Source organism: candidate division TA06 bacterium (assembly GCA_016235665.1).
Lineage (GTDB): Bacteria > Edwardsbacteria > AC1 > AC1 > EtOH8 > UBA5202.
The window spans coordinates 115,344-173,014 of record JACRJI010000010.1; the positions used below are offsets into that span (position 1 = coordinate 115,344).

At 56.7% G+C, this 57,671-nt stretch carries 42 protein-coding genes (1 of these 42 only partly in view); 33 read left to right on the forward strand and 9 right to left on the reverse strand.

Annotation, left to right across the window (positions count from 1 at the left end; all coding sequences use genetic code 11):
• The 9 genes from HZA73_05580 to HZA73_05620 form a co-directional block, all read left to right on the forward strand.
• On the forward strand, positions 1-34 hold the 3' portion of the coding sequence (locus HZA73_05580) for a transposase (GenBank protein ID MBI5805497.1). 572 nt of this gene lie to the left of the window's left edge; only the last 34 of its 606 coding nucleotides appear in the window; the start codon falls outside the window, past its left edge; it ends in the stop codon at positions 32-34.
• Positions 35-51: 17 nt separating this feature from the next.
• Positions 52-1,683: a tetratricopeptide repeat protein gene (locus tag HZA73_05585; protein MBI5805498.1), complete on the forward strand. Its 1,632-nt coding sequence runs from the start codon at positions 52-54 to the stop codon at positions 1,681-1,683.
• Between the two features lie 179 nt (positions 1,684-1,862).
• Complete coding sequence (locus HZA73_05590) at positions 1,863-3,533, forward strand: GAF domain-containing protein (GenBank protein MBI5805499.1); 1,671 nt, start codon at positions 1,863-1,865, stop codon at positions 3,531-3,533.
• Positions 3,530-5,806 carry a CHASE2 domain-containing protein gene (locus tag HZA73_05595; protein MBI5805500.1) on the forward strand — a complete coding sequence of 759 codons (2,277 nt, stop codon included), beginning with the start codon at positions 3,530-3,532 and terminating at the stop codon, positions 5,804-5,806. The genes HZA73_05590 and HZA73_05595 overlap by 4 nt, the downstream gene beginning before the upstream one ends.
• A gap of 102 nt (positions 5,807-5,908) precedes the next feature.
• The gene (locus HZA73_05600; GenBank protein MBI5805501.1) at positions 5,909-7,162 is read left to right on the forward strand and encodes an MFS transporter; all 1,254 of its coding nucleotides are present in this window, start codon (positions 5,909-5,911) and stop codon (positions 7,160-7,162) included.
• A 299-nt stretch (positions 7,163-7,461) separates the two neighbouring features.
• Positions 7,462-8,211, forward strand: coding sequence for a segregation/condensation protein A (locus HZA73_05605; protein MBI5805502.1), 750 nt, complete (start codon positions 7,462-7,464; stop codon positions 8,209-8,211).
• Between the two features lie 73 nt (positions 8,212-8,284).
• A complete protein-coding gene (locus tag HZA73_05610; protein ID MBI5805503.1) occupies positions 8,285-9,475 on the forward strand; it encodes a peptidoglycan DD-metalloendopeptidase family protein in 1,191 nt (396 codons plus the stop codon).
• Positions 9,476-12,895: a tetratricopeptide repeat protein gene (locus tag HZA73_05615; GenBank protein ID MBI5805504.1), complete on the forward strand. Its 3,420-nt coding sequence runs from the start codon at positions 9,476-9,478 to the stop codon at positions 12,893-12,895.
• A gap of 117 nt (positions 12,896-13,012) precedes the next feature.
• Positions 13,013-14,404, forward strand: a complete 1,392-nt coding sequence (locus HZA73_05620; GenBank protein ID MBI5805505.1) for a tetratricopeptide repeat protein — start codon at positions 13,013-13,015, stop codon at positions 14,402-14,404.
• A gap of 105 nt (positions 14,405-14,509) precedes the next feature.
• Here the strand turns inward: HZA73_05620 and HZA73_05625 are convergent, their stop codons facing one another.
• The 7 genes from HZA73_05625 to HZA73_05655 all read right to left on the reverse strand — a co-directional run bounded on the left by HZA73_05625 (position 14,510) and on the right by HZA73_05655 (position 22,827).
• Positions 14,510-16,165, reverse strand: a complete 1,656-nt coding sequence (locus tag HZA73_05625) for a tetratricopeptide repeat protein (GenBank protein MBI5805506.1) — start codon at positions 16,163-16,165, stop codon at positions 14,510-14,512.
• A gap of 164 nt (positions 16,166-16,329) precedes the next feature.
• Entirely contained in the window at positions 16,330-16,824 is a 495-nt protein-coding gene (gene leuD / locus HZA73_05630; GenBank protein MBI5805507.1) for a 3-isopropylmalate dehydratase small subunit, read from the reverse strand.
• A 2-nt stretch (positions 16,825-16,826) separates the two neighbouring features.
• Entirely contained in the window at positions 16,827-18,245 is a 1,419-nt protein-coding gene (locus HZA73_05635; protein MBI5805508.1) for a 3-isopropylmalate dehydratase large subunit, read from the reverse strand.
• A 129-nt stretch (positions 18,246-18,374) separates the two neighbouring features.
• Positions 18,375-18,989 carry a phage integrase N-terminal SAM-like domain-containing protein gene (locus HZA73_05640; protein ID MBI5805509.1) on the reverse strand — a complete coding sequence of 205 codons (615 nt, stop codon included), beginning with the start codon at positions 18,987-18,989 and terminating at the stop codon, positions 18,375-18,377.
• Between the two features lie 23 nt (positions 18,990-19,012).
• Positions 19,013-21,118 carry a hydroxymethylglutaryl-CoA lyase gene (locus HZA73_05645; GenBank protein ID MBI5805510.1) on the reverse strand — a complete coding sequence of 702 codons (2,106 nt, stop codon included), beginning with the start codon at positions 21,116-21,118 and terminating at the stop codon, positions 19,013-19,015.
• Positions 21,119-21,223: 105 nt separating this feature from the next.
• Positions 21,224-22,342, reverse strand: coding sequence for an isocitrate/isopropylmalate dehydrogenase family protein (locus tag HZA73_05650; protein MBI5805511.1), 1,119 nt, complete (start codon positions 22,340-22,342; stop codon positions 21,224-21,226).
• Positions 22,343-22,479: 137 nt separating this feature from the next.
• Positions 22,480-22,827 carry a winged helix-turn-helix transcriptional regulator gene (locus tag HZA73_05655; protein ID MBI5805512.1) on the reverse strand — a complete coding sequence of 116 codons (348 nt, stop codon included), beginning with the start codon at positions 22,825-22,827 and terminating at the stop codon, positions 22,480-22,482.
• Positions 22,828-23,139: 312 nt separating this feature from the next.
• On the opposite strand from HZA73_05655, the gene HZA73_05660 reads away from it, so the two are divergent.
• The 7 genes from HZA73_05660 (at position 23,140) to HZA73_05690 (ending at position 31,335) form a co-directional block, all read left to right on the forward strand.
• Positions 23,140-25,074: a VCBS repeat-containing protein gene (locus tag HZA73_05660; protein MBI5805513.1), complete on the forward strand. Its 1,935-nt coding sequence runs from the start codon at positions 23,140-23,142 to the stop codon at positions 25,072-25,074.
• A gap of 205 nt (positions 25,075-25,279) precedes the next feature.
• Positions 25,280-26,017 carry a gamma-glutamyl-gamma-aminobutyrate hydrolase family protein gene (locus HZA73_05665; GenBank protein MBI5805514.1) on the forward strand — a complete coding sequence of 246 codons (738 nt, stop codon included), beginning with the start codon at positions 25,280-25,282 and terminating at the stop codon, positions 26,015-26,017.
• A gap of 111 nt (positions 26,018-26,128) precedes the next feature.
• Positions 26,129-27,940, forward strand: coding sequence for an elongation factor 4 (gene lepA / locus HZA73_05670; GenBank protein ID MBI5805515.1), 1,812 nt, complete (start codon positions 26,129-26,131; stop codon positions 27,938-27,940).
• A gap of 143 nt (positions 27,941-28,083) precedes the next feature.
• A complete protein-coding gene (locus tag HZA73_05675; GenBank protein ID MBI5805516.1) occupies positions 28,084-28,377 on the forward strand; it encodes a hypothetical protein in 294 nt (97 codons plus the stop codon).
• A gap of 95 nt (positions 28,378-28,472) precedes the next feature.
• The gene (lepB, locus tag HZA73_05680) at positions 28,473-29,180 is read left to right on the forward strand and encodes a signal peptidase I (GenBank protein ID MBI5805517.1); all 708 of its coding nucleotides are present in this window, start codon (positions 28,473-28,475) and stop codon (positions 29,178-29,180) included.
• A 220-nt stretch (positions 29,181-29,400) separates the two neighbouring features.
• Positions 29,401-30,123 carry a signal peptidase I gene (lepB, locus tag HZA73_05685; protein MBI5805518.1) on the forward strand — a complete coding sequence of 241 codons (723 nt, stop codon included), beginning with the start codon at positions 29,401-29,403 and terminating at the stop codon, positions 30,121-30,123.
• A 96-nt stretch (positions 30,124-30,219) separates the two neighbouring features.
• Positions 30,220-31,335 carry a hypothetical protein gene (locus HZA73_05690; GenBank protein MBI5805519.1) on the forward strand — a complete coding sequence of 372 codons (1,116 nt, stop codon included), beginning with the start codon at positions 30,220-30,222 and terminating at the stop codon, positions 31,333-31,335.
• A gap of 46 nt (positions 31,336-31,381) precedes the next feature.
• Here HZA73_05690 and HZA73_05695 read toward each other — a convergent pair whose 3' ends face one another.
• Positions 31,382-32,248: a phosphatase PAP2 family protein gene (locus tag HZA73_05695; protein ID MBI5805520.1), complete on the reverse strand. Its 867-nt coding sequence runs from the start codon at positions 32,246-32,248 to the stop codon at positions 31,382-31,384.
• Between the two features lie 100 nt (positions 32,249-32,348).
• Between HZA73_05695 and HZA73_05700 the strand changes: the two genes are divergently transcribed.
• The 7 genes from HZA73_05700 (at position 32,349) to nifU (ending at position 38,007) form a co-directional block, all read left to right on the forward strand.
• Positions 32,349-33,182: a hypothetical protein gene (locus HZA73_05700; protein MBI5805521.1), complete on the forward strand. Its 834-nt coding sequence runs from the start codon at positions 32,349-32,351 to the stop codon at positions 33,180-33,182.
• Between the two features lie 82 nt (positions 33,183-33,264).
• Positions 33,265-33,456 carry a sulfur carrier protein ThiS gene (gene thiS, locus HZA73_05705; GenBank protein ID MBI5805522.1) on the forward strand — a complete coding sequence of 64 codons (192 nt, stop codon included), beginning with the start codon at positions 33,265-33,267 and terminating at the stop codon, positions 33,454-33,456.
• 33 nt (positions 33,457-33,489) lie between these two features.
• Positions 33,490-34,260, forward strand: a complete 771-nt coding sequence (locus HZA73_05710) for a thiazole synthase (GenBank protein MBI5805523.1) — start codon at positions 33,490-33,492, stop codon at positions 34,258-34,260.
• On the forward strand, positions 34,257-35,438 hold the full coding sequence (gene thiH / locus HZA73_05715) for a 2-iminoacetate synthase ThiH (protein MBI5805524.1): 1,182 nt from the start codon (positions 34,257-34,259) through the stop codon (positions 35,436-35,438). Before HZA73_05710 ends, thiH begins: the two co-directional genes overlap by 4 nt.
• On the forward strand, positions 35,435-36,817 hold the full coding sequence (locus HZA73_05720; GenBank protein ID MBI5805525.1) for a retropepsin-like domain-containing protein: 1,383 nt from the start codon (positions 35,435-35,437) through the stop codon (positions 36,815-36,817). The genes thiH and HZA73_05720 overlap by 4 nt, the downstream gene beginning before the upstream one ends.
• A 28-nt stretch (positions 36,818-36,845) precedes the next feature.
• Positions 36,846-37,502, forward strand: coding sequence for a thiamine phosphate synthase (gene thiE / locus HZA73_05725; protein MBI5805526.1), 657 nt, complete (start codon positions 36,846-36,848; stop codon positions 37,500-37,502).
• Positions 37,503-37,572: 70 nt separating this feature from the next.
• On the forward strand, positions 37,573-38,007 hold the full coding sequence (nifU, locus tag HZA73_05730) for a Fe-S cluster assembly scaffold protein NifU (protein ID MBI5805527.1): 435 nt from the start codon (positions 37,573-37,575) through the stop codon (positions 38,005-38,007).
• Between the two features lie 80 nt (positions 38,008-38,087).
• On the opposite strand, the gene HZA73_05735 is transcribed toward nifU, so the two are convergent.
• On the reverse strand, positions 38,088-41,903 hold the full coding sequence (locus HZA73_05735; GenBank protein ID MBI5805528.1) for a S8 family serine peptidase: 3,816 nt from the start codon (positions 41,901-41,903) through the stop codon (positions 38,088-38,090).
• Positions 41,904-42,136: 233 nt separating this feature from the next.
• Between HZA73_05735 and HZA73_05740 the strand changes: the two genes are divergently transcribed.
• From HZA73_05740 to HZA73_05785, 10 genes are all read left to right on the forward strand, one after another.
• A complete protein-coding gene (locus HZA73_05740; GenBank protein ID MBI5805529.1) occupies positions 42,137-42,424 on the forward strand; it encodes a zinc ribbon domain-containing protein in 288 nt (95 codons plus the stop codon).
• A complete protein-coding gene (locus HZA73_05745) occupies positions 42,421-42,858 on the forward strand; it encodes a hypothetical protein (protein MBI5805530.1) in 438 nt (145 codons plus the stop codon). Before HZA73_05740 ends, HZA73_05745 begins: the two co-directional genes overlap by 4 nt.
• Before the next feature lie 152 nt (positions 42,859-43,010).
• Positions 43,011-43,925, forward strand: coding sequence for a PorV/PorQ family protein (locus HZA73_05750; protein MBI5805531.1), 915 nt, complete (start codon positions 43,011-43,013; stop codon positions 43,923-43,925).
• Entirely contained in the window at positions 43,922-44,278 is a 357-nt protein-coding gene (locus HZA73_05755) for a hypothetical protein (GenBank protein MBI5805532.1), read from the forward strand. The genes HZA73_05750 and HZA73_05755 overlap by 4 nt, the downstream gene beginning before the upstream one ends.
• Before the next feature lie 17 nt (positions 44,279-44,295).
• Positions 44,296-44,982: a DUF4388 domain-containing protein gene (locus tag HZA73_05760; GenBank protein ID MBI5805533.1), complete on the forward strand. Its 687-nt coding sequence runs from the start codon at positions 44,296-44,298 to the stop codon at positions 44,980-44,982.
• Positions 44,983-45,077: 95 nt separating this feature from the next.
• Positions 45,078-47,090, forward strand: coding sequence for a S8 family serine peptidase (locus HZA73_05765; GenBank protein MBI5805534.1), 2,013 nt, complete (start codon positions 45,078-45,080; stop codon positions 47,088-47,090).
• A gap of 84 nt (positions 47,091-47,174) precedes the next feature.
• Positions 47,175-51,977 (forward strand): ATP-binding cassette domain-containing protein, encoded by a 4,803-nt coding sequence (locus tag HZA73_05770; protein MBI5805535.1) that lies wholly within the window; start codon positions 47,175-47,177, stop codon positions 51,975-51,977.
• Between the two features lie 595 nt (positions 51,978-52,572).
• Positions 52,573-55,209 (forward strand): PAS domain S-box protein, encoded by a 2,637-nt coding sequence (locus tag HZA73_05775; GenBank protein MBI5805536.1) that lies wholly within the window; start codon positions 52,573-52,575, stop codon positions 55,207-55,209.
• 7 nt (positions 55,210-55,216) lie between these two features.
• Positions 55,217-56,557 (forward strand): sigma-54-dependent Fis family transcriptional regulator, encoded by a 1,341-nt coding sequence (locus tag HZA73_05780; GenBank protein ID MBI5805537.1) that lies wholly within the window; start codon positions 55,217-55,219, stop codon positions 56,555-56,557.
• A 442-nt stretch (positions 56,558-56,999) separates the two neighbouring features.
• Positions 57,000-57,470 carry a tetratricopeptide repeat protein gene (locus HZA73_05785; GenBank protein MBI5805538.1) on the forward strand — a complete coding sequence of 157 codons (471 nt, stop codon included), beginning with the start codon at positions 57,000-57,002 and terminating at the stop codon, positions 57,468-57,470.
• Positions 57,471-57,671 lie beyond the last annotated feature (201 nt).

Below are 57,671 nucleotides of genomic sequence, written 5' to 3' on the forward strand. Positions count from 1 at the left end.
CCAAAACAACAGCCCGAAAAACAATCTAAATTAATAGGGACATGGCACACAATGTCCCTGCTGCTCCTGGATAGCTGGCATCCCTATGCCTGGCTGGCGGCGGCGGGCTTTGCGCTGTACGCCCAGACCCTGTTCTTCGGTCTGAGCGGCTACGACGACACCCTGCTGATCACCAAACATTTTTACCTGATAAAGGACATCACCAAGGTCCCGGCAGCCTTCCTGAACGACGTAGCCTGGGGCCAAAGCCAGCAGTTCTACCGGCCGGTGCTGACCCTGTCCTTCATGTTCAACGCCATCCTGGGCGGAAAGAACGTCTGGTTCTACCACCTGACCAATGTCCTGATGCACCTGGGTTCCATCCTGCTGGTATTCTGGCTACTCAAAAAACTGACCGGGGAGCGCGGTTCTTCTTTTGCCCTGGCGCTGCTTTTTGCCGCCCATCCGGCCCTTTCCCTGGCCGTGGCCTGGCTGCCGGGGCGCAACGACCCCCTGCTGGGGCTTTTCGTCTTTAGCTCGCTGGCGGCTTTGATCAGTAACCGGGAAAGTAACAAATGGCAGTGGTACATCCTGCACCTTTTCCTGTTTCTGGGCGCATTGTTCACCAAGGAGACCTCGACGGCCATCCCGGCGGTTTTCATCGTGTTTCTTTGGCTGGTCTATGGCAAGCAGAAGGCAAAACCATACATTTATCTGGCCGCCGGCTGGCTGGCCTGTCTGGCCGGGTATTTCAGCTTAAGGCTCTCGGTGCTGCCCCGGGTGCCCCCGGTGATGAACACCGCCTCCGAGAACGCGCTGGGACTGCTGGGTTACATCGGCAAGCTGATATTTCCTGCAAATCTTTCGGTTATGCCCATGCCCCAGGATACCCACTGGTTCTTTGGAACGACGGCCCTGGTTTTGTTCATCGCCCTGTTCGCGCTGAAAGGCATCCGGAGCAAGAGGATATTCCTGGCCGGGCTGGTCTGGTTCGCGGTGTTCCTGGTCCCCACCGTCTTCAGGATCACAGATTTTGCCAACATGCTGGAACACAGGCTGTACGTGCCTTTCCTGGGCTTGCTGCTGATGGTGTCCCAGGCGGAAGCAATTTACCATTACAAAAAAACCTTTTTGTCCTTGGCCGCCGTACTTTTCATAGTCTTCAGTTTATTCTCCGTCTGGCACAGCCGGGACTTTAAGGACCCGTGGTCCTTCTGGCAGAACGCGGTGAAGACCTCGCCGCACTGTTCGCTGGCCCATCGGTCACTGGGAATGATGTACCTTAACCAGAAGGATCCGGCCGGGGCGGCTGCCCGGTTCCAGGCGGGCTTAAGATACGACCCCCAAAACCCCGGGTTGTTGAACGGCCTGGCGCTGTCTTATTTGGACATGGGAAAGGGCGAACTTGCTATACAGTTATTCAAGGAAGCTATAAAGACAGATCCCGGCAATCCCTTCAGCCACGACAATCTGGGCACCGCCTGGCTTAAGGCCGGGAACACGGCGGAAGCCGGGAGGGAATACCGGCAGGCGTTCCTGCTAAAACCCGATGATCCGATGATAATGCTCAACTGTTCGTATGCCCATTATCTGCTGAAGGACATTGATTCGGCGGGGTATTATTACGAATTGGCTTTGAGGAACGGGCTGACCAGGGATGCGGGGATAGAGAAAAGGTTGAAAGAATCTGGCGGTGCAAAATAAATGCTGTCATTAAATGAAGCCGGTCTAACGACCGGCTTTGTTCTTTTCCTCAGCTCCTTAAAAATATCTTCAATAAAGTCCTTGCTTTAAACAACTTATTGATATAAAATATACTGTTAGACTCCGTAACTCCGTCTGCATAAAAATCCCAAAATATACTCCAAACAAGGAGGTATCCCATGCCGCCAGCCAGGAAAAAGTCAGGGCTTTTGCCGGCCCGGCCCGCCAGGGCCGCCCTGCTGCCCACCGCCAAGAGCGAGCTCTCCAGCCTTAAGATGAAGCTCAAGGTGCTGCAAAGGGTCAACGAGATCGCCGCCAGCACCTTCGACGTCCAGCCGCTGCTGGACCGGGCCATGGACCTGGTGACCGAGATCGCGCCTTCCGAGGCCGGCTCTTTGCTGTTGCTGTCCTCCGACCGCACCTATCTGAAATTCTCCATCGTCAAGGGACCGGCCGCCCACAAGCTGGAGGGGCTGGAGATACCAATAGGGCAGGGCATCGCCGGCTGGGTGGCCAAGACCGGGATCCCGCTGACGGTCAACGACGTCCAGAACGAGCCCAAGTGGAAGAAGGAGATCGCCGACAACGTGGAGTTCCCCACCCGGAGCATCCTCTGCGTGCCCCTGAAATCCAGGGCCGAGGTCATCGGGGTGGTGGAGTTGATCAACAAGCTTAGGGGCGAGGACTACAACGACGACGACCTGGAGATCATAGAACTCCTGGGAGCCCACCTTTCCACTTTGATCGAGAACAGCCGGCTCTATTCCGAGGCCCGGGAGAAGGTGGAGAGGATCACCGCCATGGCCGAGACCAGCGCCCTGATCTCCTCCTCGCTGGACGTCAAACGGGTGCTGGAGACTGTGATGACGGTGGCCAAGGACGTGATAGACGCCGAGGCCTCCTCGATATTCTTATACGACGAGGAGAAGCACGAGTTCTTCTTTGAGATCGCCACCGGCGACGCCGGCGATGCGGTCAAGCAGATCCGCGTTCCCTGGGGCAAGGGGATGGTGGGCTGGGCGGCCGAGCACATGCAGACCCTGCTGGTCCCCGACGTCACCAAGGACCCCCGGTTCTATTCCAAGGTGGACGAGAAATCAAAATTCCAGACCCGCAACGCCATCACCGTTCCCTTAAAGCCCAAGAACAAGCTGATCGGGGTGGCCCAGGTGCTTAACAAGAAGGGCGGGCTGTTCACCCGCGAGGACGTGGAGCTGTTCGAGACTTTGGCCCGCCAGGCGGCGGTGGCCATCGAGAACGCCAGCCTGTACACCGACCTCCAGGAGCTGTTCCTGAACTCCATCCGGACCGTGGTCAGCCTGATCGACGCCAAGGACGACTACACCGCCGGCCACTCCTCCCGGGTCACCAAGTATTCCATGATGATCGCCGACCAGCTGGGCTTTTCCCCCGAGGACCGCAAGCGGCTGGAGCTGGCGGCCCTCCTCCACGACGTGGGCAAGATCGGGATGCCGGACGCCATTCTCAAGAAGCCGTCGGGCCTGACCCCGGAGGAGTTCGCCATCGTCAAGGACCACCCCAACACGGGGGCCGAGGCCCTGGAGCCCATCAAGCAGATGAAGGACATCATCCCCGGGGTGCGCCACCACCACGAGAAGCTGGACGGACGGGGCTACCCGGCCGGGCTGGCCGGCGACCAGGTGCCAATGGACGCCCAGATCATCTGCGTGGGGGATTCCTACGACGCCATGAACTCCGACCGTCCCTACCGCAAGGGTTTGGGGATGGAGGAATCGGTCAAACGCCTGCGCCAGGACAGCGGGACCCAGTTCAACCCGGCCCTGGTGGAGGCCTTCGTCAAAGCTTTGGAGAAGGAGGCTAAGAAATGAGCGAGGCCAATCGCAGCAAAAAATCAGTGGGGGCCCTGGTGGGGATCGGGGTGGTGGCCGCGGTGCTGGCCATCTCCTATCTGGTGCCGGGGTTGTTCCAGGGGATGGAGAGCAAAAGCTATGATCTGCGCTACCGCCTGCGGGTGGGACAGACCAACGAGCAGGACATTGAGGACGTGGTGATCGTGGACATAGACGACGCCTCGCTTTACCAACTGGGCCGGTTCCAAAACTGGCCCCGGCTGTACCACGCCAAGGTGGCCGATTACCTGGCCCAGGGCGGGGCGGCGGCGGTGGCCTTCGACATCTTCTTTGTGGAGAGCGACAGCCTGAAGCCGGAGATGGTCCAGCTGTATCAGGACGCCAAGGGGGAACAGATCAAGGAAAAACTTTTACAGAGCAAACCCTTTAAGCCAGCGGCCGAAAATACCCAGGAGCTGATCAGTGCTGTGCTGGAGAGCTGGGGTTACGACCAGGATTTCGGGGCGGCCACCGCCCAGGCGGGTATAGCCTACTTCCCGTTCTATTTCACCACCGGCAAACTTAAGGACAGCTCGGACATTACGGCCAGGAACTGGTCTTACGCACTGCCTCCGGCGGTTACCGAAAAATACCAGTACATCAAATCTCAAAGCGACCTTTACCAGGTGGGGCAGATGACCGCGCCGATACCGGTTCTGCTGGGGTCGGCCCGGGGAACGGGATACTACAACATCGAGCCCGATGACGACGGGGTGGCAAGGCGGCAGCCATTTTTCCTGGCCCTGGGCGACCGCTCTTACCCTTCGATGGACTTTCAGATAGTGCTGGACAAACTGGGGATCAAAAAGGAAGAGGTGACGGTGGAACTGGGCAAGTATATCAAGGCCGGGGATAAGCTGAAAGTCCCGGTGGATAAGGATGGGCGGACCCTGATCACCTATTTCGGACAGTTTAAGAAATTCCGCTACATCTCTTATTCTGACGTGCTGACCGAGCAGGTGCCGGCCGAGTATTTTAAGGACAAGATAGTGATCGTCGGCGCAACTGCCGCCGGTCTGATGGACCTGCGGGTGGTGCCGTTCTCCAACGTCTTTCCCGGTCCGGAGATCCATGCCAACATCATGCAGACCCTGTTGACCGGAAAATTCGTTCAAGTTGTTCCCTGGCACATCCAGCTGATCATCCTGGTTCTGATCGGGCTACTGACGGTGTTCGTCTCCCTGCGCTTCAAACCGCTGGTGGCTGGATTGGTCCTGTTCGGGATGGTGGTGGCCTATTTCGTCACCGCCACCGTGATGTTCGACAAATCGCTGATATGGGTGGAGATGGTGAGGCCCCTAGCAGTGGTGCTGTTCACCAACATGGCCATCCTGGGCTACCGTTACCTGACCGAGGAAAAACAGAAGGTCTGGATAAAGAACATGTTCCAGGGCTACATGTCAAAGGACCTGGTGGACAAGATCATGGCCAACCCCGAGATGCTGCTGATGGGCGGCGACAAAAAAGAGGTCACCGTTTTTTTCTCCGACATCAAGGGTTTCTCAAGCTTCTCCGAGAAACTGGGAACGCCGGAACGGTTGATCGCCCTGATCAACGAATACCTGGGAGCCATGTCCGACGTGGTGCTGGAATACGGCGGGTACATCAGCAAATACGAGGGCGACGCCATCATGGCATTCTGGGGCGCCCCCACCGAAGATCCCAAGCACGCCGAGACCTGCATCAAGTGCGTTTGGGCCATGAACCAGCGGCTGCAGATACTGAACGCCGACCTGGCCAAACGCAGCATGCCCAACCTGTTCACACGGTTCGGCATCAACACCGGCCTGGTGACGGTGGGCAACGTGGGCTCGGAAAAGAAGAAGAGCTACACCGCCATGGGCGACTCCATCAACCTGGGCTCGCGGCTGGAGGGAGCCAACAAGGAATACGGCACGGCCATCATGATGTCCGAATTCACCTACGCCAAGGTCCAGGGCCTGTACCCGGTGCGGGAACTGGACATGCTGAGGGTGGTGGGCAAGGAACAGCCGGTAAGGGTCTACGAACTGCTGGGAATTTCCGAGGCCGATGTCAGCGAAAAGAAAAAAAAGGCGGTGGAGATCTACCTGAAGGGCCTGGAGCTCTATCGTTCCAAGCAGTGGGACCAGGCCGAGGCCGTCTTCCGGCAGGCCTTGGAAGTGGACCCCGAAGACGGGCCCAGCAAGGCTTACATCGACCGTTGCGAGGACTTCAAGGTGCTGCCGCCGCCGGAGAACTGGGACGGCGTGTTCGTGATGAAGACGAAATAAGTTCCGTTAACATTTATAGCCCAGCCCTTCCTCCTACGCTAAAACTACGGCGGATAAATTAGGACTGGGCTATAAAGAACGATCATATCAATTTAATAATTAATGACCAACAACGCCAGGGCTTACGACGTACTTAAAATAGCCGACTTCCGGAAATTCATGGCCGGACGGTTCTTTGTGATCGTCTCCATCCAGATGGTGTCGGTGATCGTGGGCTGGCAGGTCTACGAGCTGACCCGGGACCCGCTGGCCCTGGGGATGATAGGTCTGGCCGAGGCCCTGGCCTTCATTTCGGTGGCCCTGTTCGGCGGGCATTACGCCGACAGCCACGACCGCCAGCGGACCATGGCCGTGACCTCCGCCCTGTTGACACTGTGCGCCGGGGCTCTGCTGTGGCTTTCCTGGTGCTGCGGGGTCCTTCTTACCAGAACAACCCTTCCGATCTACGGGGTGATAGCCCTGATGGGGCTGATCAGGGCTTACCTGGCGCCTTCCACCATGGCCCTGTCGGCCCAGATAGTCCCCCGCGAGCTTTACGCCAGGATGTCGGCCTACAACAGCCTGGTGTTCCAGATCGGGGCGGTGGGCGGCCCGGCCATGGCGGGACTGATCTACGGATTCTTCGGGGTGAGGGCGGCCTACGCCACCGCCCTGGCCATGGGGATCACCGGCTCGGCCGCGGTGGCTTTGATCAAATCGCATGGCGTGCCCCGCCGCAACCTGGAGGAACCGGTGATGACCAGCCTGGCCAGCGGGGTGAAGTTCGTATTCGGCAACCCAATAGTTCTGCCGGCCATGAGCCTGGACATGTTCGCGGTGCTGTTCGGCGGCGCCACCGCCATGCTGCCGATGGTGGCCGACACCATTTTGCACGTCGGGCCCAAGGGGCTGGGCTTCCTGCGGGCGGCACCGGCCGCCGGGGCGGCGGTGATGGCCCTGGCTTTGGCCCACCGGCCTCCGTTGCATAATGCTGGCAAAAAACTGCTGTGGGTGGTGGCCGGCTTCGGGGCCTGCATGATGATCTTCGCCCTGTCCCGCAATTTCTGGCTGTCTATGGCGGCCCTGGCCCTATCCGGCGCGGTGGACAACATCAGCGTGGTGATCCGCCAGACCATCGTCCAGCTTTACACCCCGGACGAGATGCGGGGGCGGGTGTCGGCGGTCAACAGCGTGTTCATAGGCTCCTCCAACGAGATCGGGTCCTTCGAGTCCGGAGTGGCGGCCAAGCTGATGGGCCTGGTGCCTTCGCTGGTGTTCAACAGCGGGATGACCTTCGTCATCGCGGGCGCGGTGGCCTGGGCGGCACCGAAGCTGAGGAGGCTGGACCTGAGTCAGCACATGGAACAGAAAAAATAATTTCGCCACGGAGGCACAGAGACACTGAGCATAACAATATTGTTTAGCACAGGGGAGTAGTTGTATCATTAACCAGGTCTCTTAATTTGAAACGTAGTACTCTAAGGAAAAGAATTTATTTTATAAGGAAGCCAGAAAAGCAGGAATCAACCCTGGTTCCCACAGTTTAGTATTCATGGCTTCCCAATAAAAATTGTTAATTATTTATTGACCCCATTAATATTAAGCCCTCTGTGCCTCTGAGTCTCTGTGGCGATCTGGGGTAAAATCTAAAAACCAAAAGGAGCAGACATACTTAAATGGCTAATCAACCCTACCAAGTCAAACTGGAAATATTCGAAGGTCCCCTGGACCTTCTGCTATACCTCATCAAACAGCAGGAGGTGGACATCTACGACATCCCCATTGCCAGCATCACCCAGCAGTACCTGGAATACATAGACATCATGAAGTCGCTGGACCTGGACATTGCCGGGGAGTTCCTGGTGATGGCCGCCACCCTGATCAAGGTCAAGTCCAAGATGCTGCTGCCCCGGCACGAAGAGCTGGAGGGGCCGGAGGCCGAGGACCCGCGGCGGGACCTGGTGCAGCAGCTGCTGGAATACAAGAAATTCAAGGAAGCGGCCAGCCGGCTGGAGGAGCGCGAGGAGCACCAGCGGCTGATGTACCCCCGGCCCAAGGGCGCTTTTGAAAAGCAGGATGATGCTCCGTCCGAGCCCCCCAAGCCAGAGGTGGGCCTGCTGGACCTGCTGCAGGCCTTCCGCCAGGTGGTGGAGCGGATCGACAAGGTCAAGCTCTACCAGATAGTGGGAGAGGACATCACCATCGAGGAGCGGCTGGATTTTGTGCTGAAGGAGATCACCGAAAAGAAGCGGATGAAGTTCTTTGACCTGTTCGCCGGCGAGACCAGGAAACTGGTGATGGTGGTAACCTTCTTCGCCCTGCTGGAGCTGATCCGGCTGGGCCATGTCACCGTCACCCAGGAAGGGCTGTACGGGGAGATCCTGATCTGCAGGGTGGAGGCCAACGGCCAGCTGGCGTTGGGATGAGGAGCGCGGCATTACATGATGAGGGTCCCGGCTTGGGAAGATCAGGATATTTCAGGGAAGCATTTGTGAACTGATGCACTTTGGACGAACCAAACATATCATTCTTATCCTGGCCTTGCTCTGGTCCGGCTACCTTTCTCCGGCCTTAAGCCAGGAGACGGACTCCCAGGAAGGCCAGCTCAAGGCCATCCGCCAGAAGCTGGCCGAGGCCCGGGAGCGGGCCCAGGAACTGAAGGGCCAGGAGAAGAACATTCTGGGCCAGATGGAACGGATGGCCGAGCAGATCAACCTGACCCGGCAGGTGCTGAACGCCCTGAGGGAAAAAGAGGCCCGGCTGAACAGCGAGATCAAGAAGCTGGACGGCCAGATGCTGAAGGCCGAATCCCAGATGAGCCGGCGCCAGGCCCTGATGGAGACCCGGGTCCGGCAGATGTACAAACAGGGGCGGCTCTACGAATGGGAGGTGCTGGTGACCCGGGCCAGTTTCGCCGACATCGTCAAACGCTACAAATATCTCCGGCTGTTCTCGCTTCAGGACCGGAGGCTTTACGACGCCATCAAGGAGGAACGGACCCAGATTTCCCGGGACAAGGCCGACCGCCAGGAACGGCTGATCACCCTGGCCCAGGTCAAGGGCGAGACTGAGCTGGAGATGGCCAACCTGAAGGAGGACGAGCAGCAGCAGAAAAAACTGCTGGACAAGGTCCGCCAGGAGAAAGCCTCCAAGGAAGCTTTGGTAAAAGAGCTGGCGGCGGCCGCCAAAAAACTGCAAAGCCTGATAGACGATCTGGAACGGCAGCGCAAGGCCGAGCTCCAGAAACGCCGGAAGACGGTCCCGGCCCCCGGCACTACCGTGCTGGAACGCAAGCAGGGCGGCCTGTTATGGCCGGCCGAGGGAAAGCTTTATTCCAGTTTCGGGCTGAAGAAGCACTCCAAGTACAACACCTACATCCAGAACAACGGCATCGACATCTATTCCTCCTACGGCTCGGCGGTGGTGGCGGTGGCCGCGGGCAAGGTGGTCTACGCCGAGCGGTTTCTGGGTTACGGCAACGTCATCCTGGTGGACCACGACGGCGGATATTACACCTTATACGGCAACCTGACCGACATGCTGGTCTTCACCGGCTCTTCCGTGGCCGAGGGCCAGGTGATAGCCAAGGTGGGCGGCAGCGTGGACGGACCGATCATGCACTTCGAGGTCCGCAAGGGCGGCAAACCGGTGGACCCGGTCCAATGGCTTAAAAGAAAAAAGGGGAGCTAAGTGAACAAGTGCCGGAAATGCGGGTTTGAGAACCCGGATAACATGAAATTCTGCGGGGACTGCGGGACCCGGCTGGAACAGGAGTCCTCCCAGCTGCAGGCCGAGCGCCGGACGGTGGTGATCCTGTTCGGGGACATCGCCGGCTATACCGCCATGTCGGAAAAGATGGACCCTGAGCAGGTCCGGGACATTTTGAACAAGTGTTTTTCCCGGGTGGCCGGCATCGTCAAAAAATACGAGGGGACCATTGACAAATACGTGGGCGACGAGGTGATGGCCCTGTTCGGCGTACCGGTGGCCCACGAGAACGACGCCGAGCGAGCCCTGCGCTCGGCCCTGGAGATCAAGGAGGCCTTTAAGGACCTGAGCCGGCAGACGGGGCTGGAGCTGGCCATGCGCCAGGGCCTGAACATCGGGGAGGTGGTCACCGGCTCGGTGGGCGGCGACAAGCAGTCCGCCCACACCGTGATCGGGGACGCTGTTAACGTGGCCTCCCGGCTGGAGAGCCTGGCCAAGCCCGGAGAGATAGCTGTTTCCGAGGAACTGGCCTGGATGGGTAAGCACGTCTTTGACTTCAGCGATCTGGGCGAGCACCAGATGAAGGGCAAGGCCGAGACCGTCCACGCTTACCGGCTGGAAAAAGTGCTGGCCGAAAGGGGCAAGGTCCGGGGCATCGGCGGCCTGTGGTCGCCGATGGTGGGCCGGGACCGGGAGCTGAAGGTCCTGATGGACGCCTACGACACCGCCATCCGGGAGAAGAAGCCCCGGGCGGTCTTCGTGATCGCCGATCCGGGCGGCGGGAAATCACGACTGTTGCAGGAGTTCACCGCTTCGCTCAAGGAGCGGGCCGTCCGGCAGAAGGCTGATTTCGGGCTGGCCTTCGGGCGCTGCCTGCCTTTCGGCGGGGCCAGCTTGGGCCCGGTGATAGAGATGTTGCGGGGGGTATTTGGAATAAAGGAGAACGAGGAGCCCCAGGCCATGAGGGAAAAGATCAGCACCGTAACGGCCCGTCACTTCGGGGACCGGCAGGTGGGGCTGTTCGGTCCGGCCCGGGTCTTTAACGTGATGCTGGGCCTGGACCCCGAAGGGTCCCTGGGACAGAACCTCAGCGCCGAGCAGCTGCAGAAGCAGATCAAGCTGGTGCTGGTGGAATTTTGCGGGCTGATGGCCGCCCAGGCCCCGCTGGTGGTGGTGGTGGAGGACCTGCACTGGGCCGACGAGCTTTCACTGGAAGTTTTGGAATATATCATCAATTATCACCGCGACCTGCCCATCCTGTTCCTGGGGCTGACCAGGCCGCCCACCCAGGAAGGGGCCCGGGCCGCAGCCATGGCCCAGCGCCTGGTGGCCCACGGGACGGGGATCAACCTGCATTTGGCCGAACTGAAGCCGGAGGATGTCCGCCAGATAATCCACTCCATGCTGGAGATAGAGGAGCTGCCGGCGGCGGTCAAGGAAAAGATAGTGGAATACGCCGGGGGCAACCCGCTGTTTGTGGAGGAGATTATCCGTTACCTGATAGACCAGGGCCTGCTGCTGCCGGCCGAAGGCTACTGGAAGGCCGCCGGCGGGATCGGCGAGGCGGTGATCCCCAACACCCTGCAGGGTCTGCTGCTCTCACGGATAGACCAGCTGCCCTCGGCCCAGAAATCCATCATTCAGCACGCGGCGGTGGTGGGCAAGATCTTCTGGGAGCAGCTGGTGTCCGAGCTGATGGACAAGGAGATCTCGGGCGGCCTGGCCGACCTGACCCTGAGGGACATGATCCGGCGCAGCCTGCAGTCCAGCCTGAGCGACGACATCGAATACATCTTCAAGCACATCCTGGTCCAGGAGGCGGCCTACAACACCATCCTCAAGAAATTCCGGATCAACCTCCACGCCAAGGTGGTCAGGCTGATCGAGGAAAAATACCCGGCACTGATAGACCAGTATGCCGACCTGCTGGCCTACCACGCCGAGCGGTCAGAGGACCGGGAAAAGAACATCCAGTACTCCATCCTGGCCGGGGACAAGAACCGCAAGCTTCACGCCAATTTGCAGGCCCGTGATTTCTACCGCCGGGCGCTTAAGCTGATGGAGGGCGACCCGGCCCTGAAGACCAAGTGCTTCGAGACAGGTATAAAGCTGGCCGACATCTGCTCCTCGCTGGGGGACAATGACGAGGCCATAGGCCTGCTAAACGGTTACCTGGCCTGCGCCGGGGGCCCGGAGCAGGAGGCCATGCTGTTCCGCAAGATCGGCGAGAACTACCAGCGCAAGAGCAAATACGACCAGTCACTGCAGCACCTGGAGCGGGCGGTGGCCAAGCTCAGCGCCGATCCCAATTCGCTGGAGATGTTCAACATCTTCCGGGAGATGGCCTGGGTCTATTATCTTAAAGGACAGCTGGACCGGGCCAACCATTTTGTGTCCGGGGCGGTCAGGATACTGGACAGCCTCAAGGGGCTGGAACCGGCCAGGTCGGAACGGGCCCGTTCGGCGGCCTGCAATCTGCTGGCCATCTTTGAAGCCCGGGAAGGCAAATACGAACAGGCCATCGGCCACCACCTGCAGCAGATCGAGATCCTTAAAAAACATGAAAGCAATGCCAGCCTGGGGGCGCCTTATAATAATTTGGGCACTGTCTACTGGTCCCAGGGCGACATCCCCAGGGCCCTGGAATATCTGGAGAAATCTATGGAGATGGCCGAGAAGACCGGAGAGCTCCTGTCCGTAGCCATCTCCTGCAACAACCTGGGCGGGATCTACCTGGACCTCAATTACCCGGAGAAAGCCCGGAAATATTTCGAGCGTTACCTGGACATCAACGCCCGGATCGCCAACCGGCTGGGCGACGCCTACGGCCACTCGGGGATGGGGCGGCTGTACAAGGCGCAGGGCGACCTGCAAAAAGCGGTGGAGGAATTCCAGGTCTCGCTGGAAGTGGCACGCGAGGTGCAGAGCCGGACACTGGAGGCCAGCGCTTTGTACAACTTAAGCGATGCCTACTGCCTGCTGAATGACCTGGACCGTTCTCTGGATCTGTTCGGCCAGGCCCAGGAAGTGATGAAGCAGACCGGGGCCAAAGGATCGGACGGTAACCCGTTGTTGGAAAGCCGGCTGCTGCTGGCCCAGGCCGGAAAGGCTGAAGGCGGAAGCAGAGCGGAGCTTTTGCAAAAAGCCAGGCAGATCCTGCTGGGACAGTTACAGGGCGGCGGCTTCTCCGACGATGAGGAAAAACCGTTTGAGGCCCACCACCTGCTGGCGGTGGTCGAGATGCTCCTGGGCGAAAGAAGCGAAGCCGCCCAACACTCTCAAAAAGCCACCGATCTGATCTGCAAGTTCTGCGGACAATTGGACGAGGAAATGCAGGCTAATTACAAGGCCAAGGCGGAGATCTGTGAGATCCTGAATTTCGGGAAGAAGCTGGGGACATGACGTTGCTTCGGAAAAAAGAAGTTCCTGTCAAAACCAATGGTCCGAAAGCTCACGGAGATGGAAGTTCAGCTTGAAGAAAAGCAATCTCCCCTAAAATATAATTGCGGGAATACCATCATGATAATTGATGAAAACAGGACAGGAAAATATGAGGACGCTTTCAAAATAGCTGAAAAGCTAAGCGCCATGAACTGGGTGGACCTGGCGGTGGAAGTTCTGACCAGGGCCAAAGGCTTTACCGGCAATGAAGAGCAGGAAGCGTCGTTGTTCTCCAGGCTGGGAGAATATCATATAAAAAAGGGGGACTATGAACTGGCGGTGATCCAGCTGGAGAACGCCATGGGCCGGCTGCTGCACCGTCCGGATTCGCTGGAGTTGTTTTATGTTTACCGCAACATTGCCTGGACCTTCTGGCGGCAGGGATATCTGGAGCGGGCGGACAGTTACACCGAAGGAGCCAAAGCGGTTATTGAAAAAAGGGAGCAGCAGCATGACAACGATACCAACAAGGCCCGGGCCTGCCTCTTTCATTTGCAGGCACTGCTAGCCGGGGCCCGCGGGGACAACAAGACGGCGATAGAGCATTACAAAAAGGAAACCGAGATCCTGGAGCTGTATAACTTTACCGACAAGCTGGGGGCGGTCTACGGGAATCTGTGCGGGATCTACCGCACCCTTGGCAATTATGCCCAGGCCATAGACTACCAGCTAAAATCAATAGAGATTGCAGAAAAGCAGGAGGATCTGCTGACAGTCGGCATCGGCTGCAATAACCTGGGAGAGATCTATCAGAACCTGGGGAACTTCCAAAAAGCGGAATTATATTTCAACCGCTATCTGGAGATCAACAGCCGCATTGACAACTCCCTGGGCGATTCCTTTGCCCTGGCCGGCATGGCCAGGTTACATGTGGAATGGAAGGACTATACCAGGGCCGAGGCTCTGTACCGGCGGGCTTTGGTGAAAGCCATGTCGGTAAAAAGCAAGGTGCGGGAGGCCGGCATCATGGCCAATATGGCTTTATTATACGGTATTGTGGGAAAAGTGGACCAGGCTTTAAAACAAGTGGATCAGGCCATTGCTATCTATGAGCAAACAGGCAGACTGTCCTCCCAATGGCATCAGATCATCAGGGCCAAGGTCTGGTACCAAATGGCGGAGCAGGAGCCGGATCGGAGGGATGATGCTTTTTATCTTCTGGAGCAAACGGTGTCCCAGCCGATAATTACCGACGATGAACAGGACCTGTCATCCCAGGAAATCGCTCTGGAAGCCTACACCCTGCTGGCCCGGATCGGTTTTGACAAGAACGATGCCAGTCTGGCGGAGGAATATTTGAAAAAAGCCAGGTTCTTCATAGATCAGCTGATGCAGAACATTCCGGCCGAACTACAGGCGGGGTTCCTGTCAAAAGCACTGATAAAAAATGTCAATGAGCTGGAGGATAAAGTGAAGGAACTTTTACACCATGATACGGCCACAGCAGGTTCCAATCAGGCAACGTTGTGACCGGAAAAGAATGGCCTGGAAAAGGCTGAACGAAAGTAAAGCCCCCGCCGCACTTCGACCAAGCGCAGTGTCCGGCGGGGGCTTTTACCATTAACTGGGTCATTCTTAAAGGGCTGAAATATCGCCGATCATCTTAGTATATTCGTAGGTGGGAGCTCCTTTGTGGAGCTTATCAAGCAAGTCTTTGGTTTGTTCCCGGTATTTCCTGGCTGCACCGGCAAAACACAGATGGTAGCCGGCGTAGGCCTTTTCCCGGTCGGTTCCGGCCTGGTCAAATAAACTGGCCAGCTCCTTGATCCCGTCTTCACTGGTTTTCGATTCGGCCATGGCCAGGTGCAAACGGCAGCGCCAGACCAGCAAAGGTTGGTTGTTCTTCAGCGTGAGACCCAAAGCCCGGTGAAAACAAACTGCGGCCAAGTCCTTTTGCCCGGCTTGGAGATGAAGCTCGCCCCGCAGAAACAACTGCGGCCCCAAAAGGTCTCCGGCATTGATTCCTTGGCTGGAGGCGATGGCCTCTTCGATCATTTTTACGGCTTTATCATGATCGCCCAAACGCTTAAAAGCTTTTGCCATTTCTTCCGACAGGGAAGCTGCCAGTTCTATGTCTCCCATTTTGGAGACTTGGGCCAGGCTTTCCTCCAGCAGTGACAGGGCTTCCTGATGCCGCTTTGTGTCGTTCAGGATGATTCCAAGTTTGAGTTCGGTATAAACCGCTGATTTTTTTAAACCGTAACGCTTACTGATGTCCAGTTTCTGTTCTAAATATTTGCGGGCCAGCTTATATTTGCCCCGTTGTAGAAATATCTGTCCAATTCCACCAAGGGTTACGGCCTCCATTCTGGTCAGCCCCAGACGGCGGTTGATTTTAAGGCTTTGGTGAAGATGCCTTAAACCGCTGAGGTAATTTTCACGGTCGCCGTCAACGATCCCCAGGTTGCAAAGGGCCATGGCTTCTCCCGGCCGGTCGCCCAACCGGCGGTAAATTAACAAAGCCTTCCGGTAATTATCTTCAGCCTCTTTAAACCGGGAACGGTTTATGTAGGCCGTTCCGCGATTGACATAGCCTTGGGCCACGCTTCGCTGATTGCCGCAGAGAGCGGCTATTTCTATGCTCTTTCTATGGTAATCAAGGGACTTCTCCCAGTGGCCCTGATTTTGAAAGACCAATGCCAGATTACTGGTGGCGAGGTCAAGGTAATACAGTTCCTGGTGTTGTTCGGCCAAAGCCAATTCTTTTCCGAAATATTCCTCAGCTTGTTTAAGGTCTCCCCGGACAAGGCAGGTGTGCCCCAGGCCGTTGTACGCTTTCATCAGGTCGCTGGGCAGTCCGGTCTCCCCGGAAATGTCCAGGCAACGCTGAAAATTGGCCCAGGCATTTTGATGGTCAGCGCGTTTGATGCAGATATTACCCAGGTCGGTCAGCGCCTTGATCAGAAGCACCGGTTGCTTGGTCCGGACAAACACCTCAGAAACCTGCTCCAGCCTGGACTGGGCTTCTTCCATGTCGCCTCTTATGATCATCAGCGAAGCTATGTTCAGGGAGGATTCCGCCTTTTCCAATTCTTTGCCGGTCTGTTCCGCCCATTCCAGGCATTTCCGGAAGGCAATGTCGGCTTCCTGCCACCGGCCTATATGCTGCAGCATCTTCCCCTTGGCTCTCATCAATGCCACGGGAAAGAACCGCTTTCCCTGGGATTCTCCGGCTGACAGCCAGGCCATCACAGGTCTGTAGCGGTAACGTTTATTAAAGTAGGGACTCATCACAATTCAAAGTTTACCTCGTATTAAAACGCTTGTCAAGAAATAACTGAACGCACATCAGAAAGCCCCCCGCCACACTTCGGTTAAGCTCAGTGTCCGGCGGGGGGCTTTAAATTGCCAAAATGTTTTCGCGACTTTTAGTGCCTTTTAGTGGGAAAGCTGTCCTATTTTTTACCGTCCATGATCATCTTCTTGGTATAAGGTATCAGCCCTCCGGCATCGATGATGGCCTGGCGGGCTTTGGGCAGGGGGACGATGTCAAAGCTCTTGCCGGTGGTCTTGTTGACCACCTTGCCGTTCTCGATCTCCAGTTCGTCGCCCTCGCCGGCCTCGATGCCGGGGCAGATCACCATGTACAGCCCGACGTTGATGGAGTTCTGCAAAAATATCCGGGAGAAATTCTTGGCGATCACCTTCAGGCCCCAACCCACCAGGCAGGAGGCGGCCTGTTCCCGGGAGGAGCCGCAGCCGAAGTTCTTGTCGGCCACGATGAAGCTGCCGGGCTCAATCTGCTTGGCCTTGAGCTTTTTGTTGAACTCCACATCGTCCACGAAGGCGAACTGGGGGGTCTCGGTGGGGAGCACCGTGGCCATGAATCGGCCGGGATAGATGATATCGGTGGAGATATCGGAGCCTAATTTCAATACGACTTTACCCATGATTATTTCCTCCCTTTTTTGGTGATACCCCGAGCTTGTCGAGGGGCGGCTTTTTTCACGGACTTCTTGACAGCAACTATTTTCTTTGCTTTAGCCTTTTTCGGTTTCGCACCCTGAGCTTGTCGAAGGGTGCCCACTACCGTGCGGGGGTCGGTGATCTCCCCTGTGATAGCCGAAGCCGCGGCGGTGGCCGCCGAGCAGAGGTAAACCTCGGAGTTGGGATTGCCCATCCGTCCCTTGAAGTTACGGTTGGTGGTGGCCAAAGCCTTGTCGCCGTCGGCCAAAGCGCCCTGGTGCACTCCCAGGCAGGGGCCGCAGCCGGAGTTCATCACCACCGCGCCGGACTGCATGAAGGTCTCCACATAGCCCTTCTTCAGGGCCTGCTGATAGATCCTGGTGGAAGCCGGGAACACCAGCATCCGGACGCTGCGGGCCACTTTCTTGCCTTTCAGTATCCCGGCCGCGATGGCCAGGTCGTCCAGACGGCCGTTGGTGCAGGAGCCGATCACGATCTGCTGGATCTTGATGCCGAGGGCGGCGCCCACCGGCTTGACGTTGTCCACGGTGTGGGGGAAGGCGATCTGGGGTTCCAGCTTGGAGGCGTCGATCTCCACCACCTGTTCGTAGACCGCATCGGCATCCGGCCCGAACAATTCGGGTATATTCTTGACCCCGGCTTCCTGTTTCAGGTAGCGCACGGTCTCGGCGTCCGGCGGAACGATGCCGCCGGTGGCGCCGGCCTCCACCGTCATGTTGCACAGCACCAGGCGGCCGGAGGTGGACATCTTCTTGATGGTCTCGCCGTGGAACTCGATCACCTTGAAATTGGCGCCCTCGGCGGACAGTTTGCCGATCAGGTTCAAAATTATGTCCTTGGGCTCGACGTATTTGGGAAGCGTTCCGTTGACCACCACCTTGATGGTCCCCGGCACTTCCACATTAAGGATCTTTCCCAGCGCCCAGACCGCTGCCATTTCGGTGGCCCCGATGCCGAAGGAGAAGGCTCCCAGCGACCCGTGTGACGTGGTGTGGCTGTCGGTGCCCACCAGGACCGAACCCGGAAGCACGTAGCCGTTCTCGGGCAGTATCTGGTGGCAGATCCCGCCCTCGTCGCCCCGGATGTCGTGGAATTTGGTGATGCCCTGCTTGGCCACGAACTCGCGGATCTTCTTCTGGTTCCCGGCGGTCTTGGAGCTCTCGGCCGGCACCCGGTGGTCAAAAATGATGGCGATGCGGGAAGGATCCCACACTTTGGCCTCGATCCCGGTGCCCTGGTAGATGTCCGAGAACTGGTTGATCACCAGCGCGCCGTTCTCGTGGGACATGGCCAGGCTGACCTTGGGCTCGACCACGTCGTTCACCTTGACTGATGCCTGGCCGGTGGCCTTGGCCAGGATCTTTTGGACCATTGTCATTCCCATTCGGGCTCTCCTTATATTACCGTTTATGATGAAATATTTTATCCGCAGACGGCGTAGCGGGCGATGGCAGAACTATTACGCAGATTATATTATAATACTCTTTGTGCCTCTGTGTCTCTGTGGCTAATCTTAGATCTCCCGCGCCGGGGTCAGCACCTGCTCAAAGTAAAACTTGATGGCGCTCATGGCCTGGTTCCTATAGCTTCCGGAAACGCCCTTCTCTCCGCTCAGGTATTCCAGGTAAGCCTTTATCTCCGCCGGGCCCAGTTCCCGGGGCGGCCGGTGGCCGGTATGGGCCAGCAACAGGTTAAAATGAGACACATAGACCCGGATGGTGGCCTCGCTGTAATTGCGCTGGCGGAGATGTTCTAGGTATTCCGGCGGCAGGGCCGGGCTTTGGGACGATGAACGCCTTCTTTTCCGCCCGTCCGTCCGGGGGCCGTCAGCGCTCCGTTTGGTCCGCCGGCCGGGCTGGGGCGCGTCGCTGACTTCGGCCAGGCCGTTCAGCTTGGCCTGCAAATGGGCCAGCCAGTTCTCCCGCCAGGGCATCAGCCCCTCATGGGATCCGGCCCGCCAGTGCAGGCTGGGCAGCCTTGTTTTGATCTCGGCCACCGGGATCTCATCAGCGATGTCCAGCTTGATCCATTTCCGGCCCAAATGTGTAACGGGTTCGCAGTAGATGGTCGTCCGGTTCACCGGTTGGTCTGGTTGGGTCCCGGGGATGTCGTGAGTTCCGTCAATCATTATAATCTTCAATCCGTCATTAATTAAATTGCCGCTTTGTCCTTCATGGCCTTGATCTCTTCCTCGGTGTAACCCAGCTGGGTCAGGATCTCGTTCTGGTGCTGGCCCAAAGTTGGGGGCGGGGCGTCGATGCTGGCCGGGGTGGCCGAGAACTTGGCCGACAGGTTGAACAGCTTCAGCTCGCCCAGGTCCGGGTCCTTGATGATCTCGATGGTTTTGCGGTACTTGACCTGCTCGGCGTTGAGCGCCTTCTCCAGAGTGTAGATGTCGCCCGAGGGTACGCCCTTGGCGTTGAGAACCTCTACCCAGTGCTCGGTGGTCTGGGTCTTCAGTTTATCCTCCAGCAGCGGGGTCAACTGCTTGCGGTTCTTCTTGCGGGTGTCCCGCTCCTGGAAACGGGGATCGGTCAAGAGCTCCGGCACGCCCAGCACATTGGCCAGGTCCTCCCACTGCTTTTGCTGGTTGGCCGCGATGTTGATGTAGCCGTCCTTGGTGACGAAGGTGCCCGAGGGGGCGGCGGTGAAGTTGTCGTTGCCCATCACCACCGGCTGCTGGCCGCCGATCAGCAGATTGGCGGCCACCCAGCCCATCAGCGGCATGATGGAATCCAATAAGGCGATGTCGATGAACTGGCCCTCGCCGGTCTTCTCCCGGTAATACAGGGCGGCCATGATGGCGAAGGCGGCGTTGAGGCCGCCCACGGTGTCGCAGACCGGGAAGCCGGCCCGAAGCGGGTGCAGCCGCTCGTCGCCGTTGACGTCCATCTCGCCCGACAGGCCCTGGATGATCTGGTCGTAGGCCGGCTTAAAGGCGTCGGGACCGGCCTGGCCGAACCCGGAGATGGCGCAGTAGACTATCTTGGGGTTGATCTTCCTGATCTCGGCGTAGGAGAAGCCCAGCCGGTCCATCACGCCGGGACGGAAATTCTCCACCACCACGTCGGCGGTCTTCAGCAGTTTGCGGAAGATCTCCTTGGCCTCCTCGGCCTTCAGATTTAAGGTGATGGATTTCTTGTTGGCGTTCTGGGCCAGAAAGGAGGTGCCCATCAGCTTCTGATTCAGGGCCGGGACCGCCCCCAGCTTGCGGGCCAGGTCGCCGCCCTCGGGGTTCTCGATCTTGATCACCTCGGCCCCCAGCAGGGCCAGGTGCATGGTGGAAAAGGGCCCGGACAGGACGTTGGTCATATCCAGCACCCGGATGTTCTGCATCATTTTTTTCGGCCTCGGTTTGATTAATGGTCCCGATTTGAGGATGGAACCCGGAAGCTCACGGCCCAGGAAATCCTGAACCTCTTTTGATATCTCCAGCAGCCTGAAGAGGTCAATGTCGGTCCGCCGGCCCTCCCGCTGCAGCGCGTGGACGAAGTCCTCGGTGGCCACGTTGCCGGCCGCCACCTTGGTGAAGGGGCAGCCGCCCAGCCCGCCGAAGGCGGTCTCGATGTAGGTGACCCCGGCCTGCATGGCGGCGAAGATGTTGGCCATCCCCAGCCCGTAGGTGTTGTGGAAGTGGCAGGCCAGCTCGACCTTGGGGTCTAGTTTCTTGATTGCTCCGAACAATCTGATGACCTGCTGGGGGTCGGCGTGGCCGGCGGTGTCGGCCAGGCTGATGTTCTTTATGCCGGCCTCCAGATACTTTTTGACCATGGCCAGCACCTTGTCCTCCGGTATCGGGCCGTCGAAGCCGCAGCCGAAGGCCGACTGGACAGAGGCCTGGACCTTCTTGCCCGCATCCTGTGCCTTTTTGGCCATGGACAGGATCTGGCCCATGGCCTTCTCAGGTGTCATCCCGGTGTTCTTCTGGCTGTGGGTCTCGCTGGCCGAAACCCCCATGCAGAACATCTCCACCCCGCAGGCCATCCCGCGCTCAAAACCCTTTTCGTTAAGCACCAGGCCGGAGAGAATGGTTTTGGGATTCTTCTTGCCGTTCTTGGCGTAATGGGCGAACAGGTCGTCGGTGTCGGCCATCTGGGGCACTTTTTCCTGGTGGACGAAAGATCCCACCTGGATGATGTCCACTCCGGAATCCATCAGGGCATCGATCCACTGGATCTTCTGCCCGGTGGGGACGGTCTTCTTTTCTATCTGAAAACCGTCCCGCAGGCCTACCTCGTGAATGAAGATTTCTGGCATATTGATTCTTATTATTGTTGGGACAGGTTTCAAACCTGTCCTTACTATTTACTGTCGGGGCAATTCAATTGTAGGGGCGATTCGTGAATCGCCCCTATAGGATCGTTATAATTTCCCGGCGACGGCCTGGCCCATTTCCAGGGTCTTGGTATCGCCGCCCATGTCGTAGGTCCGGGCCTTGCCCTCCTTGATCACCGCAGCCACCGCGGCCTCGATCTTGTCGGCCTTCTCGGTCTCGCCCAGCCAGGTCAGCATCATCTTAGCGGCCAAAATGGTGGCGATGGGATTGGTCTTGTACATGCCGGCGTATTTTGGGGCCGAGCCGTGGGTGGGCTCGAAAACCGCCAGCTTGTCGCCGATGTTGCCGGAGCAGCCAAAGCCCAGGCCGCCCACCATCTGGGCGCAGAGGTCGCTGATGATATCACCGAACAGGTTGGTGGCCACCAGCACCGAGTAGTTCATGGGGTTCTTTAAAAGCCACATGCAGATGGCGTCCACGTTGGCATCGTCGCACTGGATGCCGGGGTAGTCCTTGGCCACTTCCTTGCCGATCTCCAGGAACAGGCCCTCGGTGGCCCGCACCACGTTGGCCTTGTGGACGATGGTCACCTTTTTCTTGCCGTACTTCTTGGCGTACTCGAAGGCCGCCCGGATTATCCGTTCCGAGCCTTTTTTCGTATTTATCTTGCAGGTGATGGCGTACTGGTCCAGCGGCACGTCCTTGAAGGCGGCGAAGGGCTTGGAGACCTTGGTCAGCACGTCCTTCAATTCCTGGTTCATGGGATTGAACTCGACGCCCGAATACAGCCCTTCGGTGTTTTCCCGGAAAACGGTCAGGTCTATCTCATTCTTGAAATTCAGGGGGTTTCCGGGGTAGGCTTTGCAGGGTCTTAAGCAGGTGTACAGGTCGAACAGCTGGCGCATCCGCACTATCGGCGAGCGGTAGACCATGCCCTTGCCCTGAAGCTCCGGCACCAGTTCCTTCTCGGCGGCCTTGACCGGCTTGGAGGTGATAGCGCCGAACATGGCGGCGTCAACCTTGCCCAAAAGATCTATGGTCCGCTGGGGGAAGGCCTCGCCCTCCTTGCACCAGAATTCCCAGCCAATGTCCCCGTGGGTGTATTCAGCGTCGAACTTGACCGCGTCCAGCACTATCTTGGCGGCTTCCATAACTTCGATTCCGATGCCGTCTCCCGGCAGCCAGGCTATCTTGTACTTGGCCATGAGGGTCTCCTTGTGGATATTGTTAATTGTTTAATAATCTTATGGTAAGATTATCATTTTACCTTAAATAAATGCATTATGTCAAGTGAAACGGGGCAAGGGAAACTACCGCCGGGGGCTGGTTCCCAGCCCGGCGGTCACCGCGATCTCTTTATCTTTCGGCGGTCCGCTTTTTTCATTTTTTTATGGTCATCGCTGACCATGCTGTCCTGGTTGGCCCACTGGGTGATGTGCTTCAGCAGGATCGGCACATACTCGTTGGCGGCCGCCGAGGAAAGACGGTAGTTAACCCACAGAGCGTCCCGTTTATCCTCAACCAGCCCGGCGTTCTTGAGCTGGTGGAGGTGCCGGGAGACGCAGGGCTGGGAAATGCCCAGCACCGAGGTCAGCCCGTTCACGCTCATGGGCTTCTCCTGCAGCATCTTCAGTATCCGGATCCGGTTCTGGTCCCCCAGGGCCTTGAACACTTTTACCAAGTTCTTCATATGTTCCGTTTCAATATGCTTATATAGCTATATGGATATATGAATGATATCAAAATATCGTCCGGTTGTCAAACATTTTCAAACGGACACTTTGTTTTTATCTGTGATCCTCCCCAACCATCTCATCAATTACTTTGACACAATAATCGTGAAGGATGAAATATATTAATATTTCTCTTGACTTTTAAAATATTAGATGTACAATAATATAATATGAGGGGGTATGATTGTGGAACTTCGTTGAGCAGTTGATTTACAAGGCCAGGAAAAATCTGACAAGATAATTTTATTTATTTTTTAAAGGAGACCGCCATGTCAGCAAAAAAAATGTTAGTATTACTGGCCGGGCTTGCTTTATTTGTGCAACCGGTTTCCGCCGGGCAGTGGGTCGAGACCACCCAGACCGATTTTGCCGACGGTGTATTCAACGTCAATGTGATTGCAGATCATTCAGGAATATTGAAAGTGCACCAAGACGCAATTTACGACTTGAATGAGGACGGAAATCCCGACATTATCATCAGCAACATGCAGGATACTCTATGGGGAGACGATTTTGATGTGCCGTCGTATATTTACTGGGGCACCGACTCCGGCTATACAATAAGCCAACGTACTGCCATTTACACACACGGCGCGACCGGAAACAGTGTGGCTGACCTGAATAATGACGGATATTGGGATATAGTATTTAGCAGTTATGACCGTTCAGGATCTCAATATGGCAGGATATACTGGGGCAGCGACCAGGGTTATACCGAGACCAACACAGATTCCCTGCCTGTTCAAGGATCACATTACAATTATGTTGCCGATCTTGATGGCGATCACTACCTAGATATCATTTTCACCAATTATGGAAAGAATTATGCACATGATGTCCCTTCATATATTTACTGGGGAGGTGCATCTGGGTACAGCAGTTCTAACCGGACGGAACTGCAAACCCACGGTGCCACGGGTTGTTCGGTATCGGACCTGAACAGGGACGGGTATTTGGACATTGTAATCAGTAATACGATCAGTGGCATAGACGATGTTTGTATAAACTCTTATATCTTCTGGGGCGATTCAAGCGGATACAGTGATAACCGTAAGGATTCATTACCGACCAAGGCCGGTTACGGCAATGCCGTATGCGATCTCAATAAAGATGGCTACCTGGATATTGTATTTTCTAACCACCGCGACGGTTCGGACCCCAATTATCAATATGAGTGCAATTCGGTGATATATTGGGGAGATTCCACCGGACATTTTTCTTCAACGCGGATCACTGAACTTCCCACGCTGGGGGCGATTTCTGTTTCAATTGGAGACCTCAATCTTGACCAATGGCCGGATGTGGTCTTTGCGAACTGGCGAAGCGGTACAACATGGAATGTTTCGTCTTATATATATTGGGGGTCGTCATCCGGATATCAAGCCACTAATCGTACAGAATTGCCGGTATTTGCTTGCACCGGAGTAATGATAGGAAAAGTAGCCAACAACGGCACTCCTGGCGGCGGGCAGTACCCGGATATCGTCTTCACTGGACAAACTAATTCATTCATTTACTTTAACGGCACAGATGGTTTCTCTACAAGCAATCGGACGTCACTGAGTTGCAGTTACGGGAGCATGTCAACGAAGAATGCAGGCAATTTGTGCGATAGAAGCAAAATTGAAACCTACTTTTCATCGGTTTTCGGGAACGAGGTTGATACCAAAGAATGGGGATCTTGTTCCTGGAACGAGCAAATGCCAGCCGGGGCCAGTGCCCAGGTTTCTTTAAGAACCGGTAACACAGCCGATCCCGATGATGGGAGCTGGAGCTCCTGGTCCCAGGTTGCCAAATCGGGACTGCCGGGTAAGGCTTCGCCGTCGAAATACATACAGTATCAATATACGGCCACGGCCAATGAACTTTACCAGGGTCCGGTATTGAATGATATCACCATTGACTACATTGTACCAGCCGGGATCAACGGAGAGCCCAAGGAAGCCTTGAAAACAGACTTTTCCGTGCAAATACAGGGTTCCCAGGCCAGGATCAAATATACCATAGCCGAACCGGGCAAGGTCTCGATCAAAGCCTATAATCTGCTGGGTCAGCAAGTCGGGGTGCTGGAGGAGGGAACGAAGGCGGCCGGCAGTTATCAGTTTAACTGGGGAAAACAGGGAACGCTGTCCAACGGAATATACATTGTCCGCGCCCAACTGGGCCGGGAGTGGTTCACCAAGCGGCTGGTGCTGGTCGAGTGACGGCCGATGGTCCGTGCGGACCTGTTACAGGAGAAAAGACGCAGTATTCACTGCGTCTTTTCTGTTTCCCGGCGGCATGCCGCACCGGATATCCTGAGTGTGTTAACAAAGCCTTGAAAACAGTATTTCATATTGCACAAACGGGCATATTTGTGATATTATAATAGGTTGAACTATAAAGCTAACCCAAACTCCGGTATTGGTTATGAGCAAAGATATCAAATTCCCGATCATAGGGATGACCGCCCTGCGCAGCCCGGACCAAACCAGCTATCACCACATCCTGACCGGGCCCTATGTCCGGTGTATCACGGCGGCCGGGGGTTACCCCATCCTTCTGCCTTCGATCCCGGAGCGGTGCGAGGAGGCGCTATCATTGGTGGACGGACTTCTGCTGATCGGCGGCGGTGACATAGAAGCCAAACATCTTGGAGCGGAGAACCATCCCAAGGCAAAATTCTTCAATCCTTTGCGGGACGAGTTCGAGCTGGCCATCATCAAACTGGCTGCCCAAAGGAAGATGCCGATGCTGGGCATCTGCCGGGGAATGCAGATGATGAACGTGGCCCTGGGCGGTTCGCTTTACCAGGACATTAACGACGAACAGGGCACGGACTTTGACCACCAGCGGGAGAAGACCCCGGACCTGCCGGTGCATGCGATCAGCATCGCGGCCGAAAGCTGTCTGGCCTCCATCCTGGGGACCACCTCGGTCTCGGTCAACAGCGTCCATCACCAGGCGATAAAGGATGTTTCCTCCAAACTCAAAGCGGTGGCCTGGGCCCCGGACGGGGTGATAGAGGCGGCCGAGTCCTGCGGGGATCAAGGATTCATGCTTGGTGTGCAGTGGCACCCGGAGCGGATAACGGAAAAACAGCCGGAGCAGCTGAGGTTGTTTGAAAGATTTATCGGGGCGGCGGGAAACTATGCGCAAAGAAAATAGTGACTACTGGATACTGACTACTGACTACCGCATACACTATCCAGCAGCCACTATACAGTATGATATAAATTAGTCATAAGTTTTAAGACATCATAAAAGGAGCTGGTTTAATTGTCACAGGATCACATCCGTAATTTCTGCATCATCGCCCATATAGACCACGGGAAATCCACCCTGGCCGACCGTCTGCTGGAGGTCACCGGCACCATCATGAAGAAGGACATGCAGGAGCAGGTGCTGGACAGCATGGACCTGGAGCGGGAGAGGGGCATCACCATCAAGATGCACCCCATCCGGATGAACTACAAGGCTCGGTCCGGCCAGGAATACGTCTTCAACCTGATAGACACACCGGGCCACGTGGACTTCGGCTACGAGGTTTCCCGGTCTTTAGCCGCCTGCGAGGGCGCCATCTTAGTCGTTGACGCCACCCAGGGGGTGGAGGCCCAGACCGTGGCCAACCTTTACCAGGCAGTCAACCACGACCTGACCATCATCCCGGTGATCAACAAGGTGGACCTGCCCTCGGCCGAGGTGGAAAGATGCCGTTCGCAGATCGTGGAGCTGTTGGGCTGCGATCCTTCCGAGATAATTCTGGCCAGCGCCAAGACGGGCCTGGGGATTCAGGAACTGCTGGAGGAGGTCATCGTCCGGGTGCCGGCCCCCAAAGGCGACGGACAGGCCCCGCTGAAGGCCCTGATCTTCGACTGCATATTCGACGTCTACCGGGGCGCGGTGCCCTACATCCGGATCGTGGACGGCCGGCTGGAGAAGGGGATGAGGATCAGGCTTTTCTCCAACCAGAAGGAATTCGAGGTCACCGAGGTGGGCACTTTGGGAATGGGTATGCACCCAAAATCTTCGCTGGAACAGGGCGAGGTGGGCTACGTGGTGGGCGGGATCAAGACCGTCTCCGAAGCCCGGGTGGGCGACACCGTCACCGACGCCCGGAACCCGGCCCCGGAGGCCCTGCCGGGCTACAAGCAGGTGAAGCCCATGGTCTACGCCGGGCTGTATCCCACCGAGAACCAGCAGTATCCCGACCTGCGGGTGGCTTTGGAAAAACTGGTCCTGAACGATTCCGCTTTGCATTACCAGCCCGAGACCTCCAGCGCTTTGGGCTTCGGTTTCCGTTGCGGGTTTTTGGGCATGCTCCACATGGAGATCGTCCAGGAGCGGCTGGAGCGGGAATATAACCTGTCGCTGATCAACACCGTGCCCAACGTGGAATACCGGGTGATCCAGACCGACGGCCAGGTGCTGGTGATAGACAACCCCTCCGACCTGCCCAACGAGGTCAAGGTGGAGAAGATCGAGGAGCCGTTCGTCAACGCCGAGATAGTGGTGCCGGCCGAGTTCATCGGCAACATCATGAAGCTGGGGCAGGACCGGCGGGGCATCTACCAGAAGCTGGAATACCTGGATCCCACCCGGGCCCTGTTGTTCTACCAGTTCCCGCTGTCCGAGATCATCTTCGACTTCTACGACAAGCTGAAGAGCCTGTCCAAGGGCTACGCCTCTCTGGATTACGAGTTCCTGGAGTACCGGCAGTCCGACCTGGTGAAGCTGGACATCCTGATCAACGGCGACCCGCTGGATGCTCTGTCGGCCATCATCCACAAGGACCATGCCCAGGAATGGGGCAAGCGGCTGGCGGTCAAGCTGCGCAAGATCATCCCCCGCCAGCAGTACGAGGTGGCCATCCAGGCGGCCATCGGCAGCCGGATCATCGCCCGGGAGAGCGTCAAGCCCTACCGCAAGAACGTGATCGCCAAGTGCTACGGCGGCGACATCAGCCGCAAGCGGAAGCTGTTGGAGAAGCAGAAGGAGGGCAAGAAGCGGATGAAGCAGGTGGGCAACGTGGAGATCCCGCAGGAGGCGTTTTTGGCGGTGCTGAAGGTAGGGGACGAGGAGAGCGAGTAGACCGGGGTTCGTTAAACCACAAAGACACCAAGGCACGAAACATCCAAGGCCCCTATAAATAAAACTTAGCGTTCACTTCGGTATTGCTCAGTGCATGCTTCGCGTCTTTGCGGTAAAATAGTTAGAAAGCAAAGGGTGTACTTATGTTCCAAAACCTGTTCTCCGATAAGTTCAAGCTGGCCTTTCTTGCGGCCGCAGTACTGCTGGCCTGGGCGGCGGTGCTGGAGTTCATGTTCATCACCCAGCAGTCGCAGGACCTGGAAAGACTGAAAGCCAGGAACGGTGAACTGGAATCCGACCTGGCCGGGCTGGCGGCCCTGGTGCCCAATAAACTGACCAAGGCCGAAGCCGAAAAGCAGGGATTCAAGAACATCTTCATCATGTACAACGACGAGGGCCGGGCGGTGGAAGTGAAGTTTGACAGGAACAAGTTTTAGGGAACAAAATTAAGAATCCTCTCGTAGTCTTATTCATTGCCACAGAGACACTGAGGCACAGAGGACTTATAAATATTGTGAGAAGATAAAGGCGAATGAAAGAAAAATACACCTTCAAAAAGCTCTGGCACGACTGGCTGTGGCCCCTGATCTGGGCGGTGCTGGTGGTCAAACTGGTGATCAACCCCTTCATCCTGGAAGCCTACCAGGTGCCCACCGGTTCCATGGAGAGCACCATCCTGCCGGGAGACTGGCTGATCGCCGAAAAATTCAGCTACGGCCTGCATATTCCCTTCACCAAGATATCCATCCTGCCCATGACCTCGCCCCGGTCCGGCCAGGTGGTGGTCTTTAAAAGCCCGGTGGACGGGATCAACCTGGTCAAGCGCTGCATAGCTTCCGGCGGGGATACGGTGGAGGTCCGGAACAAGGTACTTTACGTCAATGGCATAAAAAGAAACGAGAAATTTGCCATTCACCGGGATAGCTTTGCGGTGCCGGTGATGAACCCGCCCCTGACCCAGGGGCAGTTCCAGCAGGAATGGGAGAACCGGCATCTGCTGCAGACCTACGCAGTGCGGGACAATTTCGGCCCGATAGTGGTGCCCAAGGACTGTTTCTTTATGATGGGCGACAACCGCGACGAGTCCTTCGACTCCCGTTTCTGGGGGCCGCTGCCGCGACAGCTGATCCGGGGCAGGGCTTTGTTCGTCTACTGGTCGTTTGACAAGCTGTCGGAGATGCCGCTGTCCAGCCTGTGGCGCCGTTTCCGGCTGCAGCGCATCGGCCGGAAGCTCTGGTAGGCTGACCGTAAAACCTTACCACGCTTTCGCCCCGCTGGACACTGAGCAATGTCGAAGTGTAGCGGGGCTACAGCGTGCAGGCACGGAAGCGCGGAATATCCGAATCACGGAACTATAACCAAATACTCTATGTTTATTTAATCTTCATCTTTCCGTGTTTCGGTGGTTAGCTCTGGTAAAATCATTTTCACCATTAAACAACTCCTTCTAAGGAAACAATATGGCCGTTCGGCAGAACAACGTCAAAAAATCATGGTACCGGGACTGGGGCGAGTCCTTGATCTGGGCGGTGGTGATGGCCCTGATCATCCGGGCCCTGGTCATCCAGGCCTTCAAGATCCCCTCCGGCTCCATGGAGGACACCCTGCTGGTGGGCGATTTTCTGATGGTCAACAAATTTGTCTACGGGGTCAAGATCCCTTTCACCGGGAAGACCCTTTTGCCCGGGCTGCGCCAGACCAAGGCCGGGGACATCATCGTCTTCAAGTATCCTTTGGACAAGCGGGATTTCATCAAGCGCTGCGTGGCGGTGGAGGGCGATACGGTGGAGGTGCGGAACAAGAAACTCTACGTCAACGGCCAGCGCCCGGAGGAGCCGTACGCTGTGAACAAAGCCTGGGGGGAAAGCATCATCCTTCCCCAGATGCTGTCGGCGGAGCTTTGGCGCAATGATTACCAGCGGGACTGGGAGCAGCGCAAGTTTTTGAACCTGCCGGTGCGGGATAATTTCGGGCCGGTGGTGGTGCCCAAGGACTGCGTCTTTGCCATGGGCGACAACCGGGACAACTCGCTGGACTCCCGCTTCTGGGGGCCTCTGCCCAAGAGCCTGATCCTGGGCAAGGCGGTTTTCATCTACTGGTCCTGGGATTCCGAGAACGGCGAGCCGTTCTGGAAGGTTTGGGAGAATATCCGGTTCAACCGGCTGGGAGACATGATCAGGTAAAAGACACCGAACCCATCCGCAGATTTCGCAGATGGACGCAGATTAATCTATTACACTGCTAATCCGAGAAAACGCAGCAACTGATGGAGACAACCGATGTCCGATATTCTGATCAAGGCCGTGGAATCGAAAAAAGAACTGGAACAATTCATAAAACTGCCCTGGACGATCTACCATAACAATCCCAGCTGGGTGCCGCCGCTGATAGCCGAACAGAAGAAAATGCTGGATGCCGGGCACAACCCGTTCTTTCAGCACGCCCGGGCCGCCTATTTCCTGGCCAGCCGGAACGGAGAAGTATTGGGGCGGATCAGCGCCCACATAGACGACAACAGCAACAAGTTCCACCACGAGAAATGCTGCTTCTTCGGTTTCTTTGAATCGGCGGACGATCCCAATGCGGCCCAAGCCCTGTTTGCCGCAGCGGAAAAATGGGCCCGGGAGAACGGCATGGACACGGTGCGGGGGCCGTTCAATTTCACCACCAACGACACCGCCGGCCTGCTGATAGACGCCTTCGACCGCCCCCCGGTGATAGAGATGACCTACAACCCGCCCTACTATCCGTCCCAGGTCGAAGCCTGCGGATACACCAAGGCCATGGACCTGTTGGCCTATTTCCTGGATGTCCAGCACATAGACCGCGACCGGATCAAAATGCTGTCCCGGCGGTGCGAACAAAAGGGGATCACCTTCCGCAGCATCAACAAAAGACGGTTTGAGCAAGAGGTCAAGATATTCAAGGAGGTCTACAACCAGGCCTGGAACCAGAACTGGGGCTTCGTCCCGCTAACCGAGGCCGAGATAGACCACTATGCCAAAAGCTTCAAGGACATCGTGGAGCCGGATTACGTGATCTTTGCCTTTGACGGGGAAAAGCCGGTGGGATCGTTGTGGGCTTTGCCGGATTACAATTATTCCATCAAGCGGCTCAACGGTAAAATGGGCCTGTTGGAAATAATGAACTTCCTCTGGCACAACCGCAACATCACCCATACCCGGGTAATGACCGCCGGGGTGATAAAGGATTACCAGAAAAGGGGGATTGAGGCCGGGCTGGTCAGCCGTGTGATCGAGAACGCAGTCAAAAAGGGCACCAAGACCGGGGAGCTTTCCTGGGTGCTGGAAAACAACCTGATGATGAACCGGCTGGGCGAGGCGGTTGGGGCCAAGGTCTACAAGACCTACCGGGTGTACGAGAAGAAGATCTGAAAATAAAAAAGCCGCCCTGAATCCGGGCGGCTTTCTCAAAACCAGATTATTTCTTGTCCCTTAAAAACCGGGGATTCCAGATCTCGGCGGTCAGAATGGCCAGGGCCGCCAGTACAAATCCAAAGATGACATCTATCACATAATGCAGCCGCAGGAATACCGTGGCCATTATCAGCAGGATCCCCACCGGCAGCATTACCGCGAAAAGTTTTTTGTGATGGGCGTGGGCATAATAGAGCACGATCAGGGTTATCCCGGTGTGGCCCGACGGGAAGCAGTCCCGCTTGTTGAATTCATTGGCGGTCAGAAAATCAAGGATCTGATTTCCCCAGAACAATCCCTTGACCGGGGCGGCCTGCAGACCGGTCAGGGTGAAACGGGGCCCGATGGCCGGCACCAGCAGGTATCCGACGTAGGAAATGAAGAACCCGATGGTCACCGCCAGGAACATGTGCTCCAGCTCGTGCTGCTTCCGGTCAAAATGCAGGAACAGGGCCAGGACCACCGGCAGGAAGTAATAGCTGGAATAGGCCAGGGCCAGCACATCCACCATCCAGGGCGCGGTCAGGCTCTCCAGCCAGACGGTGGGATGGACCCCGAACATGGCGTAGTCGATCCTGATCAGATAGCCGTCCAGGTCCGGCCGGATATACTGAATGATGTATCCCAGGCTCTGAAATACCGGGAGGATGCCGGCGAATGGCGCCCAGCGCCGCAGCAGTTCAAAGAACTTGCAGGGCCGGCGGGTGTCCAGCCAGATCACTATTCCGTAAACCCCTAAGGTCAGCCCGTATATCACGAATATCCAGGGCCAGCCCTTGAGCCGGGGCAGGTTCAGCAGGGTCAGCAGGCTCAACCCGGAAATAAACCATAGGTAGAGCCATTCCACTTTTTTCAGTTTTAATTTAGGCATAGACCAATTTTAGCATCCGGAAAAGGTTAAGTCAATTGAATATATTACGGGAATGTTGAAAATATAAAATCAATGAAATAATTAACAGCACTAAATCAAGATGAAAAAGATTTATCTTCTCGTCACTTTGCTGGCTCTGCAAACGCCTGTCTTTTGCCAGGACACGCTTTCTACGTCAACCTTCGGTCCGCGCTGGGCGGGTTGGGCCATACTGGGAGCGGAATACATCGGAGGCCCGGTAGTGGCCTCCCAGTACTGGTGGCAGAACGGATTCGGGCGGAATCCCCTGGCCAATATCGGCGAGCAGGAACCCTATGCCGAGGACAAGATATGGCATTTTTGGAACGGCGAGAACCTGACCGACCTGCACTATTGGACCCTGAAGAAATATCTGGGGGAGGATTCCCCAGGCCTGGCAATGGGTTTGACCTTCACCACCCTTACCGGGATAGAACTGCTGGATGGTTCGGATTCCGATGGAAAGTGGAAATTCTCTCTTTGGGATGAAGCCGCAGATATCGGCGGGATAGCCCTGTGGTATCTAAAGCATAAATACCCGGGCCGGATTCCGCTGGAGGTCCGGGTGGGTATCAGGCGCTGGGACAAATTTTTCCTGCTTTTCAAACGGGCGGCGCAGTTCTCCTCGACCTTCAATACCGCCCAATACGGGTGGTCGCATATGGACAATTACTCGATCTTCAAGACCGAGGTCATCATCCGGCCCAAGAGTTATTGGTACGGAGGCTTGGCCATTTCATGTAAGACAGATTCCAACGGCGTGGGCATCCCCGAGAACCTTTTCGGAGCTACGGCCGGGTTTGATGTGATGCGTTATTATGCCAATAAAAAGCCTGGAAAATTAACTCCGTGGGTGAACACCTTTGGCAGGTATCTCTCGCTTTCTTTTTCTTATACCCATTGGTTCGAGAAGTAACGCCAGCCCGCCCCGATTGCCGGTATTGACAAAAGCAAGGGAAGGGCGTATACTCAAAATCATGATGAAGTGACTATATTATATGAAGATAAAACTTAACGGCAAAGAGGCCGAAGCCGGCAGTTTACCGGGGTTGCTGGAAAGATACGGGCTTAAGGGCAGGGCCTTGGTGGTGGAGCATAATGGCATAATCATCAAGAGCGGTTGTTATGATGATGTCCGGCTTAGCGATGGCGATGTGCTGGAGATAGTGCGCCTGGTGGGCGGGGGATAAACTGGAAACAAAAATCAAAAATAAAACATCAGTATGCTCAAACCATTAATCATAGCCGGACGCGAGATAAGGTCGCGCCTCTTCCTGGGCACAGGCAAGTTCTCCAGTTCCGCCGTCATGGCCCAAGCCCTGGAAGCTTCGGGGGCCGAGATCGTGACAGTGGCATTGCGGCGGGTGGAATTTGACAATCCCCAGGACGACATCATCGCCCGCATCGACCAGAAAAAATACCTGCTGCTTCCCAACACCTCCGGGGCCCGCGACGCCGAAGAGGCGGTCCGTATTGCCCGGCTGGCCCGGGCGGCTTCCGGTTGGAACTGGCTGAAGCTGGAGGTCACCCCCGAGCCCAATTATCTCCTGCCCGATCCGGTGGAGACGCTGAAGGCGGCGGAGATCCTGATCAAGGAAGGTTTCATCGTGCTTCCCTACATCAATGCCGACCCGGTGCTGGCCAAGCGCCTGCAGGAGGTGGGTTGCGCGGCGGTGATGCCACTGGGCTCGCCCATCGGCTCGGGGCGGGGGATCAAGACCGCCGACCAGATCCGGATCATTGTCCAGCAGGCCACGGTGCCGGTGGTGGTGGACGCCGGTCTGGGCCTGCCCTCCCACATCTGCAAGGCCTTTGAGCTGGGGGCCGCTGCGGTGCTGTTGAATACCGCGGTGGCGGCGGCCCGGGATCCAGTGCAGATGGCCAGATCGTTCAAACTGGCGGTGGATTCATCCCTGGCTGGACTTGAAGCCGGACCCATGTCAGAGAGCGAGACGGCCTCCGCCTCCAGTCCGTTGACCGGATTTTTAAGATGATCCCGTTCCAGGAAATCATAAATTCCCTGGATCCCGCCCGGATAAGAACAACCATCCGGAACGCCACCACCGGTCAGGTCAAGGCGCTTATGGAATCAATAAGTTCCGGATCCGTTCCCAGTCCAGAAGACATCTCCATTCTGGTGTCTCCGGCGGCCGGCGAACTGTTGGAGCCGATGGCTCAATTGGCCAAGAACAGCACTCTACGGCGGTTCGGCAAGACCATTCAGATGTACGCCCCGCTGTATATCTCCAACCACTGCAGTAACTCCTGCGTTTACTGCGGGTTCAACGTCCACAACAAGGTCAACCGCCGGACCTCGAGCCGCGAAGAGATCTTGTCCGAGGCCCGGCTGATAAACAACCAGCACATCTCGCAGTTATTGCTGGTGAGCGGCGAATGTCCGGCAGAGGTCAGCCTGGATCTGCTGGAGGCCACTGCCCGCGACCTGAAGGGAATGTTCCCCTCCCTGTCCATAGAAGTATACCCCATGGATACTCCGGACTACGAGCGGCTTTACCAGGCGGGAATAGACGGCCTGGCCATTTACCAGGAGACTTACGACCGGGAAATCTATTCCGCGGTCCATCCAGCCGGGCCCAAGCGCGATTACCAATACCGGCTGGGGGCACCGGAGAGAGGCGCGGCGGCAGGTTTCCGGCAAATTGGCCTGGGATCCCTGCTGGGGTTGAACGATTGGCGGGTGGAATCGCATTACCTTATGCACCACGCCGCCTATCTGATGAAGCATCACTGGAAGAGCCAGGTCTCGGTCTCCTTTCCCCGTTTAAGGCCGGCGGCCGGGGGATTCAGCCCGGAGTTCCCCGTCAGCGACCGGGAACTGGTCCAGATGATTTGCGCCTTCAGGCTGATGCTGCCCGACGCCGGACTGGTGCTTTCCACCCGGGAGCCGACGGAACTGCGGGACAACCTGATCGGACTGGGCATCACCAAAATGAGCGCCGGGTCCAAGACCGCCCCGGGAGGTTATCTCGACAAGCTCGATAACAATCTCGACAGGCTCGGTAATAATCTTGACGAGCAGGGCCAGCCAGCCGAAGGTCAGTTTAACGTGTGCGACGGCCGGACGGTGGAGGAGGTGGCCCGGGCAATTCAGTCAAGGGGATACGATACGGTGTGGAAGGATTGGGACCAGGGGTTCGAGAGGGATCTATGAAAAACATGTTAATTGCAGGACTATTACTGATAAGCCCGCTGATTATGACCATTGTTGACGGGTTGTATGCCGAGACATTTTTTGCAGGTGTCGCCCCGGATCTAATAGCAAAGGCCGATGTTTTGACAAAGTGCACCGAAAGCGAAATTAATATGAAAAACAAAGCGATTAGCATTTCCAGTCTCCAGCGTCTGGTGGATCAAAAAAACTATTTCGGACTCAGAGATTCTTTAAGTCATAATAAAACCGCTTGGGACAAAGCAACATACCTTTTTTATCAGGCCTTGGTGAAAAATGCCTTTTTGAATCCCTGCAAATCGAATGATGCCATCAAACATTTGTTACGTGACCATAGGATGGAACTATCGGATACAATGATGGCAAAAATCCTGCAGGTCAAGGAAGACAATCATGTCAAATTGTTCCAATATAAACAGGCCGGGGAAACAGCCGAATCGCTGGTCAGGTCATACGCTCACGTTTTGGATGGAGGCCAGGTAGCTGACGAAGAAAACAACATTAATATATGGACTCCTTTGGCCAACACTCCGGGCCAAACAACCAATATTGGAGGAACATCGCAAATACCCATTTCCAAGGACAAAGCCGGTTTGGCGAATATTCCAGTCTCGGTGCAAGGCAATGAATTCAGTTTTATTGTCGATACCGGGGCCGATCTTTGCGTTCTAAGAAAAGGTTTGGCGGAAAAATTAAAACTCAGGAAGATCGAGACTTCGGTTTCCGTCAAGGGATCGACCGGGAAAGAGAACAAAACCGAACTGATGGTTGCCGATAGCATCAAAATTGGCAAGATCACAGTTAAAAATGTTGTATTTCTTGTTATGCCCGACGACAAGCTGTCTTTCCCCCAGATAAATTATGAGATCAACGGGATAATAGGGTTTCCTGTCATACAGCAACTGAAAGAATTGCATTTTTCAAAAAACGGCATTCTGACAATACCCAAGGTGACACAAAAAAGAAAGTTGAAAAATTTAGCGCTGTGCGGGGCAAAATCTCTTTTAAAAATCACCGCCGGCAAGGACACTATTTATTGCCTTTTGGATACCGGTGCGAACGCCTCGGAATTATATAAAAAATATTATTGCGAACATGATAAAGATGTTGAAAAAAACGGGGCGCCGGATTCCCTGAAGTATTCGGCCCTGGGTGAAACGAAAACGCGGAAAACATATAAGTTAAAGGAGTTTCCCATTTCTGTAGGAGGCAAAACGGCAATTTTGCCGTCAATAGATGTGTATACGGAAGATCTGCGGCCTGACCGTAATATGTTCTATGGTTCCATCGGGCAAGATTATATAGGTTTATTCGATGAGATGATCATCAATTACGAAAGCATGTATATCGAATTTAATTGAGTGTAAACATATTTCACAGATTAAAATAATGAAAAATAAAAGCCAAAGGATAAAAGATTTTAACCAAATAGACCTCTACCCGGTCACCGACCAGGGGCTGTCCCTGGGGCGCACCGACCTGGAGGTCCTTGACGGCCTGATCTCCGGGGGAGCTAGGATAGTCCAGCTGCGGGAAAAACACATTGCCAAAAAAGATTTTTACCATCTGGCCCAGGCCTTCAGGGAAAGGACGGCCAAGGCCGGGATGCTGCTGATCATCAACGACCACCTGGACGTGGCGCTGGCTTGCGGGGCCGACGGAGTGCACCTGGGGCAGGACGATCTGCCGCCGGCGGCCGCAAAAGAACTGGCCCCCGAACTGATAATAGGCGTTTCCACCCACAACCTGGAAGAGGCTTTGGAAGCCCAGGAGCAGGGAGCGGACTATGTCAACATCGGGCCCATCTTTGCCACCCAGACCAAGGAACTTTCCATGAAACCGCTGGGGCCGGAGGCCATCAAAGAAATTGCTCCGCAACTGAAGATACCATTCACGGTGATGGGAGGGATCAACCAAACCAACATCGGACAGATCCTTCAGGCCGGAGCCGGGAAGATAGCAGTGGTCACCGCCGTCACCAAGGCCGGGAACATAGGACTGGCGGTTCAGGAACTGCGGAGGACGATCATCGGATTTTCAGCCTGAATCCTAACGTTGACTTTTGGCATCAAATGTAATAGAATGCAGGGCACATTAATAAGGAACGGAGATACAGATGTACAGTGAAAAGGTGATGGACCATTTCATGAATCCCCGCAACATGGGCGAGATCGAGAACCCCGACGGGGTGGGAATGGTGGGCAATCCGGTCTGCGGGGACATGATGAAGATCATGCTGAAGATAGACAAAGACGTGGTGACCGACGTCAAGTTCAAGACCTTCGGCTGCGGGGCGGCCATAGCCACCTCCAGCATGGCTACCGAGCTGGTGAAGGGAAAGACCATCGAAGAGGCCCTGCAGGTCACAAATAAAGCGGTGACCGAGGCCTTGGACGGCCTGCCCCCGGTCAAGACCCACTGTTCGGTGCTGGCCGAGGACGGGATCCGGGCGGCCGTCAACGATTACCTGGTCAAGCAGGGGAGGCCGGGGCTGAAGCTGGCCGAGGCATCTCATGAACATGGCCACGAACATCAGGAGGAAAACAAGTAGATACTGGAAATGAAAAGCCCCCGCCACACTTCGACTTTGCTTAGTGTCAGGCGGGGGCTTTTTTTGTTCCGGGGTTCCGGTTATCTTATCATCACCAGTTTTTTAGTAAATCTTGTTTCTCCGGCTTCTAACCTATACAGATAGATCCCGGCCGCCAGCTTGCGTTGCCCATCGTCCCGGCCGTCCCATTTTACTGCATAGCTTCCGGCAGGCTGCTTGGAGTTCACCAGTGTCCGAACCAATTGCCCAGCCACGTTGTACACTTTAAGGGCGACCTTGGTCTCGGACGGCAGTTGGTAAGTTATGGTGGTGCCCGACCCGAAGGGATTGGGGTTGTTCTGGTTAAGGGCCAACACCAATGGTTTCATGGTTTCTGGTTTGTCCCCGGTTATTCCCAGCAATGGTTGGACCTTAACATAGATGTCATCAAGCACCCACCCGTAGGCATTAGTGGTGGCATCGGATGTCAATCTGAACCTGATCAGGATGCTGTCATTGATTCCCTTGGCGAACAGTGGATTGATTTCAGTGCTGTCAATAAGCCACCCGGAGGTAAGCGTGATCCGTTTTTTCAGGCTAACCCAGTCAACGCCATTGGCGCTGCCTTCCACCCTGATGGTATCCCCCGCTGCCAGGTTGAGGCCTTTTTGATACCAGAATAATTTTACGCTATTGCCGTTTTCTGCATAGGCTTTAAGGTTAAGCGCTTGTTGTGGCCGTAGGCTAAGCTGGACATCCGAATTCGACAGGTAGGTTGTCGGTCCGCTGCGCATACAGTTGGGGGCTGAACGATAACCGGTTGTCACCGTTCTCCAGGAAGGATGCGTTCCGTATAACGTATCAAATTCTGCATAAGCGCTGCTCTGGTCAAAATTAGATATCAACATGGAGTCAACGCCAACGAAGCTATAATACCCGCTGGCAGGCCCCCGGCCCAGGTTTTGCTGGCTGGAATTGTCCACCGCGGTCACATAGTAATTGACGGTGTCCCAGGTGTTGATGTGGGCCGGCAGGGTGATGGTCCCGCTATAGGTCCCGCTCCCGGTCATCTTTACCGGCGGGTATTCCGCCCCGGAATTGATCCGGTAATAAAGGTAGGTGGAATCCTGCAGCCCGATGTTGTCGGTGACCATGGCGCTGACGGCGTACGGCCCGCTGAGGTTGATGGTGTTTTTGGGCGGGGTGCTGGAGATCACCGGGTCGACCGTGTCGGCCCCGGCGTAAAACCCGTAGCTGGAGAAGGGGGCGTCGAGCGGCCGGGCGGTCTTAAGGTCCTTGCTGTTCCGGGCCACGATGTAGTACTGCACCGCCTGGTCGGTCTGGGCCGGGATGAAACACTCGAAGGTGTCGGTGGCTCCTACCCGGCTCATGGCCAGCTTTTGGTCAAAGGGGGCTGAGCCGTCCAGGTTGTAATAGAGAACTGCCTCCTGTATTCCGACGCTGGAGCTTATCATGGCTGTCACCCGGTAGGGAGTGGAGGTGTTTTCAGTATCGGTCAGCGGTACATGGGAAATGCTGATGTCGCCCAGAAACCAGCGGATGATCCGGTCCATGAAGGCCTGCCTGACCGAAGCCGTGGAAATTGCCTCGAAGCCGAAACCGGTGTAAACCACCTTGGTGCCGGTGCCTCCGTCTTCCCAGTGCAGCCCGGCCCGGTTGGCAGTGGCCCCGTAGTTGAAGCAGAACACCGCGCTGCCGTTGGGGTTGAAATAATCGGGAAATTGCTCGTCCGAGGCCCGGCCCGGCTGATAGACGGCGGAGGACAGGCCGTCGGTCAGGGTGTCCCCGGTTATCCCGGAGGCCGAGCTGCCGCCATCGTCGCCCAAGTAAACGGCTTTGATATAGTTCTGGTAAAAATCGGTGCAGCCGGCGGGATCCAGCAGGTACTCGTGGGAAGCCCCGGTCATGGTGTCCTGAAGATCCCAGCCCAAGTCCTGTCCCGACACATAAAGCTTGCCGCCCTGGCCGATGTAGTGCCTTAGAGCCATGCGGTCCAGGGAATCCAGGGAGGGGAAGGCCCATTCGCAGGACCAGATCACCGCCGGGAACATGTCCAACAGGGCGGAGTCAGGCGAGCCCTGGGCGGTGCGGTCGTAATAATTGTAGTAGACACCGGCGGCCGAAAGAGCGTCCCGGTAGTAGCTTTCCACCGACATCCCGCCGTCGTCGTCCACCAGCAGCACAGGGGCCTGCTCTATCTGGACGTAAAAGGTGTCGGTATGCAGGTCGCCGTCGGTGTTGATCTGGACGGCGAAGGCCGCCAGGTGGGGCAGGGCGGTGCTGTCCACTGTAAAGCTGTAGGTGGATATGCTGGCGGTGTCTCCCGATCCCAGGGCCCCGTAGTTCCCGCTGGCGGACACCATCTGGACCGCGTAATCCGCAGAGCTGATCACGGCGGTCACCGAGGCCGCATCGGCCCAGCCGTTGCGCAGGGCCAGGCTAAGGTTCACGGTCTCCCCGGCCTGGGGGATGTTGTTGTTGCCGTCGGTCACCCGGCTGGAGTAATAGCGGGTCCAGGAAGTGATGGAGGTGGTCAGTGCCTTATAGGCATTCACCCGTCCGGCTCCCAACAGTCCTACATATCCTGGATTTTGGACGTCGATGTTGTCAGAGGAATACATCAGCAGAGTGGCCAGCATGGCATTGGTATAGGAGGGATAATAGGACTTGACCAATGCCGCCACTCCGGCGCAGACCGGGCTGGCCATCGAGGTGCCATCCCAGGAGAGATAGGTGTTGGGATAGCCGGTACTGTATATGGAGGAGCCGGGCGAAGCGATGTCCACCGTGGTCCCATAGTTGGAGAAGGACGACTTCACATCCCCGCTGGCGGTGGCCGCTACCGAGAAGGCATTCTCGCAGGACGAGGGATAGTGGGGAGTGGCCACATTGTCATTGCCGGCGGCGCAGACCACCAGCGAGCCCTGGTCGTTGGCGTAATTGATAATGTCCTGTTCGTACTGGCTGAAACCGCCTCCGCCCCAGGAGCAGTTTATGATTTGGGCCCCGTTGTCGGCCCCGTAGACTATTCCCTCGTAGCCGAAATAGATGTAGGATTTGCTGCCCGGTGCGGTGTAGTCATTGTCATAACTGCATTTTATGGCCATCACTTTACAGTTGTAGCCGATCCCGGCCACCCCCACTCCGTTGTTGGTCACAGCCGAAGCGTCCCCGGCCACATGAGTGCCGTGGTCGTTGTTGTCGTCGTAAACGTTGGGATCGTTGTCACCAGCCGGCGAGGGAATGGCGATGTCCGGCCCAGCAAAATCCCAGCCCCGGTAATCGTCGATGAAACCGTTGCCGTCGTCGTCCACTCCGTCGTTGCTGTCGGCCCCGGCCTCGCCCGGATTATACCAGAGGTTGGCGGCCAGGTCGGGATGGGTTATCTGCACCCCGCAGTCCACTATTCCCACCGTTACCGCGGTGGAGCCGGTGGAAACGTCCCAGGCCGATGTGGCCTGGATGGTGGTCAGGAACCACTGGCTTCCGATATTGGGATCATTGGGCGTTAACTCGGCACGCCTGCCGTAACGGGGTTCGGCGTATTCCACCTGCCCGGTGTTTTTCAACTGGGCGCAAAGGGCCTTGATGTCGGCGGCCTCCGAAACATTGGCCTGGCATATCTTTGAAAGGTTTTGTTCGGATTTACCCTTGGCCAGGCGCTTATGGGGATAGAGCATCCTGATCTCAGTCAGGCCCTGTTGCTGCAGTGCTGCATCCACCCGGGGCGAGCCGCAGGAAAAGCCTTTGGCGTCCATGACCGGAAAAGCTTTCAGCTTGAAGATCACCACGCCTTTCATATGCGGCGAGGGAGCCATTCCTCCGCTTTCGGCCAGGGCCGATCCGGCCAGCGCCAAAAGGCAGAAGGCAGTGATAATGAACAGCATTCTTTTCATCGGGGACTCCTTATTTGGGTGTTGAAAAATACTTTAAAACCAACTATTTATGATACTCCCATAACTGACGCTTGTCAAGATGCAATGATGTAAAAATACCATCTTCCATTTTCAAGACTTGTATTAAGGAGAAAATAGTGGTATATTAATGTATTAATGGAGGCCGAAAATCTCCAATTATATTGACATAAGCACTTGTTAATAGTATACTTATTATTTTAGGACACAAAGCAATGCCGACCTACGAATACCAATGCGCAAAATGCAGCCACCGGTTTGAAAAACTCCAGTCAATCAAAGACCTGCCGCTGAAATCCTGCCCGGTGTGCAGCGGCCCGGTGGAGCGCCTTTTCAGCATGGGGTCAGGATTTATTTTTAAAGGGGCCGGGTTCTATGCCACGGAATACCGCAGTTCCGATTACCAGAAAAGCGCCCAGGCCGATTCCGATAAAATAGCCGCCATACCTGCACCGGCGCCTTCCCCAGCCGTCAATAAAAGCTCTGAAGGAGATAAAAAATGAAACAGATCAAATTATTTCTTTTGGTTTCTATGTTCCTGGCCTCACTGGCCGCAGCCCAGACCGGCCCGTTGGATTTCAGCGGCGTCAACAATCTGAACACCGGATTGGGGAAATTGTTCGACCCTTCCCGGTTCACCATGCAGCAAAGCTTTTCGGTGGGTTATGCCGCTTCAGGCAAGTACAGCCTGTTTTCCAACACCTACCGGAATTCCATGAATTATAAACTTTCTCAAAAGCTGGAACTAAAACTGGATCTGGCATACAGCTATATGCCTGCAGCCTTCAATAAATCGGTTTATCAACTGAACAACCGCAGCCAGGGTATGTTCCAGCCATCGTTCGGGCTTAAGTACCAGCCATCCCGGAATTTCGTCATTCAGTTCGAATACAATAATCCGGGGAATTACGGGTCAAATTACCTGTTGCAGCGCTGAGATCGTCCGGTGCCGGTTTAGGCCATTCGGGCCTCAATAAAAAACAAACCCTAAACAATAGCATTAGGAGAAAATATAGCATTTTAAGTAGGCGCATACTTTTTGACAGCTTTGCGGCAACCTATTATCAATGCTATTGCAGGGGAGATGTTATGATCAAACCAACCGCTATACTTTTCACCATCGCGTTACTCGCCATCACAACCGCTTCGGCTGAGACTGCCGGCAATACAGCGCTGTCATTCTTAAAGATCGGGGCCGGAGCCAGGGCGGCCGGAATGGCCGATGCCGGTATCGCCGTGGTCACGGATGCCTCGGCTTGTTACTGGAACCCCGCCCGGCTGACGGACATTCCCACCAAGCACAGCCTGCATTTTCAGCATAACCAGTGGATAGCCGAGACATCGGTGGATGAGATCTATTACGCCTACAGTTTCGGCCGCCACCGGCTGGGGGCCGCGGTCCGGATGCTGTCCATCGGCGATATCCCCTTGAGGGAGGAACTGCCGTCCGAGGATCCCATAGCCCAGTACCAGGCCTATGATCTTTTTGCCGGTCTCTCCTACGCTTTTTCACCAGTTCCGGAACTGGCCCTGGGGCTTTCCTACCGGAGGCTCTACGAAAAAATTTATCTGGACACTGGTTACGGTTACAATCTGCAGGCGGGCATTGACATCAAGATCAAGAAATTGGGTTTGGACCTGGCCGGCACCATAGACAATTTGGGTCCGCGTTTCAAACTCGTCAAAGTACTCTACAAGCAACCCACCACCTTCAAGGTCGGCGCCGGGTACAGCCCGGATAAGATTGTATTCAACGGACGGACCCTGCTGGCGTTAGATGCGGTCAAAGCCATAGACGCCGATTGGCAGATCCGGACCGGGCTGGAATATCTCTGGCGGGACCAGGCGGCCTTAAGGCTGGGGTACAAGACCGGCCATTCCAGCGAAAGTTTCAGCGCCGGGCTGGGACTTAAGTGGCGGGGCCATTCCTTCGATTATGCCTTTGTGCCCCACGATTATGATCTGGGCACCAGCCACAGGTTCTCTCTGGGCCTGGGATTTTGAAAGTCCCGGCAGCCATGATGGCCCTGGCCATCCTGTTGCTGGCCGGGGTTGGAAACCTTCAGGGGCAGGGAACTGAAGAAGAGTTGCACCATGACCGCTGGTTGGCCCGGGACAAGGTTTCCCATCTGGCGTTGAGCGCCGCCCTGGCGGGTTTCAGTTATCACCTGCTGCGCTACGAACAGCGGGAAACAGGAGCAGCATCCAGGAACCTGGCGGCGGGAATAAGCCTGGGCTGGGGGCTGGCCAAGGAAACCCGCGATGCTTCCCGCCCCGGCAATCATTTTTGTTTCCGGGATCTGGCAGCCGACCTGCTGGGGGCGGGTCTGGGAATACTAATCTTCACCATCAAATAAAAAATAATCTGGCAGCAATGGGACTAGAAGGCAATTTAAAAGATTTTGATCTGGCCGACATCCTGCAGCTTATCAGCCTGGGCAAGAAGACCGGGGTTTTGAACGTGTCCACCGAAAGCGACAAGGGGGCTATATTCTTTGAGGAAGGCACCGGAGTGTTCGCCTCGGCCGGCGACATTCTGGGAGACAGCGCAATTACCAGGATCCTGCGCTGGCGCAAGGGCTCGTTCATCTTCAAGCCCGACGAGACGGTGGACCACCATAATGTCCAGGCCCCCATCATGCACCTGGTGCTGGAGGCGGCCCGTCAGATAGACGAATGGGATGACATCCAGAAACTGATCCCCTCGCTGGATATGATCCTGACCATCGAGGAAAAGCCTCCGGCCGGCACCGAGGACATCCAGCTGCAGCCCCTGGAATGGAAGGTACTGGCCACGGTGGACGGCTCCCGGCCCATTACCCAGATCATCAAAGATTCCCATTTGGGCGACTTTGAAACCTGCAAGGTTCTCTACGGACTGTTGTCTTCGGGCCTGATCAAAGTATTGCCGGCCGTAAAATCGGCCCCGTCCGAGGAAAAACCCCTGCCACCGGCTCCACCCTCTCCTGCGCCAGTGCCCAAGCCGGTTCCTGCCGGAATCCCTAAACCCGAACCGGAAAAGAAAGGGGTCTTGGGGGGGTTGTTCGGCAAAAAGAAATAACACCGAAGAAATATTTTAGTCTTCGGTGTTTTGCCGTTTAACCGGGGATGGTTTTCCATTAACAATAAGATCAATCGAATTACGATCGGTGCCGAATGAAAACCGCAAAAAATCAGATGCTGATACTGGCAGGTATTTTAGCCCTGCTGTCCATTCCTCCGGCCTGGGCCCAGAAACTATCCCCGTCCCTGCAGCAGGCCATAATCCGGGGCGCCAAGGGAACAGAATATGTCTGCTGGGTAAAGCTGGCCGACAAAGCCGGAGGGAGCGACAAGAACATCCTCGATAAAAGATCCATGGACCGCCGCCAAAAAGTTGGCCGGGCCTTAAGTTATGGCGATCTGCCGGTGTCGGAAAAATACATTGCGGCCATCAAAAAATCAGGTGCCAAGCTGAGGGTGGCAAGCCCCTGGCTGAACGCCGTAAGCATTTCGGCCAGCGCCGACCAGATCGCCCAGCTTGCCCAGCTTTCGTATGTCACCCGACTTGACCTGGTGGCCCGGTTTAAGGCCGAAGACGAATTTAAAACAGCCAAGCCGGTCAGTTCAAAAACACTGCCCGCGCTGGATTATAATTATTCCGAAGCCCAGATAAAACTGTTAAACATAGACCAGCTACACGCCAAGGGCTACAGCGGCAGCGGCGTTCGCATCCTGATCATAGACACCGGCTTTGACCGCCAGCATGAAGCGCTGGTAAGGACCAGCATAGTGGCTGAACGGGATTTTCAGAGGACGGTCCCTGCGCGTGACCAGTACGGCGACACCTTGTCATATCACAGACCGGACAGCATAACTTCCTTTGAGTTTGAGCAGGATACCTCCAGGCTGCAGACCCAACACGGCACAGCCATGCTCTCCATCGCCGGAGGCTATAAGAGCGGATCCCTGATCGGTAGCGCGTATAATGCCGACTTTGTGCTGGCCAAAACCGAGAGGCTGACCGGAGGTGATTTTTCCCTGGAAGAGGACTGGTTTGTGGCTGCTTTGCAATGGGGCGACAGTCTGGGAGTGGATATTGCCACCAGTTCCCTGGGTTACAGGCAGTGGGCCGACACCACGGTCAGAGCCTCCTATACCTACAGCCAGATGAACGGCGATGTGGCCTTATGCAGTCAGGCCGCCGACAGCGCGGTCTCCCGGGGAATAGTAGTGCTGAACTCCAACGGCAACGTCAGCAACAACACCAGACCGGACACCTGCATAGTGGTCCCGGCCGACGGGGACAGCGTCATAGCGGTGGGCGGGGTCTGGCCAGGTACCGGATTGTGGGCCAATCCTTCGATTGGAAGCGGGGCCTCCACCGGTCCGGCGGCCGACAGTCTGGTAATGCCCGGCGGCACCACCATGATCCGCAGGATAAAACCCGATGTAGCTGCAGCCTGGCAGACAGCCTTTGCTGATAATATGGACACAGTAAATTACAGCCGGATAATGAACGGAACCGGCACCTCGGGAGCAGCAGCGCTTACCGCAGGCCTGTGCGCCCTGTTGCTGGAATCTCACCCAACCTGGGGGCCCAAACAGGTGATGGACGCCCTGAAATACAGCGGCAGCAACCGCTATACCGTGGAAACTTATCTGGCCCACCCCGAAAGCATCGGAACCGACCAGAGCCAGTTTGCCGCTATCGCGTCAGGCCACCGTTACTATATTGACAACTCCGGAACGGTGTTGGACCTGTATGATACCTATCGCGTCGGCTGGGGTATTCCGGATGGGCTGGCGGCGCTGAATTACACCGCGCCCGAAGTGGTGCTGCCGGAGAGCGACCAGCTGCTGGATCCCTATCCCAATCCCGCCAAACCGGGCGTTGCCGGAATCTACCTGCCGTATTTTCTGGCCCGGGATTCCTACAACGTTAGCATCCGGGTCTACACCCTGGATGGCAGGATGCTGAGGCAGCTGGATTATGGCACCCAGCTGGCCGGGGAATATCCGGGCCAGCGCCAGCCCCGCCAGTCATCGCTGCCGGTAAGCGGCGGCCGCCCAGGGGGGTACTGGGATCTGAAGGACGACAAGGGCCAGCCTGCGCCTTCGGGGCTTTACCTGGTGATACTCTCCACAGGGTGGAACCAGTCGGTCAAGAAAGTGGTGGTGGTCCGGTAATCCTGTTTTGAAATGCCAAAGAAACAGAAGCCTTTAGCTTATAGCTGAAGGCTTTCTTTTAACTGAAGTCCAGCAAACAACGCGATGAAAAAAGAAATACACATACAATCGGCCGCCGAAAATAATCTCAAAGGCATCTCCCTGCGCATACCGCATCACCGGCTGGTGGTGGTCACCGGAGTTTCCGGCAGCGGGAAATCCTCCCTGGTCTACGGCGTCATCGGACGGGAGGGCCAGAGGCTGTTTTTGGAGAACTTCCTGGAGGGCCATCCCCTGGCCGGGAAAAAGCTGAGGCGGCCTCAGGGCTCGGTTTCCGGCTTGTACCCGGTGCTGACCGTCAACCAGAGGGCGGTCTTCCGCAGCCCCCGTTCCACGGTGGGGACCATGACAGAACTGTACGATTATTTAAGGCTGCTGTTTGCCCGGCTGGGGACCAGCCACCAGACCCTGTCAAGACAGGACCGCAGCCTGTTCTCCTTTAACACGCCAGCCGGGCAATGCCCGGCCTGCCAAGGATTGGGGGTGGCAGACCGCATCGATCCTGAGCTGCTGATCTCTGACAAGACCAAGACCCTGCGCCAGGGAGCGCTGGCCCTGACCACGCCCAACGGTTACATCATCTACTCCCAAGTCACCATGGAGGTGCTGGACCAGGTCTGCCGGTCCGAGGGCTTTTCCGCCGACATCCCCTGGCAGGATCTGACCGGCGGACAGCAGAAGATAGTGCTCTTCGGCTCGGACAAGCTGCTGATCCCGTTCGGCAAACACCCGCTGGAGTCCCGGATGAAATGGAGCGGCATCACCGCCCGGCCCCGCCAGGAGGGCCATTACAAGGGGATCATTCCGGTGATGGAGGAGATCCTGAAGCGAGACCGCAACCCCAACATCCTGCGTTTCGCCCGTTCCTTTTCCTGCCCGGCCTGCCGCGGGAAGAGGTTAAATCCGGAGGCTCTGTCCGTAAGCCTTTGGGGAATGGACATCGCCGGTTTTGCGGCCATGAGCATCAGGCAGCTGGCGGAATATTTTGAGCGGCTTGAACCCGGGCCGTCCCAGTCGGCGGTGGCGGCCCCGGTGCGGGAGCTGGTGCTCCGGCGCTGCGGCCTTCTGGCGGAACTGGGACTGGCTTATCTTACGGTGGACCGGGGGTCCGCCACCCTCTCGGGCGGCGAGGCCCAGCGCATCAAGCTGGCCAACCAGGCGGCCGCGGGCCTGCGCAACGTGCTCTATGTGCTGGACGAGCCCAGCGCCGGACTGCATCCGGCCGACCACGCAAGGCTGCTGGGGGTGGTGCGAACCCTGGTGGACAACGGCAACAGCGTGATAGCGGTGGAACACGACGAGCAGACCATCCGGGCCGCTGACTGGATCATCGACCTGGGGCCGGGGCCGGGGCTGGCCGGCGGGGAGCTGCTGTTCAACGGGCCCTGCCAGGATTTCATAAAGGCAAATCTGCCGGCCAGCCGCACCTGGTCCTGCCTGAAGGGAATAGAATCTTTCGATCATCATGTTCAACCGGCCGACGGCGGGGAGTTCTTTGGGATGGATAAAGCGGCCAGGAACAATCTGAAGGGGTTTGAGGCCCGGTTCAAGTCGGGGCGCTTCAATGTGGTCACCGGAGTGTCCGGCAGCGGCAAGTCCTCGCTGGCCGAGGACCTGCTGGAGACCTTGGCCGGGCAAAAAGCCGGCGGCCCGGACATCTTCAAGCGGATCATACACGTAGACCAGTCTCCGATAGGCCGCACCCCCAACAGCAATCCGGCCACTTACACCGGGATGTCCGACCACATCCGGGACCTGTTCTCCTCGCTGCCGGAATCAAGGCGCCGGGGTTACGCCAAGGGGCAGTTCTCCTTCGTGGTCAAAGGCGGAAGGTGCGAGGCCTGCCAGGGGGCCGGGGTGCAGGAGATCGGGATGCATTTTTTGGGAAACGTCGAGATAGTATGCGAGGCCTGCGGAGGAAAAAGGTTTTCGGACCAGACCCTGCAGGTGGCCCACCAAGGGAAAAATATCTCCGAAGTGCTGCAGATGTCGATCGATGAAGCCCATTGCTTCTTTGAGGCAGAGCCCAAGATCACAACCATCACCCGGACCTTGATAGGCCTGGGGCTGGGCTACCTGAAACTGGGACAACCCAGCAACACCCTGTCGGGAGGGGAGGCCCAGCGGGTGAAACTGGCCGCCCATCTGGCCAAACCATCAGCCGGAAAGGCGCTGTATATATTAGATGAGCCCACCACCGGCCTGCACCTGGCGGATGTCAAAGTTTTGGCCGCAGCCCTGAGGGGCTTGACGGACAAGGGCCACACCGTGCTGGCCATAGAACACCATCCCGATTTCATCCTTTCGGCCGACTGGGTATTAGACCTGGGCCCTGGCAGCGGGGAAGAGGGAGGGGAACTGATCTATTCCGGCCCGGTGTCGGGGCTGGCCGGATGCCGGGAGAGCATCACCGGGCGGGAATTGAAAAGACATCTCGCCAGGCCGCCTCTTTCCTCCGCCTCCCGCGAACCGGAAAGAACAACCGTCCTGCCGGATGAGATGAGGCTGCGGGGCGTTACCACCAATAACCTCAAGTCTGTTGACCTGACCGTTCCGCTGGGACAGATCACCGCGGTCACCGGCGTCTCGGGCAGCGGAAAATCGTCGCTGGTGTTCGATACTTTTTACGCCGAAAGCCAGCGCCGTTTCAACGAGGGACTTTCCCCCGCCATCCGCCAGCTGATGGGCAAGACCGGCGACGCCCGGATGGAAACGGCCTCCGGCCTGACGCCCTCGATCGCGGTCCGGCGCAGACGGGCGGCCTCCAACCCGCGTTCCACCGTCGGCACCTACACCGGACTGCATGACCTGCTGCGCCTGCTGTACAGCCGGGCCGGCGGGACGGCATTGCTTTCTTCGGCATTTTCGTTCAATCACGAGGAAGGCGCCTGCCAGGAGTGCCGGGGTCTGGGCACCATCACGGCCTGCGATCCGGAGCGGCTGGTCACGAACCCTGCGCTGCCGCTGACCGCCGGCGCCATGGACGGCACCAAGACCGGAAAATTCTACGGCGAGCCCGGCGGCCAGCATACCGCCGCCCTGCGGGCTGCCGGCCGGGCCTTGAATATCGACTTTGATGCACCCTGGAACGCCCTCTCCGCCGAGGCCCGCAGCATCGCAATGCACGGGCTTCCCGTCCGGGAATTGGAGGTCAAATGGAATTACCAGCGGGGCAGGCGCACCGGGGTGCACCATTTCAAGGGCCTTTGGAAGGGATTCGCCGGCCTGGTGGACATCGAGTACCAGCGCAAGCACGCCGACCGCCGGGGCGCAGCCATGCTGGGTTTGATGTCGCAGCAAACCTGTCCGGCCTGCGCGGGCAAGCGCCTGAAGGCGGAGCCGCTGGCGGTGAAACTGGCGGGCCGGGACATCGCTGAAATGACCGCCCTGCCCATTGACAGCCTGCTCCGGATGTTCTGCCAAGAATTGCCCGCCCTTCCCCCTTTTCTCCAGCCAAAGGAAAAAGGGATCCTGAATTCCATCGGCGGAGAGATCATCGCCAGGCTGCGGCCGATGGCCGGGGCCGGCCTGGGCTATATCGCGGCCGACCGCCTGGTTTCGACCCTGTCCGGAGGGGAGTTTCAGCGGCTGCAGCTGTCGTCGCAGATCCGCTCCGGCTTGACAGGCGTTACCTACGTGCTGGACGAACCGTCGTTCGGGCTCCATCCGGCGGACGCCGCCCGCATTTCCGGTTTGGTTACGGGTCTTAAGGATGACGGCAACACCATCCTGCTGGTGGAGCAGTCGAAAGCGATGCTGGCGGTCTCCGACCAGGTGATCGAGCTGGGGCCGGCGGCGGGCCGGGAGGGCGGACGGATCGTGTTCCAGGGCGGCCCCGAACTGCTTGAGGCCTTCCGCGGCAAGGCTCCTTCAGTTCAGCGCACCGCCCGCGGGCTGCTGCCGGGACTGAAGATCACCGGAGCCTGCGCCAACAACCTGGACAATGTCTGTCTGAATATTCCCTCCGGCGGGATGATCGCGGTGACCGGGGTCAGCGGCAGCGGAAAGACCAGCCTGATCTCGGATGTTCTGTGGCGATCATATTCTGAGAAACAGCCGGTGAATTGCAAGCACATCGAATGGGGCCGGCAGTTTGACCAGCTGGTGATGGTGGAGCAGGATGCCCCGCCCCAGCCCCAAACGTCCGTCCCGGCGGCCTTTTTAGGAATCTTCGATGCGTTCAGGAGCCTTTTTGCCGGCAGCAATATGGCCAAGGAGGCGGGGCTCAAGGCCAGCCATTTTTCGTTCCTTTCCAGGGACGGCCGGTGCCCGGAGTGCGGCGGGGCGGGATCGATTCCGGTGTCGCTGGATTACTGGGCCGATGCCCGGGTGACATGTCACAGCTGCCGCGGGCAGCGCTATCTGCCGGAGATCCTGAATATCCGCATCGGCGGGCTGTCAATAGCTGACATCCTGGGGCAGTCACTTTCCTCGGCGCGGGAGTTTGCCTCAGGGCAGATCGCCTCCAAAGAACGGGCCGGACTGTTGCAGACGCTGGATCTGGCCGTAAAGGCGGGGCTGGGCTATCTGCCGCTGGGACAGCCGCTGTCCACCCTTTCCACCGGGGAAATGCAGAGGTTAAAGCTGGCTGCCGGCCTGGCTGGGGCCTCTTCCCGGCGCTGCCTGTTTCTGCTGGACGAGCCGACCGGAGGGCTCCATCCCAGGGACATTGCCGGACTGCTGAAATTGTTTGATGAACTGACTGCAGCCGGAGGAACGGTGCTCTGCATCACCCACGAGCCGATGGTGGTAAGCTGCGCCGACTGGCTGATAGGGCTGGGCCCGGGGGCGGGGAAGAGCGGGGGAAAGGTTGTGTATGCCGGAAAGCCGCAGGATAAAGCAGATTGATTCACAAAAGGGAGTGATATTATTTGTTCCGGTTCAAAGTAAATAGTTTATGACATTTACGGGATAAAATCTAATGAAAAAGCCCACCGGCGCAGTGCCGATGGGCTTTGGGGTTTTAAAGAGTATACTGATATAAATCTGGCTCCCAGGGTTGGTGCCACAGAGCTTGCTTTTTGTTGGTTGAAGCCAGGATGGAGGTGCGGCGGACGGCCAAGGTCCCCGCAAAAATCATAGATCACATAAGGGAGTTGGAGCATTCTATATAGTTTGGTAAATCAGACAGTTGTTCGATCGTATTAATCAGCCAATTATTGTATTTTGCTTGACAACTATAATAATAGTGCTATAATCCAACATATTTAAGCCTGTCTCACAAAGAGAGGCCTTATTGCCATGCCCCCGTTAGTTGTAGCACTGCAAAAGTTACCATTATTTCACTAAATAATGGATTGGCCGTTCATTTAATCAATTTGTGCCATGTGTGTAACTGGTGATATGGCCTAATAGCCAATGTTCCGGTCCGAACCTTTCATTTATCACAGATCCAATGAAAAAAGAATCCCATATCAGAAAACATGAGGTGTCCAGACCACTGGTGAAAAAAAAGCCAGGGGAGAGAGGCGGTACGGCCATTCGAAAAGGACACAAGCGGCGGGCCGGACCCGTTCTTGAAACCCTGCATAATGGCGAAAAGCTGTATCGGACACTATTGGAGATGTCACCTGATGCGGTCTATCTTAGTCAGAAAGGAATAATCATCGAGGCCAACCAAGCGGCGGCGGTGTTGTTCGGACTGAAAGACCCGGGCCAGCTGGCCGGTCGGCCGCTGATGGATTTCGCCCATCCCGACTCCCGGCCCTTGATAGGCGAACGCGAAAAAATACTTTTTTCCGGGGAATCCGAGATCCCGATGGCAGAGGAGAAGCTGGTCCACCCCGATGGAAGCATCATCCATGTCGAGGTAAAATCCCGCTCCTTTCTCCACCGCGGCCAGCTTCTGGTGCAAAGCGTGGCCCGGGACATCACCGATCGCAGGAAGGTGGAGCAGGAACTGGTCCGGTTCAAGCGGCAGATGGAATACATGCTGGGTGCAACCAGGACGGCGGTAGCGGTCATCAACTCAGAACTGGATATCACCTACCTGAGTCCCAGTTGGGAAAGTAAGTTCGGTCCGGTTTCTGGGCAGAAATGCCACCAGTATTTTGAGAGAAAGGAAAGGCCATGCCGGCCGTGTCGGATAATGGCCGCCATCGAGAGTGGGAAGACCGTGGTGATCGAGGAGCCGCAGGCCGGGGACCCCGGTCGGATCGTCCAAGTGCACATAGTCCCGTTCCAGGACGAATCCGGCCAGTGGATGGCTGCCGAGTTCACAATCGACATCACCGACCTCAAGCAGGTCCAGACCGAATTGGCCCGGCGCCAGTTGGAGCTTTTGACACTACTGGACAACATCCCGGCCGGAGTGTTCTTCAAGGACAGCCGGGGCCGTTACATACTGGCCAACCGCAATTTCTGCCAGACAGCCGGGATCGCCCAGGAAAAACTTCCGGGCAGGACCGATGAGGACATCTTTCCCAAGGAGACCGCACGGCGTAACCGCGAGAACGAAGCCTGGGTGCTTTCCTGCGACCATCCGCAGTTGCTGGGCGAGAGCGAGGCGGTCCAGGACGGGCGGCAGGTTACCCTGGAGATGATGATGGTCCCGGTACGGGACGAGCGGGGCGTGGCCCAGGGTATCATAGGCATCCAATACAATATCACTGAGCGCAAGCAGGCAGAGGAGCAGGTCCGGATGTCGGCCCTGCAATGGCAGACGACATTCGACGCCATGAACGAGGGCATCGCCCTGGTCGACGACCTGGGCGTGGTCCAGCGCTGCAACCGGGCCCTGGCAAAGATCCTGGGCCGCCCCGAGGGCGAGATCGCGGGGGCACTGTCACGGGAACTGCTCTCTGAAGGAGAGGTCCAGGCCGGGCCGAATTCTATGGATGACCTGCCGGCAGGGCGGGAACGGGTACGCCGGGAGATCAGGTTCGGTGAGAGATGGCTGAGCCTGACCATAGATCCCATCCTGGACCGGGAAGGCGAGCCGGCCGGTTCGGTTTTCATCCTCAGGGACGTCACCGAGGTCCGTCAGGCCCAGGAGACCACCAGGCTGATGGTGCAGGCCATCGAGCAGATGGAGGAGGGAGTGATGATCTACGACACCTCCGACCGGATTGTCTATGTCAATCCGGCGATGGAAAGGATCACCGGTTATGCCCGGGATGAGATGATCGGCCGGAGCGAGGTCGTTCCCCAACAGCACCTGACCCCGGAATTTCTGGAGTACTGGCGAAAGGTCTGGGAGCAGGTGGCGGCCAACCGTTTCTGGCGGGGATCCAAGCGCTCTGTCCGCAAGGATGGAACTGCCTACGAACAGGAGCTGGTGGCCTCGGTGGTCAGGAATCAGAACTCAGAAATCATCAGCTATCTGGTGGTGGTCCGGGATGTCACCGAGCAGAAGAGGCTGGTGACCATAGCCGAGGCGGTCAACAACATGAACAACATCGGCGTCATCTTCTCCGGGGTCCGCCACGAGCTGGGGAACCCGGTCAACTCTATCAAAACCGCCACCAGCATTCTCCGGGATGGCTTCGACACAATGAAAGACGGAGCCAAACGGGAGTACCTGGAGCGGATAATCTCAGATGTGCAACGGCTGGAGGCCCTGCTGAAAGTGCTGCACAGCTTCAGCATGTTCGAGGACCTGTCGCTGGGGCCGGTGGAGCTGTGCGCCTTCATCCGCGACCTGATGCCCACGGTGGAGCCGGACTTCGAAAAGGCCGGCATCAGGTTCGATTACCAATTCCCGGGGAACGCCTGTCCGGTGCTGGCCGACCGCCGGGCCCTGTACCAAATAGTAGTCAACCTGCTGACCAACGCTTTCAATGCCCTGCGGGGGCGGGAAAATCCCGGCATCAGTATCCGGGTGGTCTGCGGGAGCGAGGCCCACCGGATAGAATTGGAGGACAACGGGACCGGTATGTCGGACGAGGTCAAGGACAACATTTTCAAACCATTCTATACCAACAGGCCGGGCGGCACCGGACTGGGCATGGTGATCTGCCAGAAGCTGGTGCTGGCCATGAAAGGGTACATAGAGGTAGAGAGCGTCCAGGGCCGGGGAACAAGGGTCTCGGTAACTTTGCCCCGGGCCGGGAGCACCGAAGCAACCGAAGATAAAGGATGAGCCGAAAATGTCCCAGCTGAGCGTTTTGATCATCGACGACGACCGGAATTTCTCGCTGTCGATCCGCGACTACCTGTCGGGCAGGAACTACAAGGTAGAGGTGGCCAACACTGGAAGCGAGGGGCTGAGGTTGGCCCGGGAGCAGTGGTTCCACCTAGCCCTGCTGGACGAGAACCTGCCCGACGCCAAGGGCCACCTTCTTTGCTCCGAGCTCTTAAAGTGCAACGCCGACCTCAAGATAGTCTTCATTACCGCCCATCCCAGCTTCAACCACGCCCTGCAGGCCATCAGGGCCGGGGCCTTCGACTACCTGTCAAAGCCCTTCGAGCTGGGGGAACTAGACCTGTCGCTGGCCAACGCCGCCCGCACCCTGGAGCTGGAGCAGGAGGCCGATATCGGCCGTTATGCCGCCTCCCGGGACCAACTTGGCAACCAATTGGTCTGGGCTTCACCGGCCATGGCCAAGCTTAAGGGCGAGGCCGAGATGATCACCGACAGCGGATCCCCTGTGATGATCACCGGCGAGACCGGGACCGGCAAGAACCTGCTGGCCCGGCACATTCACCAGCGAAGCAGCCGGCACGACGGGCCGTTCATAGTAATCAATTGCTCGGCCATACCTGAGAACCTGGCCGAGGCTGAACTGTTCGGCCACGAGAAGGGGGCTTTTACCGGGGCCGTGCGCACCAAGAAGGGGGTGTTCGAACTGGCCAGCGGCGGCACCCTGGTCCTGGACGAGATCGGCGACATGCCACTCTTGTTGCAGACCCGGCTTCTAACGGTGCTTGATAGCAGCGTCATCCGCAGGGTGGGCGGAGAGGTTACCATCCCAATCGACATCAGGTTGATGGCTACCACCAATGCCGATCTGGAACAGGCCGTGGCCGCCAAGCGATTTCGCGCAGATCTGTATTACCGGCTGTCAGTCATCCGCTTCCTGGTACCGCCGCTCCGCAAGAGGGCGGAAGACATACCTTTGCTGGTGGGACATTTCCTAAAAAGCTTCAACCGCGGGGACACTACTGTCGACCTGTCGGAATGGGAGGCCTTGGTCAGTTACGATTGGCCAGGCAACATACGCGAGCTCCGCAACATCATAGAGCGGTCACTGTTGCTGCACCGGGACGGCCGGTTCCGGCCATCGGAGCTGATAGCTTTGAACGGGCAGAACGAACCAGGTCCGGAGCAGGCGAGCGTCAAATCGGATGGAGAACTAAAAACGCTGGATGAGGTGGAACGGCAGTGCATAACGGCAGCATTGAAGAGATTCGGGGGCAACAAGAGCCAGGCGGCCAAGGCGCTTGGAATATCACTTTCAACCTTGAAACGCAAGGTCAACGAGACATAAATAGCTCCAGAATATCAACCCCCGGAAGAAGACTTCCGGGGGTTTTTCGTTCCCAAATGGATGGGTCAAAATGAACCGGACCGGGTCATTTTGGCCAAAATAGTTCTCCGGTTCCCGGGATCTTAAAAATGACGACTCCACAACTGCAGCAAGAACAATGAGTAACAGAAACAGTGTTTTTTATCGTTTTATGGCACAGCTTTTGCTTTCTATTTAGAAGTGAAGACATGGCAATGACCAGAAAAGAAATAAATATTGCTGCAACCTGCAGAAACATCAAAGTGGAGGTAGAACGATGAAGAACAAAGACATACCAAAAAAGAGCAAATCTGTTGAGTTGGCTTCGCAATATGTCATCGCTTCCCAGTTCTTGTACAGCATTTGAACCGATTGGGATATCCTAAAAAGAAAAAATCAAACCATCAAAATAAGGAATACTTCAATGAAAACGGTACTTCTCTCAATACTCATTGCTGCCCTGTTCGCGGGCACGATCTTCGGCGCCCCCGCCGCTATCCGGACCCCAGAAGATCCCAGAGGCTACGATGCCCATAACTGTTTCAGGGTGCCGCCTTTCTGGCGGATGGCGAGCCAGATCACCGGGGATCTGGACCTCCAGGCCAAGAGCGCATTTTGGCTGGGCAACTATAAACTGGCTGTCGAACTTTTCCAGAGGCTGTTGAAATCGGGCTGCAAGGATTGTTATAATATTTACAACCTGGCCTGTTGCTACGGTCAACTGGGAGATGCCGAAGAGGCTGCCCGGTATCTGAGGCTGTCGGTGGAAAGAGGCTTCAGCAACATTGAACATATCAGGAACGATCCCGATTTTCAGAAGGTCAGAGAATCACCATATTTTCAGATGACGATTGACTGGATAGGGAAAGAGCTAAGCCGGAAGAATGGCGAATGAATCAGGCATGGGGCTGTGATATATCTGAACGACAAGATTCGGAGGTTGGGGGACTTGGCCTGTGGAATATGGTTTATATGCCCTCGTTGCCAGGCAGCCAAGTTCCCCAGGCCAGTCCGGTCGAGGGATGAAGATGATCAGTTACCCGTTAAAGTGGCAGCCTCAGGGCTGCTTTTTTAAAGGCGGGATAAAAGAAAGAAA

What these genes read in the sequence shown, in the direction of transcription:
- HZA73_05585 (MBI5805498.1), top strand. Translation starts at nt 52, where the DNA reads ATGTCCCTGCTGCTCCTGGATAGCTGGCATCCCTATGCCTGGCTGGCG.
- HZA73_05590 (MBI5805499.1), top strand. Translation starts at nt 1,863, where the DNA reads ATGCCGCCAGCCAGGAAAAAGTCAGGGCTTTTGCCGGCCCGGCCCGCC.
- HZA73_05595 (MBI5805500.1), top strand. Translation starts at nt 3,530, where the DNA reads ATGAGCGAGGCCAATCGCAGCAAAAAATCAGTGGGGGCCCTGGTGGGG.
- HZA73_05600 (MBI5805501.1), top strand. Translation starts at nt 5,909, where the DNA reads ATGACCAACAACGCCAGGGCTTACGACGTACTTAAAATAGCCGACTTC.
- HZA73_05605 (MBI5805502.1), top strand. Translation starts at nt 7,462, where the DNA reads ATGGCTAATCAACCCTACCAAGTCAAACTGGAAATATTCGAAGGTCCC.
- HZA73_05610 (MBI5805503.1), top strand. Translation starts at nt 8,285, where the DNA reads ATGCACTTTGGACGAACCAAACATATCATTCTTATCCTGGCCTTGCTC.
- HZA73_05620 (MBI5805505.1), top strand. Translation starts at nt 13,013, where the DNA reads ATGATAATTGATGAAAACAGGACAGGAAAATATGAGGACGCTTTCAAA.
- HZA73_05625 (MBI5805506.1), bottom strand. Translation starts at nt 16,165, where the DNA reads ATGAGTCCCTACTTTAATAAACGTTACCGCTACAGACCTGTGATGGCC.
- leuD (MBI5805507.1), bottom strand. Translation starts at nt 16,824, where the DNA reads ATGGGTAAAGTCGTATTGAAATTAGGCTCCGATATCTCCACCGATATC.
- HZA73_05635 (MBI5805508.1), bottom strand. Translation starts at nt 18,245, where the DNA reads ATGGGAATGACAATGGTCCAAAAGATCCTGGCCAAGGCCACCGGCCAG.
- HZA73_05640 (MBI5805509.1), bottom strand. Translation starts at nt 18,989, where the DNA reads ATGATTGACGGAACTCACGACATCCCCGGGACCCAACCAGACCAACCG.
- HZA73_05645 (MBI5805510.1), bottom strand. Translation starts at nt 21,118, where the DNA reads ATGCCAGAAATCTTCATTCACGAGGTAGGCCTGCGGGACGGTTTTCAG.
- HZA73_05650 (MBI5805511.1), bottom strand. Translation starts at nt 22,342, where the DNA reads ATGGCCAAGTACAAGATAGCCTGGCTGCCGGGAGACGGCATCGGAATC.
- HZA73_05655 (MBI5805512.1), bottom strand. Translation starts at nt 22,827, where the DNA reads ATGAAGAACTTGGTAAAAGTGTTCAAGGCCCTGGGGGACCAGAACCGG.
- HZA73_05660 (MBI5805513.1), top strand. Translation starts at nt 23,140, where the DNA reads ATGTCAGCAAAAAAAATGTTAGTATTACTGGCCGGGCTTGCTTTATTT.
- HZA73_05665 (MBI5805514.1), top strand. Translation starts at nt 25,280, where the DNA reads ATGAGCAAAGATATCAAATTCCCGATCATAGGGATGACCGCCCTGCGC.
- HZA73_05675 (MBI5805516.1), top strand. Translation starts at nt 28,084, where the DNA reads ATGTTCCAAAACCTGTTCTCCGATAAGTTCAAGCTGGCCTTTCTTGCG.
- lepB (MBI5805517.1), top strand. Translation starts at nt 28,473, where the DNA reads ATGAAAGAAAAATACACCTTCAAAAAGCTCTGGCACGACTGGCTGTGG.
- lepB (MBI5805518.1), top strand. Translation starts at nt 29,401, where the DNA reads ATGGCCGTTCGGCAGAACAACGTCAAAAAATCATGGTACCGGGACTGG.
- HZA73_05690 (MBI5805519.1), top strand. Translation starts at nt 30,220, where the DNA reads ATGTCCGATATTCTGATCAAGGCCGTGGAATCGAAAAAAGAACTGGAA.
- HZA73_05695 (MBI5805520.1), bottom strand. Translation starts at nt 32,248, where the DNA reads ATGCCTAAATTAAAACTGAAAAAAGTGGAATGGCTCTACCTATGGTTT.
- HZA73_05700 (MBI5805521.1), top strand. Translation starts at nt 32,349, where the DNA reads ATGAAAAAGATTTATCTTCTCGTCACTTTGCTGGCTCTGCAAACGCCT.
- thiS (MBI5805522.1), top strand. Translation starts at nt 33,265, where the DNA reads ATGAAGATAAAACTTAACGGCAAAGAGGCCGAAGCCGGCAGTTTACCG.
- HZA73_05710 (MBI5805523.1), top strand. Translation starts at nt 33,490, where the DNA reads ATGCTCAAACCATTAATCATAGCCGGACGCGAGATAAGGTCGCGCCTC.
- thiH (MBI5805524.1), top strand. Translation starts at nt 34,257, where the DNA reads ATGATCCCGTTCCAGGAAATCATAAATTCCCTGGATCCCGCCCGGATA.
- HZA73_05720 (MBI5805525.1), top strand. Translation starts at nt 35,435, where the DNA reads ATGAAAAACATGTTAATTGCAGGACTATTACTGATAAGCCCGCTGATT.
- thiE (MBI5805526.1), top strand. Translation starts at nt 36,846, where the DNA reads ATGAAAAATAAAAGCCAAAGGATAAAAGATTTTAACCAAATAGACCTC.
- nifU (MBI5805527.1), top strand. Translation starts at nt 37,573, where the DNA reads ATGTACAGTGAAAAGGTGATGGACCATTTCATGAATCCCCGCAACATG.
- HZA73_05735 (MBI5805528.1), bottom strand. Translation starts at nt 41,903, where the DNA reads ATGAAAAGAATGCTGTTCATTATCACTGCCTTCTGCCTTTTGGCGCTG.
- HZA73_05740 (MBI5805529.1), top strand. Translation starts at nt 42,137, where the DNA reads ATGCCGACCTACGAATACCAATGCGCAAAATGCAGCCACCGGTTTGAA.
- HZA73_05745 (MBI5805530.1), top strand. Translation starts at nt 42,421, where the DNA reads ATGAAACAGATCAAATTATTTCTTTTGGTTTCTATGTTCCTGGCCTCA.
- HZA73_05750 (MBI5805531.1), top strand. Translation starts at nt 43,011, where the DNA reads ATGATCAAACCAACCGCTATACTTTTCACCATCGCGTTACTCGCCATC.
- HZA73_05760 (MBI5805533.1), top strand. Translation starts at nt 44,296, where the DNA reads ATGGGACTAGAAGGCAATTTAAAAGATTTTGATCTGGCCGACATCCTG.
- HZA73_05765 (MBI5805534.1), top strand. Translation starts at nt 45,078, where the DNA reads ATGAAAACCGCAAAAAATCAGATGCTGATACTGGCAGGTATTTTAGCC.
- HZA73_05770 (MBI5805535.1), top strand. Translation starts at nt 47,175, where the DNA reads ATGAAAAAAGAAATACACATACAATCGGCCGCCGAAAATAATCTCAAA.
- HZA73_05780 (MBI5805537.1), top strand. Translation starts at nt 55,217, where the DNA reads ATGTCCCAGCTGAGCGTTTTGATCATCGACGACGACCGGAATTTCTCG.
- HZA73_05785 (MBI5805538.1), top strand. Translation starts at nt 57,000, where the DNA reads ATGAAAACGGTACTTCTCTCAATACTCATTGCTGCCCTGTTCGCGGGC.